Annotated in this window: 49 protein-coding genes, 1 tRNA gene and 1 other RNA gene (2 of these 51 running past the window's edge); 37 read left to right on the top strand and 14 right to left on the bottom strand. The window is 66.3% G+C overall.

Annotated features, from left to right (window positions below; translation table 11 throughout):
* The 5 genes from WFP78_RS04470 to WFP78_RS04450 all read left to right on the top strand — a co-directional run.
* On the top strand, positions 1–67 hold the 3' portion of the coding sequence (locus WFP78_RS04470) for a host attachment family protein (RefSeq protein WP_336959127.1). 371 nt of this gene lie to the left of the window's left edge; only the last 67 of its 438 coding nucleotides appear in the window; its start codon lies beyond the left edge, outside the window; it ends in the stop codon at positions 65–67.
* A 155-nt stretch (positions 68–222) separates the two neighbouring features.
* Positions 223–465 (top strand): hypothetical protein, encoded by a 243-nt coding sequence (locus WFP78_RS04465; RefSeq protein ID WP_336959125.1) that lies wholly within the window; start codon positions 223–225, stop codon positions 463–465.
* A gap of 126 nt (positions 466–591) precedes the next feature.
* Positions 592–1,032, top strand: a complete 441-nt coding sequence (locus tag WFP78_RS04460) for a hypothetical protein (RefSeq protein ID WP_336959123.1) — start codon at positions 592–594, stop codon at positions 1,030–1,032.
* A 625-nt stretch (positions 1,033–1,657) separates the two neighbouring features.
* On the top strand, positions 1,658–2,122 hold the full coding sequence (gene dksA, locus WFP78_RS04455) for an RNA polymerase-binding protein DksA (RefSeq protein ID WP_336959121.1): 465 nt from the start codon (positions 1,658–1,660) through the stop codon (positions 2,120–2,122).
* A 66-nt stretch (positions 2,123–2,188) separates the two neighbouring features.
* Positions 2,189–2,563 (top strand): PilZ domain-containing protein, encoded by a 375-nt coding sequence (locus WFP78_RS04450; protein ID WP_336959119.1) that lies wholly within the window; start codon positions 2,189–2,191, stop codon positions 2,561–2,563.
* Positions 2,564–2,653: 90 nt separating this feature from the next.
* Here the strand turns inward: WFP78_RS04450 and WFP78_RS04445 are convergent, their stop codons facing one another.
* Positions 2,654–2,812, bottom strand: coding sequence for a YdcH family protein (locus WFP78_RS04445; protein WP_336959116.1), 159 nt, complete (start codon positions 2,810–2,812; stop codon positions 2,654–2,656).
* Positions 2,813–3,009: 197 nt separating this feature from the next.
* Between WFP78_RS04445 and WFP78_RS04440 the strand changes: the two genes are divergently transcribed.
* The 4 genes from WFP78_RS04440 to WFP78_RS04425 all read left to right on the top strand — a co-directional run bounded on the left by WFP78_RS04440 (position 3,010) and on the right by WFP78_RS04425 (position 10,412).
* Complete coding sequence (locus WFP78_RS04440; RefSeq protein WP_336959114.1) at positions 3,010–3,207, top strand: YdcH family protein; 198 nt, start codon at positions 3,010–3,012, stop codon at positions 3,205–3,207.
* 103 nt (positions 3,208–3,310) lie between these two features.
* Positions 3,311–3,793: a DUF1465 family protein gene (locus WFP78_RS04435; protein ID WP_336959112.1), complete on the top strand. Its 483-nt coding sequence runs from the start codon at positions 3,311–3,313 to the stop codon at positions 3,791–3,793.
* A 302-nt stretch (positions 3,794–4,095) separates the two neighbouring features.
* Positions 4,096–6,180 (top strand): autotransporter assembly complex protein TamA, encoded by a 2,085-nt coding sequence (locus tag WFP78_RS04430; RefSeq protein ID WP_419722919.1) that lies wholly within the window; start codon positions 4,096–4,098, stop codon positions 6,178–6,180.
* Positions 6,180–10,412, top strand: a complete 4,233-nt coding sequence (locus WFP78_RS04425; protein WP_336959110.1) for a translocation/assembly module TamB domain-containing protein — start codon at positions 6,180–6,182, stop codon at positions 10,410–10,412. The genes WFP78_RS04430 and WFP78_RS04425 overlap by 1 nt, the downstream gene beginning before the upstream one ends.
* Before the next feature lie 248 nt (positions 10,413–10,660).
* On the opposite strand, the gene WFP78_RS04420 is transcribed toward WFP78_RS04425, so the two are convergent.
* Positions 10,661–11,362: a VIT1/CCC1 transporter family protein gene (locus WFP78_RS04420; protein ID WP_336959108.1), complete on the bottom strand. Its 702-nt coding sequence runs from the start codon at positions 11,360–11,362 to the stop codon at positions 10,661–10,663.
* Between the two features lie 308 nt (positions 11,363–11,670).
* The gene (ypfJ, locus tag WFP78_RS04415; protein ID WP_336959106.1) at positions 11,671–12,573 is read right to left on the bottom strand and encodes a KPN_02809 family neutral zinc metallopeptidase; all 903 of its coding nucleotides are present in this window, start codon (positions 12,571–12,573) and stop codon (positions 11,671–11,673) included.
* A gap of 165 nt (positions 12,574–12,738) precedes the next feature.
* Here ypfJ and WFP78_RS04410 point away from each other — a divergent pair, with 165 nt between their 5' ends.
* The 3 genes from WFP78_RS04410 to WFP78_RS04400 all read left to right on the top strand — a co-directional run bounded on the left by WFP78_RS04410 (position 12,739) and on the right by WFP78_RS04400 (position 16,168).
* The gene (locus tag WFP78_RS04410; protein WP_336959104.1) at positions 12,739–13,929 is read left to right on the top strand and encodes a patatin-like phospholipase family protein; all 1,191 of its coding nucleotides are present in this window, start codon (positions 12,739–12,741) and stop codon (positions 13,927–13,929) included.
* Positions 13,926–14,711 (top strand): 3-hydroxybutyrate dehydrogenase, encoded by a 786-nt coding sequence (locus WFP78_RS04405; protein WP_336959102.1) that lies wholly within the window; start codon positions 13,926–13,928, stop codon positions 14,709–14,711. Before WFP78_RS04410 ends, WFP78_RS04405 begins: the two co-directional genes overlap by 4 nt.
* Before the next feature lie 227 nt (positions 14,712–14,938).
* Positions 14,939–16,168: a GGDEF domain-containing protein gene (locus WFP78_RS04400; protein ID WP_336959100.1), complete on the top strand. Its 1,230-nt coding sequence runs from the start codon at positions 14,939–14,941 to the stop codon at positions 16,166–16,168.
* A 45-nt stretch (positions 16,169–16,213) separates the two neighbouring features.
* On the opposite strand, the gene ppc is transcribed toward WFP78_RS04400, so the two are convergent.
* The gene (gene ppc, locus WFP78_RS04395) at positions 16,214–18,898 is read right to left on the bottom strand and encodes a phosphoenolpyruvate carboxylase (RefSeq protein ID WP_336959097.1); all 2,685 of its coding nucleotides are present in this window, start codon (positions 18,896–18,898) and stop codon (positions 16,214–16,216) included.
* A 227-nt stretch (positions 18,899–19,125) separates the two neighbouring features.
* On the opposite strand from ppc, the gene WFP78_RS04390 reads away from it, so the two are divergent.
* Complete coding sequence (locus WFP78_RS04390; RefSeq protein ID WP_336959095.1) at positions 19,126–20,583, top strand: ATP-binding protein; 1,458 nt, start codon at positions 19,126–19,128, stop codon at positions 20,581–20,583.
* Between the two features lie 131 nt (positions 20,584–20,714).
* Complete coding sequence (locus WFP78_RS04385) at positions 20,715–21,773, top strand: S66 peptidase family protein (RefSeq protein WP_419722916.1); 1,059 nt, start codon at positions 20,715–20,717, stop codon at positions 21,771–21,773.
* Between the two features lie 306 nt (positions 21,774–22,079).
* Here the strand turns inward: WFP78_RS04385 and WFP78_RS04380 are convergent, their stop codons facing one another.
* Positions 22,080–22,358: a chorismate mutase gene (locus WFP78_RS04380; RefSeq protein ID WP_336959093.1), complete on the bottom strand. Its 279-nt coding sequence runs from the start codon at positions 22,356–22,358 to the stop codon at positions 22,080–22,082.
* Between the two features lie 100 nt (positions 22,359–22,458).
* Here WFP78_RS04380 and WFP78_RS04375 point away from each other — a divergent pair, with 100 nt between their 5' ends.
* Positions 22,459–23,484, top strand: a complete 1,026-nt coding sequence (locus tag WFP78_RS04375; RefSeq protein WP_336959091.1) for a polyprenyl synthetase family protein — start codon at positions 22,459–22,461, stop codon at positions 23,482–23,484.
* A gap of 24 nt (positions 23,485–23,508) precedes the next feature.
* Positions 23,509–24,288 (top strand): TSUP family transporter, encoded by a 780-nt coding sequence (locus tag WFP78_RS04370; protein WP_336959088.1) that lies wholly within the window; start codon positions 23,509–23,511, stop codon positions 24,286–24,288.
* A 4-nt stretch (positions 24,289–24,292) separates the two neighbouring features.
* Here WFP78_RS04370 and WFP78_RS04365 read toward each other — a convergent pair whose 3' ends face one another.
* Positions 24,293–24,889 (bottom strand): hypothetical protein, encoded by a 597-nt coding sequence (locus tag WFP78_RS04365; RefSeq protein ID WP_336959086.1) that lies wholly within the window; start codon positions 24,887–24,889, stop codon positions 24,293–24,295.
* Between WFP78_RS04365 and hrpB the strand changes: the two genes are divergently transcribed.
* Together hrpB and WFP78_RS04355 are read left to right on the top strand one after the other, a co-directional pair.
* Positions 24,873–27,344 carry an ATP-dependent helicase HrpB gene (gene hrpB / locus WFP78_RS04360; RefSeq protein WP_336959084.1) on the top strand — a complete coding sequence of 824 codons (2,472 nt, stop codon included), beginning with the start codon at positions 24,873–24,875 and terminating at the stop codon, positions 27,342–27,344. The genes WFP78_RS04365 and hrpB overlap by 17 nt on opposite strands.
* An 82-nt stretch (positions 27,345–27,426) precedes the next feature.
* The gene (locus WFP78_RS04355; protein ID WP_336959082.1) at positions 27,427–27,705 is read left to right on the top strand and encodes an ETC complex I subunit; all 279 of its coding nucleotides are present in this window, start codon (positions 27,427–27,429) and stop codon (positions 27,703–27,705) included.
* Between the two features lie 145 nt (positions 27,706–27,850).
* Here WFP78_RS04355 and ruvX read toward each other — a convergent pair whose 3' ends face one another.
* Both ruvX and WFP78_RS04345 read right to left on the bottom strand, forming a co-directional pair.
* Positions 27,851–28,318: a Holliday junction resolvase RuvX gene (gene ruvX / locus WFP78_RS04350; protein WP_336959408.1), complete on the bottom strand. Its 468-nt coding sequence runs from the start codon at positions 28,316–28,318 to the stop codon at positions 27,851–27,853.
* Entirely contained in the window at positions 28,315–29,436 is a 1,122-nt protein-coding gene (locus WFP78_RS04345) for a DUF3089 domain-containing protein (RefSeq protein ID WP_336959080.1), read from the bottom strand. Before WFP78_RS04345 ends, ruvX begins: the two co-directional genes overlap by 4 nt.
* 124 nt (positions 29,437–29,560) lie before the next feature.
* Here WFP78_RS04345 and gatC point away from each other — a divergent pair, with 124 nt between their 5' ends.
* The 4 genes from gatC to gatB are packed head-to-tail and all read left to right on the top strand — an operon-like array spanning position 29,561 to position 33,232.
* On the top strand, positions 29,561–29,848 hold the full coding sequence (gene gatC, locus WFP78_RS04340) for an Asp-tRNA(Asn)/Glu-tRNA(Gln) amidotransferase subunit GatC (RefSeq protein ID WP_336959078.1): 288 nt from the start codon (positions 29,561–29,563) through the stop codon (positions 29,846–29,848).
* Positions 29,848–31,329 (top strand): Asp-tRNA(Asn)/Glu-tRNA(Gln) amidotransferase subunit GatA, encoded by a 1,482-nt coding sequence (gene gatA / locus WFP78_RS04335; protein ID WP_336959076.1) that lies wholly within the window; start codon positions 29,848–29,850, stop codon positions 31,327–31,329. Before gatC ends, gatA begins: the two co-directional genes overlap by 1 nt.
* Positions 31,320–31,739: a hypothetical protein gene (locus tag WFP78_RS04330; protein WP_336959074.1), complete on the top strand. Its 420-nt coding sequence runs from the start codon at positions 31,320–31,322 to the stop codon at positions 31,737–31,739. The genes gatA and WFP78_RS04330 overlap by 10 nt, the downstream gene beginning before the upstream one ends.
* Positions 31,736–33,232 carry an Asp-tRNA(Asn)/Glu-tRNA(Gln) amidotransferase subunit GatB gene (gene gatB / locus WFP78_RS04325; RefSeq protein ID WP_336959072.1) on the top strand — a complete coding sequence of 499 codons (1,497 nt, stop codon included), beginning with the start codon at positions 31,736–31,738 and terminating at the stop codon, positions 33,230–33,232. Before WFP78_RS04330 ends, gatB begins: the two co-directional genes overlap by 4 nt.
* A 145-nt stretch (positions 33,233–33,377) precedes the next feature.
* Here the strand turns inward: gatB and WFP78_RS04320 are convergent, their stop codons facing one another.
* A complete protein-coding gene (locus WFP78_RS04320; protein ID WP_336959070.1) occupies positions 33,378–36,605 on the bottom strand; it encodes an autotransporter outer membrane beta-barrel domain-containing protein in 3,228 nt (1,075 codons plus the stop codon).
* 93 nt (positions 36,606–36,698) lie between these two features.
* The gene (locus tag WFP78_RS04315; protein ID WP_419722915.1) at positions 36,699–36,968 is read right to left on the bottom strand and encodes a hypothetical protein; all 270 of its coding nucleotides are present in this window, start codon (positions 36,966–36,968) and stop codon (positions 36,699–36,701) included.
* A gap of 117 nt (positions 36,969–37,085) precedes the next feature.
* Between WFP78_RS04315 and WFP78_RS04310 the strand changes: the two genes are divergently transcribed.
* From WFP78_RS04310 to WFP78_RS04290, 5 genes are all read left to right on the top strand, one after another.
* Positions 37,086–37,170: transfer RNA gene (locus WFP78_RS04310), tRNA-Leu, on the top strand.
* A 69-nt stretch (positions 37,171–37,239) separates the two neighbouring features.
* Positions 37,240–38,865, top strand: coding sequence for a trigger factor (gene tig / locus WFP78_RS04305; RefSeq protein WP_336959068.1), 1,626 nt, complete (start codon positions 37,240–37,242; stop codon positions 38,863–38,865).
* A 206-nt stretch (positions 38,866–39,071) separates the two neighbouring features.
* Complete coding sequence (gene clpP / locus WFP78_RS04300) at positions 39,072–39,722, top strand: ATP-dependent Clp endopeptidase proteolytic subunit ClpP (protein ID WP_336959066.1); 651 nt, start codon at positions 39,072–39,074, stop codon at positions 39,720–39,722.
* Between the two features lie 163 nt (positions 39,723–39,885).
* A complete protein-coding gene (clpX, locus tag WFP78_RS04295) occupies positions 39,886–41,157 on the top strand; it encodes an ATP-dependent Clp protease ATP-binding subunit ClpX (RefSeq protein WP_336959064.1) in 1,272 nt (423 codons plus the stop codon).
* A 424-nt stretch (positions 41,158–41,581) separates the two neighbouring features.
* Complete coding sequence (locus tag WFP78_RS04290; protein ID WP_336959062.1) at positions 41,582–44,131, top strand: TonB-dependent receptor; 2,550 nt, start codon at positions 41,582–41,584, stop codon at positions 44,129–44,131.
* 52 nt (positions 44,132–44,183) lie between these two features.
* Here the strand turns inward: WFP78_RS04290 and mtgA are convergent, their stop codons facing one another.
* Both mtgA and WFP78_RS04280 read right to left on the bottom strand, forming a co-directional pair.
* Positions 44,184–44,834: a monofunctional biosynthetic peptidoglycan transglycosylase gene (mtgA, locus tag WFP78_RS04285; protein ID WP_419722914.1), complete on the bottom strand. Its 651-nt coding sequence runs from the start codon at positions 44,832–44,834 to the stop codon at positions 44,184–44,186.
* A gap of 120 nt (positions 44,835–44,954) precedes the next feature.
* The gene (locus WFP78_RS04280; protein WP_336959058.1) at positions 44,955–46,256 is read right to left on the bottom strand and encodes an MFS transporter; all 1,302 of its coding nucleotides are present in this window, start codon (positions 46,254–46,256) and stop codon (positions 44,955–44,957) included.
* 110 nt (positions 46,257–46,366) lie between these two features.
* Here WFP78_RS04280 and WFP78_RS04275 point away from each other — a divergent pair, with 110 nt between their 5' ends.
* Complete coding sequence (locus WFP78_RS04275; protein WP_336959056.1) at positions 46,367–46,966, top strand: TetR/AcrR family transcriptional regulator; 600 nt, start codon at positions 46,367–46,369, stop codon at positions 46,964–46,966.
* 324 nt (positions 46,967–47,290) lie between these two features.
* Here WFP78_RS04275 and rpoH read toward each other — a convergent pair whose 3' ends face one another.
* Together rpoH and WFP78_RS04265 are read right to left on the bottom strand one after the other, a co-directional pair.
* Positions 47,291–48,193, bottom strand: coding sequence for an RNA polymerase sigma factor RpoH (gene rpoH / locus WFP78_RS04270; RefSeq protein WP_336959054.1), 903 nt, complete (start codon positions 48,191–48,193; stop codon positions 47,291–47,293).
* A 74-nt stretch (positions 48,194–48,267) separates the two neighbouring features.
* The gene (locus WFP78_RS04265) at positions 48,268–49,224 is read right to left on the bottom strand and encodes an RluA family pseudouridine synthase (protein ID WP_336959052.1); all 957 of its coding nucleotides are present in this window, start codon (positions 49,222–49,224) and stop codon (positions 48,268–48,270) included.
* 16 nt (positions 49,225–49,240) lie between these two features.
* On the opposite strand from WFP78_RS04265, the gene WFP78_RS04260 reads away from it, so the two are divergent.
* From WFP78_RS04260 to rnpB, 9 genes are all read left to right on the top strand, one after another.
* Positions 49,241–49,642 (top strand): M67 family metallopeptidase, encoded by a 402-nt coding sequence (locus WFP78_RS04260; RefSeq protein ID WP_336959050.1) that lies wholly within the window; start codon positions 49,241–49,243, stop codon positions 49,640–49,642.
* 130 nt (positions 49,643–49,772) lie between these two features.
* Positions 49,773–50,429: a histidine phosphotransferase family protein gene (locus WFP78_RS04255; protein WP_336959048.1), complete on the top strand. Its 657-nt coding sequence runs from the start codon at positions 49,773–49,775 to the stop codon at positions 50,427–50,429.
* A gap of 86 nt (positions 50,430–50,515) precedes the next feature.
* Positions 50,516–52,903, top strand: a complete 2,388-nt coding sequence (locus tag WFP78_RS04250) for a chemotaxis protein CheA (protein ID WP_336959046.1) — start codon at positions 50,516–50,518, stop codon at positions 52,901–52,903.
* Entirely contained in the window at positions 52,904–53,341 is a 438-nt protein-coding gene (locus WFP78_RS04245; protein WP_336959043.1) for a chemotaxis protein CheW, read from the top strand. It begins immediately after the preceding gene.
* 108 nt (positions 53,342–53,449) lie between these two features.
* Positions 53,450–53,818: a response regulator gene (locus tag WFP78_RS04240; RefSeq protein WP_336959041.1), complete on the top strand. Its 369-nt coding sequence runs from the start codon at positions 53,450–53,452 to the stop codon at positions 53,816–53,818.
* Positions 53,819–53,893: 75 nt separating this feature from the next.
* Positions 53,894–54,973: a chemotaxis protein CheB gene (locus WFP78_RS04235; RefSeq protein WP_336959038.1), complete on the top strand. Its 1,080-nt coding sequence runs from the start codon at positions 53,894–53,896 to the stop codon at positions 54,971–54,973.
* Positions 54,970–55,830: a CheR family methyltransferase gene (locus tag WFP78_RS04230; protein WP_336959036.1), complete on the top strand. Its 861-nt coding sequence runs from the start codon at positions 54,970–54,972 to the stop codon at positions 55,828–55,830. The genes WFP78_RS04235 and WFP78_RS04230 overlap by 4 nt, the downstream gene beginning before the upstream one ends.
* Before the next feature lie 99 nt (positions 55,831–55,929).
* The gene (locus tag WFP78_RS04225; protein WP_336959405.1) at positions 55,930–56,613 is read left to right on the top strand and encodes an N-acetylmuramoyl-L-alanine amidase; all 684 of its coding nucleotides are present in this window, start codon (positions 55,930–55,932) and stop codon (positions 56,611–56,613) included.
* 32 nt (positions 56,614–56,645) lie between these two features.
* Positions 56,646–56,951, top strand: an RNA gene (gene rnpB, locus WFP78_RS04220) — RNase P RNA component class A; it runs 87 nt beyond the window's last position.

Here is a 56,951-nt window from a genome sequence, read left to right as displayed (position 1 = left end):
GGAGATCGCCAAGGACCTGTCGAACCATCCCGTGCCGGAGATCGAGAAGATCATCGACGCAAGCTGAGCCTGCCGATTGCGGCCATCCCATCGCGAAAGGCAGATCGCGACCGGTAAAAGGGGAAGGGCGAGCATCCTGCGATGCCCGCCCTCCTACCCCGGAAATCCGTGAGGGCCGTTCAGGCCGCCGGCGCGCGCTTCTTGCCGAAGCGGTGGCGGGCGATGAGCGCGGCTGCGGCGGCGCCGAACAGCAGCACCATCGGCGGCGCGGGCACGTCCGTGCCGCCGCTGCTGCTCGACGACCCGCCGGATGAGGAACTGCTGGACGAGGAGGATGAGCTGGAGCTGGACGACGAGCTGCTGCTGGTCGTGCCGAAGCTGGACGATCCGCCGCTGGACGAGCTGGACGAGGAGGAGCCGCTGCTGGAGGACGAGCCGGAGCTGCCGCCGTTCGACCCGCCATGATGGCCGCTGGAACCGCCGCTACTGCTGCTCGAACTGCTGCTCGATGAAGAGGATGAGGAACTGGATGACGAAGACGAACTGCTGCCGCCCGTCGAGGTCGAGACGTTGCCTGAGGATGTCGAGACATTGCCCGAGGACGTCGAAACGCCGCCCGTGGACGTGCTGACCCCGCCCGTGGAGGTCGAAACCCCGCCCGAGGTCGTGCTGCTGGTGGAGCTGACCCCGCCGGTCGATGTCGACACGCCGCCGGTGGAGGTGGAGGAGCCGCCGGAGCTGGTGGACGACGAACCGCCGCTGCTGGTCGAGGAGATGACGACACTGCCGCCACCGCCGCCACCGCCGCCGCTGCCACCGAAGAAGCCGCCGAAGAACCCGCCGCTGCCGCCGACGAATCCGCCGCTGCCGCCAAGGACGACCGGCACGCCGCCGCCGCCAGCGACGATGGGCATCTCCCCTGCGGGGGCCGGCGGCAGGGGCATCGGGATCGGTGCGGCCTGGCTGGTGACGGTGACGGTGGAGGGCGCGCAGGCCGTGACCACGCGCCGCTTCACGGTGCGGATGGCGTAGCGCTTGCGGACGATATGCGGCCGTGCCTTTTTCAGTGGCTGCAGCACGGCTGCGCGCGGGGCGTCCGCGACATGGACGGCGCCCCCGCCGACCACCGCGCCGCCCACAGCACAGGCGCATAATTTTGCCATCGCCATCCGAACCGACATGTCTTTTTACTCTTGTTCGTTGCCCTTGCGAAGGAACGAGAAACCGGATTCTCGCCATTCCCCCTATCTGCAGAAACGCAAAATAAAGCGTTAACTGCAACGCCGTTAACCCTGAATGGACTATGGATTGCAAGAAAGCATCGTGAAGATTGTTAATAGATATGGTTAACGTTCCTTTATGGAACGGCATGACTACGCGTTATGAACACCGGGAGATGAGAGGTTTTTCATGAATCCCGGATGTTTCACTGAAACTGTGATGCTTGCATGGGCGCGGCAAGGCGCGCGTGCCTGCGCATGTTCGTGCGGTTGCGCCCTTCCATCCGCAGCCGGAAAGGGCATGGGACGAGATAGGGGCGCGGTGGGGGGAGGCGATTGATCGCTTGTGCAGGCTCGCCACGATGGTTATAGGCCCGCTCAATCAATAGTTGAGGGTCAAGGGGCGCTCGCCCTGAAAGCCCCTGCCGGAGAGCCAGATGGCATCGGTCCCTAGTTCTGAGAATGGCGACGACCTCGCCCCCAAGCCGGCCATTCAGCTGCCGGAAGACTACAGACCTTCGCCTGACGAGGAGTTCATGAACCCCCGTCAGCTCGAATATTTCCGGCAGCGCCTGCTCGACTGGAAAAAGCAGATTCTGACCGAGGCCGAAGGCACGCTGGCCGTGCTGCAGAACGAGCCGCTGCGCGAGCCCGACCTCAACGATCGCGCGTCGAGCGAGACCGACTGGTCGATCGAACTGCGCACCCGCGATCGCCAGCGCAAGCTCATCTCCAAGATCGATGCGGCGCTGCGCCGGATCGACGAGGGGGAATATGGCTATTGCGAAGTGACGGGCGAACCGATTTCGCTCGGCCGGCTGGAAGCCCGCCCGATCGCGACGATGACCGTCGAGGCGCAGGAGCGCCATGAGCGGCAGGAAAAGATTTCCCGCGACGATTAATGATTCTTCCATGAAATTCAGTGATTTTCCGACATAGAACCCTTTTGTGACGGACGATCGCTAACGATGGAACATGGCATTGACGGACCCGCGGATCGTGGACCGGCGCGCGCTTTTGCGCGGGACAGCCTGTTCCTGCTGACCGATATTTCATCGCCCGAGGGGATCGACCTGGGCAAGGCGCGGGTCCGCAATCTTTCCGCGACCGGGCTGATGGCCGATTCGGAATCGCCCTTTCGCGTGGGCCAGGCGGTCTGTGTGGAATTGCGCGGCCTGGGCAGGGTGAGCGGCACCATCGCCTGGACGAGGAATGAGCGGATCGGCATCGCGTTCGATCATGCGATCGACCCGCAGCAGGCGCGCAAGCCTGTCAGCCAGAATCGTGGCGAAACCGCGCTGCCCGCTTATCTGCGGGTGCCGCAGCTGGGGCGCCGTCTCTAAATTTTCGGATATCCGGATATAGGTGCGGGAAATAAGGGGGACGGAGCCGCCCGCGAGGGCTGGGGCTCCGCACCCGCCAAACGCATACGCTCAGTGCGTAGCGGAGAGTTCCTCTTTCAGCCTCAGCTTCTGCTTCTTCAGGCTCGCAAGAAGTGCCGTATCTGGCATGGGACGACTGTTCTCGGACTTGATTCGGGCATCGAGCCCTGCATGTTTCGCTTGAAGGGCAGAAATATGGCCATTGTCCATGACATTCTCCTTGCTTGAGTGTGCCGGGAGAGTGAGTAGATCATGATTCGCGCGGACTGTCTTCCGTCGAATCATCGCTTGCGGTAGGCGCAAGCATGTGTGCGATGGTCCGTTGCGGAGAAAGGGAGGAAATCCTCCCCGATTCTTCGCCAGGGCCGGATATTTGCCGGATATTTGACCGAGAGGCTGCCATCGCAATGAACCCAGAAGATATCATGCGCCGGCTGGAAATCCTGCGACTCGAGCATCGCGATCTGGACGTGGCGATCCTGGCGCTGGCCGACAGCAGCGCGGCGGACCAGTTGCAGCTTGCCCGGCTCAAGAAGCGCAAGTTGCGGCTGAAGGATGAGATCGCCACGCTGGAAGACGCGCTGATCCCCGATATTATCGCCTGAAACCAACGGGAAGGGGCTGCCCCGCCCGGCCCGTTTTGGGACAGTTTCTGCAGCCCCCACGATCGCCACTGACAAGCGCGCGGCACTATGGCACCACAGGCCGATGCCATCCGTTCGCGCCCTGGATCGCGGCCTGCACCGCCGACTGACCGACAGCCTCTATGTCGAGGCCATGGTGATGGCGGACGAGGCCCGGGCCTATTTCGACGTGCAGGGCGATGCGGACCGGGACGCGCTTGCCCTGATCGACCGTGTCGCCTTTTCGTGCGAATCGCTCAAGGTCACGACCCGGCTGATGCATGTCATCGCCTGGCTACTGAACCAGCGCGCCTGGCAGCGCGGGGAAATCCCGACCGAGGCGCTGGCCGACCCCAAATATCATCTGGGCGAGGCGAAGCGGAGCGACAGTCCGGCGGTCGCGCACTTCTCCTTTGCGGCCCGCGCGCTGATCGACGGCAGCACCGACCTTTACGACCGGGTGGCGCGCCTGCAGGCGGCAATGGGCCTGAATGACGACCGTGCGGGCCGGGGGAATGGCGAAAGCCCGGCGCGGCAGCTGTTCGGCCGGCTGGAAAAGGCGTTTTGACGCCGATCCGTGCCTGACGGCGCGATGGCCCGTCGCAGGAATCGACCTTTCCTTGATCTGGGTGCTGGCGTCGCGCGGGGAATTTGGTTTAAACGTTGAATATGCTGGCTGGCCCGCGGTCCTCATCCCGTCTTTGCGGGCGCCGTCTTTCCCTTCTGTGCCGCGCGGCCTGGATGGCGGCGCTGGCGCCCTGTGGCGTCGCCCATGCGCAGCAGCAGCAGGTCGCCCCGCCGCCCGCCGTGCCGATCGTCACGCCGCCCAGGATCGCGCCGCCGACCACCACGCCGCCAACCATCGCGCCGATGCCGTCGACCGAGGATCTGAGCGGCCCGGCGCCCGATCCCCAGTCCCCGCTGCAGGACATAGCCGACATCGGCGTCGCCTGGCCGGACATGGGGCAGGCCGACAGCGTGCAACCCATCGCGCCGACGCCGGAGGATGTCGCGACCCAGACGGCATCCGATACAGCGGCTCAAGTCCAGGCCCAGACCCAGACCCAGGCGCCGGTCGATACACCGGTCGATGCACCGGTCGATACAGGCGCCGGGGGCGCAGCCACGCCTGCCCCCTCGACGCCGGTCGATGTCGCGACGGATGCGGACGTGGCGGAACCGGGCCAGCCGCCCGCCGCGGTGGCGGACGGTGAAGCGATCAATGCCGAGCGCCGCTATACCGTGCAGCTGACCGGCGTGGACGAGATCGCCGACGCCCAGTTCACCCAGCGGTTCGGTGAGCTGTCCGTGCTGAAACAGGGGGAGGGCAAGGTCGCGAACCTTGCCCAGATCAACCGGCGCATCAAGGAAGACCAGGATGTGCTGGACCGGCTGATGCGCGCCAAGGGCTATTATAACGCGCGGATCAGGGGATCGGTGGCGTCGCCCGCCGCCGGCGGCAACAGGCTGGCCGTCACCATGGATGTCGTGCCCGGCACGCTCTACACGCTCGCCTCGGTCGAGGTGCAGGGGCTGGAGAGCACGGGCGAGCATGAACCGAAATTGCGGGAGGCGTTCCCGGTCAAGGTCGGCGATCCGATCAATGCGGACGCCATCGTGGCGGCGCAGGGCTCGCTGGCGACGGCGCTGGGCGAAAACGGCTTTCCCTTCGCCAAGGTGCAGGACCCTGAGATCAGGGTGGACCATGAGGAGCAGAAGGGCGATCTCGACATCGTCATCGCGCCGGGCAGCTACCGCACCTTCGGCAAGATCGTCGTGACGGACGACAGCATCTTCTCCGCCCGTCATGTCCAGCGCATCGCGCGCTTCGACCCGGGCGATCCCTATATGGCGTCGGACCTGCAGGACCTGCGCCGGGCGCTTGTGCAGACCGGCCTCGTCTCCTCGGTCACGCTGACGCCCAAGGATGCGGGCGACGGCACCCATGTCGATACGCTGGTGGATGTGACCCCGGCCCCCTATCGCACCGTCGCCGGCGAAATCGGCTATGGCACCGGCGAAGGCTTCCGTCTGGAGGGCAGCTGGCAGCACCGCAATTTCTTCCCGCCCGAAGGCGCCATCACCGTGCGCGGCGTGGCGGCCACGCAGGAACAGTCCGGTTCCGTCACCTACCGTCGCGGCAATTTCAAGAAACGCGATCAGGTGCTGACGGGGCTGTTCTCCATCTCCAACATCAATCGCAATGCCTATGCGGCGCGCACGGTGCAGGTCTCCGGCACGCTGGAGCGGCAGACCAACATCATCTTCCAGAAGAAATGGGTGTGGAGCGTCGGCGCGGAACTGCTCGCCTCCAACGAGCGTGACGGCCTGAGCAGGATCGCCGGGGGCGGACGGCGCACCTATCTGATCGGCGCGCTGCCCGGCGGCCTGACCTATGATGGCAGCGACGACCTGCTCAACCCGACCAAAGGTTTCCGCCTGGGCGCGCGGATCAGCCCGGAGCTGTCGTTCCAGAACAGCACCTTCGGCTATGTCGTGACTCAGGTCGACGGCAGCATCTACCAGCCGGTGAACGACCGGGTGGTGGTGGCGGCGCGCACCCGGCTGGGATCGATCCTGGGGTCGAGCGCCAGCCGCATCGCGCCCTCGCGGCGCTTCTATGCCGGCGGCGGCGGATCGGTGCGTGGCTATGGCTATCAGGATATCGGCCCGCGCGACGCGAACAACGATCCCATCGGCGGCAAGAGCCTGGCCGAATTCTCGCTGGAGACACGGGTGCGCTTCGGCAATTTCGGCGTCGTGCCCTTTGTCGACGCGGGCAATATCTCCACCAGTTTCCTGCCGCGCTTCCGCGACCTGCGGATCGGCGCCGGCGTGGGCGCGCGCTATTACAGCAATTTCGGCCCGATCCGCATCGATGTCGGCACGCCGATCAACCCGCAAAAGGGTGATCCCAGGATCGCCGTCTATGTCTCGCTGGGGCAGGCCTTCTGATGGTGGACGAGACCCCGCCTTCGCAAGAGACCGCCGTGGCGCGGGAGGATGCGCCGGTCGTCGCCCGGGCGCGGCGGCGCTGGTGGCGGGGCGGCTGGCAGGCATGGCTGCTGGGCGGCATCCTGGCGCTGGTGCTGACCGTGGCGGGGGCGTTGCTGTGGCTGGATACCGCGCCCGGCCATCGCTTCCTGGCCGAACGGATCGCGCGGATCGCGCCGCAATCGGGCCTGCGGATCAAGGTCGGGCGGATCGACGGCAGCATCTACAGCAAGGCGCGGCTGCATGACGTGGAACTGGCCGACCCCAAGGGGCGCTTCTTCAGCGCGCCGGATGTCGTGCTCGACTGGTGGCCCTTCGCCTGGTTCGCCAACCGGCTGGATATCGACCGGCTGGTGATCCCGCAGGCGACGCTGCACCGGCTGCCCGCGCTCCGGCCGACCAGCAGCAAGGGGCCGATCCTGCCCGATTTCGATATCCGCCTGATGGAATTCCGCATCGACCGGCTGACGATCGAACCGCCCGTCACCGGGCGGCGGCAGATGGCGACCCTGCGGGGCGATGCGGACATCCGCTCGGGCCGGGCGATCATCGACCTGTCGGCGCGGACGCTGGATGGCGACGATTCCATCCTGCTCGCGCTGGACAGCCGGCCGGACGACAACCGCTTCGATGTCGATGTGACGCTCAATGCGCCCAAGGGCGGCGTGATCGCGGCGATGGCGGGCTTGCGGCAGGACGCCAATCTGCGGGTCGAAGGGCAGGGCAGCTGGCAGAACTGGAACGGGCAGGCGATGGCCAGCCTGGAGGGCAAGCCCGCCCTTGCCCTGAAACTCGCCGCCCGCGCCGGGCACTATCGCCTGTCGGGCACGATCGAGGGCGCGGCGATCGCCGGCAACGGTCTGATCCAGCGACTGTCCGCGCCGCGCCTCAGTGTCGATGGCAGCGGCACCTTTGAAAAGCGCGTGCTGGACGGCGTGCTGAAGCTGCATTCCGATGCCATCGCCCTCGACGCCGATGGCGCCATCGACCTGCGCGCCGGCAGCTTCGACAATCTGCTGCTGGACCTGCAGCTGAACCGGCCCGCCGTTCTGCTCAAGCGCAGCAGCGGGCGCGACGTGCTGGCGAAGATAAGGCTGGACGGCCTCTTCCATGCGCCGACCTTCGAATATCTGATGACCGCGCGCATGCTCGCCTTCGACAAGACGGTGCTGAGCGATGTGCGGGCGTCGGGCAAGGGCCATGTCGCGGACAGTCCGTCGGGGAAGGGCGGCCCGCTGATCATCCCGGTCGCGCTTTCGGCCAAGAGGCTGGACGGGCAAGGCGACATGGTTGCCGGCATCCTGCGCAATTTCAGCCTGTCGGGCGTGCTGCAACTGCAGGACCAGCGGATCGTCAGCAATCCCATGCAGGTGCGCGCGGACAAGCTGCGCGGCACCCTCGTCGCCATGGCGGACCTGAAATCCGGCCGCTATGACATGGGCCTGACGGGCGACGTCAACGGGCTGGCAATCCCTGGCTTGGGCATTATCGATGTGCGATCGAAGATACAGGCGGTGCCCGGCGCGCGCGGCGCCTTCACGCTCACGGGCAATGCCCGCGCGAGCGTGCGGCGGCTGGACAATGCCTTCTTCCGCACCTTGGGCGGCGGCCTGCCGGTGCTGCAGTCGGCGCTCTCGCTGGGGCCGGACGGGCGGCTGAACCTGACCGGCCTGACGCTCGACGCGCCGCTGATTGCGCTGCGCGCCAATGGCTATCGCCGGCCCGATGGCTCCATGCATTTCGAGGGCGGCGGCACGCACAAACATTATGGCGCGGTGCAGCTGACCTTGGACGGGCGGATCGATCGGCCGGCGGTCGACCTGATGCTGGCCCGCCCCCTCGATGCCGCCGGCCTGCGCAATGTGCATGTCACGCTCATCCCCGATCCGCGCGGCTATGCGCTGAGCGCGGCGGGCGGATCGACGCTGGGGCCGTTCGAGGGCACGGGCGCCATATTGATGCCGCCGGCCGGGCAGACGGTGATCCAGGTCGATCGCCTCGCCATGTCGGGCACGACCGCGCATGGCAATATCAATGTCGTGCCGGACGGACTGGACGGGCGGCTGGACGTGACGGGGGCGGTGGCCGGCTTCGTCGCGCTGCAGCCCGTGGGCGGCATCCAGCAGATCACCGCCGACCTGCAGGCCCGCGACGCGCAGTTCGACGGGCCGGCGGTCATCGCCATGCGGCAGGGCAGGATCACCGCCACGGTCATGCTGAACCCGGCGGGAACGTCGCTGGAGGCGACAGTGCAGATGCGCGGGCTGCAGATGGGGTCCATGCGGATCGGCAGGCTGGCCGCCAATGCCCGGCTGGTCGACGGCAGCGGCACGGTGAAGGCCAGCATCAACGGCCAGCGCAACCGCCTGATCGCGATGCAGATGGAGGCGGACGTCACGCCCGAGCGCATCCGCCTGAACGCCAGCGGCACGCTGGACCGCAAGCCGATCACGCTGGGCCGCGCGGCGGTGTTCACGCGAACCGAGGACGGCTGGCGCCTTGCCCCGGCGACGATCAGCTATGCGGGCGGCACGGCGCAGCTGGCGGGCGAGCTGGGCGGGGAAACGACGCGGATCGAGGCGCGCCTCAACCGCCTGCCGCTCTCGCTGCTGGATTTGATGAAGGACGATCTGGGGCTGGGCGGCGCGATCACCGGATCGGTCAGCTATGCCAAGCCGCGCGGCGGCGTGCCGACGGGCACCGCCGATGTCCGCATCCGCAACCTCACCCGGTCGGGCCTGGCGCTCAGTTCCACCCCGATCGACCTTGGCATCAATGCCGTGCTCACGCCCGAACGGCTGGCCGGCCGCGCCGTCGTGGTCAGCCAGGGCAAGACCATCGGCCGGGCGCAGGCGCTGCTGACGCCGCTGGGCGTGGGCGACCTGGTGCCGCGGCTGCGCAGCGCGCCGCTGTTCGCGCAGCTGCGCTATGACGGGACGGCGGACACGCTGTGGCGGCTGACCGGGGTGGAGATCGTCGATCTTTCCGGCCCGGTCGCCATCGGCGCGGACGTGCGCGGCACCATGACCGATCCGCACATTGCGGGGTCCATGGCGACGGACAATGCGACCATCGAAAGCCCGATCACCGGCATGCGCCTGACCGGGGTGAAGGCGCGCGGGCGCTTTTCGGGCGCGCAGCTCGTCATCACCAGCTTTGCCGGCACGGCGAAGGGCGGGGGCGCGGTAAGCGGCACGGGGCGCTTTGAATTTGCGACGGGGAATGGCGGTGTCGCCATGGACCTTGCCATGCAGGCGGACAATGCCGCGCTGCTGGAGCGCGACGATATCGCCGCGACCGTGACCGGGCCGATCACCATCCGCTCCAACGGCGTGGGCGGCACCATCGGCGGCGACGTGACGCTGAACCGCAGCCGCTTCACCCTTGGCCGCGCCGCCGCCGTGGCGCAGATTCCGGAACTGCGCGTGATCGAGGTCAACCGGCGCGGCGAGGAATTTGCGCGCGCGGCGCCGGCGGCCCCCTGGGCGCTCGCCATGAAGGCGAGGGCGCGCAACCGCCTGATGGTCGACGGCCTTGGCCTCGACAGCGAATGGCGCGCGGACCTGACACTGGGCGGGACGGTGGTGAACCCGGCGATCACCGGCACGGCGGAACTGGTGCGCGGCGGCTATGAATTTGCCGGCCGTCGCTTCGAACTGCGCGAAGGGCGCATCCGCTTCCAGGGCGAAACGCCGGTGAACCCGATCCTGGATATCGAAGCGGAGGCGAACCTTGCCGACCTGACCGCGACGATCAACGTGACGGGCACGGGGCTGAAACCCATTATCGGCTTCACCAGCGTCCCCGCGCTGCCGGAGGACGAACTGCTCTCCCGCATCCTCTTCGGCACCTCGATCACCAACCTGTCCGCGCCCGAAGCGCTGCAGCTTGCCTCGGCGGTGGCGGCGCTGCAGGGCGGCGGCGGCGGGCTGGACCCGATCAACGCCGTGCGCAAGGCGGCGGGGCTGGACCGGCTGCGGATCATCGCCGCCGACCCGACCAACGACCAGGGAACGGCGATCGCGGCGGGCAAATATATCACCCGCAAGACCTATGTGGAGCTGATCTCGGATGGGGCGGGCTATTCCGCGACCCGCATCGAATATCAGATCACGCGCTGGCTGGCTTTGCTGGCCAGCGTTTCGACCCTTGGCCGCCAAAGCGCGAACGTGCGGATATCGAAGGATTATTGAGCGGCGGAGGCGGTGATGGCGGGCGCTGCGGACATATGAAGTCGCGATGTCGATCATCGCATCAAAGCCGGACATTTCCTCCTCGTCATGCTGAACTTGTTTCAGCATCCATTTCTCCCCATGCGCGGCAGCTGTGGAGGCAAGATGGATGCTGAAACAAGTTCAGCATGACGGTTGGAGGGAAGCGAGTTTTCTACCCGCACGGGAGGGAATGACGGCAGGATGCGGGGAGGGAAGGATTCCCGGCCCTAAACCACAGTCCCGAACAGGCGCCCGATGCCCGCCGTCAGCGCCATGGCGAGCACGCCCCAGAAGACCACGCGCCACACCGATTTGCCCGGCGCCGCGCCGCCGCCGCGCGCGCCCAGATAGCCGAGCAGGATGAGGCACAGCAGCGAAACGACCGAAACCAGCGGCACGATCCATGCTTCGGGCGCCATCGCGACGGCCAGCAGCGGCGCGGCGGCACCGGCGGAAAAGGTGGTGGCGGAGGTAAAGGCGGCCTGCAGCGGACGCGCCGTCACATGATCGGACAGGCCCAGTTCGTCGCGGGCATGGGTCGCCAGCGCATCATGCGCGGTCAGTTCCGTGGCCACTTCCCGCGCCAGCGCCGGCTTCAGCCCGCGCGCGACATAGATGGCCGTCAGTTCCTCCAGCTCGAACTCCGGCTGCTCGTCCAGCTCGCGCCGTTCGGTCGCCAGATCGGCCTTCTCCGCGTCCGCCTGAGAGCTGACCGAGACATATTCGCCCGCCGCCATCGACATCGCGCCCGCCACCAGCGCGGCAAGGCCGGCGATCAGCACGTCGCTGCGCGCGGACTGCGCCGCCGCAACGCCCACGATCAGGCTGGCGGTCGACACGATGCCGTCATTGGCGCCCAGCACGGCGGCGCGCAGCCAGCCGATGCGCGACACGGCATGGCGTTCGGGATGGAGTGACGATCTGACCATGAATGGAAACCCCCGGATGATGCGGCCGCCTGCATCCCGCATCGGGGCCTATATGGCAACACGCAAAAGCCGCGGGCGAGGGGAGGGATGCCGGGTCTGCTGTTGTCGCTGATAGGCGGCCGGGTCAGCCTCGGCCGGATCGCGATCATCCTCGTCATCACGGGCATCAACCCACTGTCGCTGAACGGCGGCATGCAGGGTGGTACGCTCATCGGCCGGATGCAGGTGCAGGGTCCAAACGCGCCGCCCTGGCATGATCCGCCCGGCACGATCCGCGCGGGCCCCGGCGGCGGCGAAGCCGTCTCCCGTCAGATCGCCGCCTTGAACGTGTCGCATTGCGCCGGATCGCCGCTGTCCAGTCCCTTGCGCAGCCATGTCATCCGCTGCTCGCTGGTGCCATGGGTGAAGCTTTCGGGCACGGGGCGGCGGCCGGCGGCCTTTTGCAGCGTATCGTCGCCGATCGCCTGCGCGGCCTTCATGCCTTCCTCCAGGTCGCCCGCTTCCATGAGGCCGGTCTGCTTCGCCCAGACGCCGGCATAGCAATCCGCCTGCAGCTCGACCTTCACCTGCAGGGCATTGCCCTGATCTTCGCTCACGGCGCGCTGGCGCTTGTTCACCTCGCCCAGCGTGCCTTCCAGGTCCTGGATATGATGGCCCACCTCATGCGCGATCACATAGGCCTGGGCGAAATCGCCCGGCGCGCCGAAGCGGTCGCGCAGTTCGGCGAAGAAATCCGTGTCCAGATAGACTTTCTGGTCGTTGGGGCAGTAGAACGGCCCCATCGCCGATTGCGCCGCGCCGCAGCCCGACATGCCGTTCTGGCTGTAGAAGGACAGGACGGTCGGCTGGTAGCTCTGGCCCGACTGCTGGAATTCCTTGCCCCACACCCGCTCGGTCGATCCCAGCACCTTCAACGACCAGTGCTGGATGTCCGTCAACTGCTTGGGGTCCTTGCTGCCCTGCACCTGCGTCTGGCTGGTGGGGGCGCCGCCCTGTTGCATGCCGCCGATCAGCGATAGCGGGTTGATGCCCATGACGACCATGATGACGAGGACGATCGCGATGCCGGCGCAGCCGAAACGACTGCCGATCAGGGGGAGCAACAGGCCCAGCATGCCGCCGCCACCGCCGCCGCCAAAGCCCATGCCGCCGCCGCTGCGACCATCCTGCACCTCGAAATTTGTGCTTTCCTGCTCGTCGTCGAGACGCATCTTCCGGTTCTCCGCTGGTCCTTTTGCACAGACTTAGGCGAAACTGGCGCCAGTGGAAACCGCCCTGCGCGATGCCGCCTGCACGCATGGCCGGGCCATGAAATCTTGTCCATGTGGACAGGAACGATGGCGCAGGCCATGCACTTTGCTGTATTGCGCTGCAATATGAACATCCATACGCAGACTCGCGGCCGGAAGGCCAAATCCTCCATGCCATTGCCGGATCAGGTGGCGCTCCTCTTCCAGGGCGGCGGCGCGCTGGGTTCCTTCCAGGCGGGCGCCTATGAAAAGCTGGACGAACTCGGCATCGATATCGACTGGGTGGCGGGCATTTCCATCGGCGCGGTCAACGCCGCGATCATCGCCGGCAATCCGCCGGGCCAGCGCATGGAAAAGCTGCGCCGCTTCTGGGAGAAGGTGTCCGGCGGCATGCCCAATCTGTGGCTGCCGGACAATGATCATATCCGGGAGGCCGCGCATATGGCGGCGGCGAGCGCGGTCGCGATGTTCGGCGTGCCGGGCATGTTCCGCCCGCACCTGATCCCCGCGCCGTTCATGCCCGAAGGGTCGAAGGGGGCGACCAGTTTCTACGATGCCCAGCCGCTGCGGCAGACGCTGGACGAACTGGTCGACTGGGATCTGCTGAACGACGGCTCCGTGCGCCTTTCGGTGGGCGCGGTGGATGTGGAGAGCGGCAACTTCGCCTATTTCGATACGCGCGGCAAGGATGGCGGACGCGGCGTCAACACGCGCATCGACGCGCGCCATATCATGGCGTCGGGCGCATTGCCGCCCGGCCTGCCCGCGGTCGAGATCGACGGGCGCTATTATTGGGATGGCGGCATCGTCTCCAACACTCCGCTGGCCTATGTGCTGGACCATCAGCGGGAAGACATGCTGGTGTTCCAGGTGGACCTGTTCCCGGCCGAAGGGCCGCTGCCCCGGCAGATGAGCGATGTCTGTTCGCGGCAGAAGGACATCCAGTTCTCCAGCCGGACGCGTCAGGTGACGGACATCTACCTGCGCCTGCGCCGCGAGCACAAGGCGATCCGCGCCGTGCTCAACCACCTGCCCGCCGAGATGTGCGGCGACCCGGAGGTGCAGCGGGTGCGTGCGCTGCTGGACGAGGGCGCGGTCAACATCGTCCATCTCATCTATCGCAGCCGCGCCTGGGAAAGCGGCGCGCGCGATTTCGAATTTTCGCGCGGTACGATGCTGGATCACTGGGGGCAGGGCCGCGACGCCGTGGACGATGTGATGCACAAGGGCGACCTGATCGCCCGCAATATCCTGGATGGCACGAGCGCGACATTCGACCTCGACCGTCCCGATCATCTCAAGGAGAAAAAGGCATGATCCTGAAAGGCAAGACCGCGCTCATCACCGGATCGACCTCCGGCATCGGCCTCGCCTATGCGAAGGTACTGGCGGCCGAAGGGGCGAACATCGTCATCAACGGTTTCGGCGATGCGGGCGCGATCGAGACGGAGCGGCTGGCGCTGGAGGCGGCGAGCGGTGCGAAGGCGCTCTACAGCGGCCATGACCTGACCAAGGTCGACCAGATCGAGGCGATGATGAAGGACGCGGCCGATGCCTTCGGCGGGGTCGACATCCTCATCAACAATGCCGGCATGCAGCATGTCGCCCCGGTCGAGGAATTCCCGCTCGACAAATGGGACCTGATCATCGCGCTCAACCTCAACAGCGCCTTCCACACGACGCGCCTGGCGCTGCCCTATATGAAGGAAAGGAAGTGGGGGCGGCTGATCCAGACGGCATCGGCCCATTCGATGACCGCATCGCCCTTCAAGAGCGCTTATGTGACCGCCAAGCATGGCCTGTTCGGCTTCACCAAGACGGTGGCGCTGGAAACCGCGACCTTCGGCATCACCGCCAACTGTATCTCGCCTGGCTATGTCTGGACCCCGCTGGTGGAAAACCAGATCCCCGACACGATGAAGGCGCGCGGCATGACGCGCGAGCAGGTGATGAACGACGTACTGCTCGCCGGGCAGCCGACCAAGCAGTTCGTGACTGTGGATCAGGTGGCGGCGATGGCGCTGTTCCTGTGCCGCGACGAAGCGGCGAACATCACCGGCGCCAACATGATGGTGGATGGCGGCTGGACCGCGCAATAACCGCGACAGACGAAGCCGGGAGAAAGGCTGGGGCCAAGACCGGGGCCGAGACCGGCGCCCAAGACCGGGCGCCGTCGCGCGGCGCGCGCATGGCCCCGGCCTCCATGCGCCGCGCCCCGGCGGGGGGGGGCAGCGGGCCGCCCCGGCCATGACGCCATCATGCTGAAAGACTTTATTTAGATCAGCCGGTTATGGGGTCCACAGGCCCACCCCCAGGCGATCCATCCATGGTAATCAACGCACTGACAATGCTGCTGCTGACCCTTGGCATTGCGGTGATCGCTGCCGGGTTCCTGGCGTTCGAATGGCGCGTGGTGCAGGACAGGGCGTTGCTGTTCTGGAGCGCCGGTTTCGCGTCCGTCGCGGTGGGATGCGCGATCTCGCCCCTGCGCCTGAACGTCTCGTTCCTGTGGGGCGTGTGGGTGGCCAATGGCCTGCTCATTGCCGCGCATCTGCTGTTCCTCCAGGGCATCGCGCGCTTCGTCGGCCGGCGGCTCCCGCATGGCTGGCTGGTGCCGCTCATGGTCTGGCCGCTTGCCCTGCTGATGCCGATCGGCGGCGACCGCATGCTGGCCTTCCTTGCGCTGAACTCGGTCCTGGTGAGCGTGCTCACGCTGAAGGGCGCGCAATTGCTGCGCGCGTCCGCGGCGCGGGGGGATGCGCCCACCGCCGGGCGCATGGGCGCGGTGTTCCTGTTCCACGGCCTGTTCTATTGCGCCAAGACCATATTGGTGCTGATGCCCGGCGCGTCCGCCAACCTCCTGCAATTCAAGGGGCTGGTGATCCAGCTGTCGCTGTTCGAAGGCATATTGATCGAGGTGCTGCTGGCGCTGATGATGGCGGCCTCCGTTCGCCTGCGCCGGGAATATGAGATCGCGGCGCTGGCGGAGCGTGATCCATTGACGGGGGTGCTGAACCGCCGGGCGTTCAACAGCCGGGCCTCGGTCTGCATTCGCGCGGCGGCGGCCGATGGCGCGGGGGCGTTGATGCTGCTGGATGTCGACCGCTTCAAGTCGGTCAACGATACCCTTGGGCATGGCGTGGGCGACCGGCTGCTGCTCGCGCTGGTGGAGGTGCTGGACCGGCTTCTGCCCGATGGTGCCTTGCTTGCCCGGCTTGGCGGGGACGAATTCGTCATCTTCCTGCCCGATCTGGACAGCAGCGCAACGTCCCGGCTGGGCAATGCGATCTGCGCCGATTTCGCCGGGATTTCCGACCGGTTCCACAATGCCAGGGCGCATACGACCGTCAGCATCGGCATTGCCCTGATGGCGGACGGGCCTGTCGACCTCAGCACGCTGATGGAGCGGGCGGACAACGCCCTTTATGAAGCCAAGCGTCGCGGCCGCAACCAGCTGTGCCTGTGGACATCCATGCCGCTGAAAGTCATCCCCGGCATGGAAGAAGATGAAGTCCCGCCGCCCGCCGCCTTGCGCCTTGTCCGCGTACGGGCATAGCCGTTCCCGCCAGGCCGGGCGCGGCACGGCTCACGCCGCCAGCCATCAGCCGCTGTTGCGCAGCGCGGTCGCGATGGCGTTGATCGACAGTTCGATGCCTTCCTTGATCCGGGCATCGTCCTCGCCCGCGCGGTGGCGCTTGAGCAGTTCCACCTGCAGCAGGTTCAGCGGCTCGATATAGGGCAGGCGCAGGCGGATGGAGGTGTCCAGCGCCGGGTTCTTTTCCAGCAGGCGGGTCTGGTCGGTGGCCTTGAGCAGCCCGTCATGGGCAAGGCGCCAGCCTTCGCGGATGCGGCCGAACATCGCCTCCGCCGCCGCCTGATCCTTGACCAGCGGCAGATATTGCGCGGCGATGCCAAGATCGGATTTCGCCAGCACCATTTCCATATTGCCGAGTGCGGATTGCAGGAACGGCCAATATTGCGCCATGTCGGCCAGCAGCGCCTTGTCCTCGAACCGGTCGAGCGCCTGGCCCACGCCATACCAGCCCGGCAGCATCACCCGCGCCTGTGCCCAGCTGAACACCCAGGGGATGGCGCGCAGATCCTCGATCCGCTTGCTCTTGGTGCGGCTGGCGGGGCGCGATCCGATCTTGAGGCCGGAAATCTCCTGGATGGGCGTCAGCTCGCGGAAGAAATCCTCGAACCCCGCCGTGCCGTAGACGAGGTCGCGATAGGCGGTGAAGGCGGATTTCGACAGCTTGTCCATCGCCTCGGCGAAACGGGTCGCGTCGCGCTGGGACAGTGCCTCGGGTTCCAGAGTGGCGCGGATCGTGGCGCTGGCTGTCGCCTCCAGATTGACCATGGCGACGTCGCGCGTGCCGAATTTGGCGGCGATCACCTCGCCCTGTTCGGTGATGCGGATGCGGCCCTGCACGCTGCCCGGCGGCTGCGCCCGGATCGCGGCATAGGAGGAGCCGCCGCCGCGCCCCACCGCGCCGCCGCGGCCATGGAACAGCTGCATCGCGGTCGAAGCCTTTTCGAACACCGGCTCCAGCGCCCGGCTCGCCTGGAACAGCCCCCAGGTGGAGGTGATGTAGCCGCCATCCTTGTTGCTGTCCGAATAGCCGATCATCACTTCCTGATGGCCGCGCGTCTTCACCAGGCCGCCGATCTCCGGCAGGCCGAAATAGGCGGACATCACGGCGGGCGCGTTCTCCAGATCCTCGATCGTCTCGAACAGCGGCACCGCCATCACCGGCGCGACGGGCGGGGTGTCGCCATTGGCGGCGCGCCACAGGCCCGCTTCCTTCAGGACGATGTTGACCTCCAGCAGGTCGGACACGCTGGTCGCCTTGCTGATGATATAATGGGTGATGCATTGCGGGCCGTAGGTGTCGAGCGCCTCCGCCGCCGCGCGCACAATCTCCAGTTCCGACGCGGTTTCCTCGCTATAGTCGAAATTGCGGGCGCCCAGTGGCCGGTTGGTCGCAAGCTCGCGGCGGAGCAGGGCGATGCGGGCCAGTTCGTCCAGCCCGGCATAGTCCGCCTCCACCCCGGCGACCTTCAGCAACTCGGCCACCACGCGCTCATGCACGTCGCTGTTCTGCCGCATGTCGAGCGTGGCGAGGTGGAAGCCGAAGGTTTCGACCGCGCGGATCAGCCGGCCCAGCGCGCCGCCAGTCGACAGCGTGCCGTCTCCCTCGCCCGCCAGCCCCTGCGCGACGGTGACAAGGTCGCGGCGGAAGGCGGCGGGATCGTCATAGGGCGCCCCGGCCAGGCGGGAGGGGCGCGGCGGCGGGCCGCCCGTCAGCTTTTCATAGGTGACGCTCAGCCGCGCATAGATGCCGGAAATGGCGCGGCGATAGGGCTCGTCCTGCCGGCTCGGCGAATTGTCGCCGCTGGCCTGCGCCAGCGCCAGCACATCGTCGGAGACATGCGCCAGCTCGGTGGACAGCGAGAGTTCGGCGCCCAGCGCATGCAGGGAATCGAGATAATAAGCGAGCGCCCGCTCGCAGGCGCGGGAGAGGGCGCTTTTCAGCTGCGGCGCCTGCACATAGGGGTTGCCGTCCCGGTCGCCGCCGATCCAGCTGCCCACGCGCAGGAAGCTTTGCGGCCGCGCGCCCAGCACCCGCTCCCAGCGCGCATACAGGGCAGGGAGCACGGGCAGGAAGGTGTCGGTGAAATAGGCAAGGACGTTGTCGATCTCATCCTGCACATATAGCCGCTCGCGGCGCAGCGGGCGGGTCTGCCACAGCAGCGCGATCTGGCGGGAAATCGCCTCGTCCACGCGCTCGCCATTGTCGGTTTCCAGCGTGCCCGCGTCGCGCATCAGCATCAGGTCGGCGATGCGGTTCTTGTGGTCGATCATGCTCTTGCGCCGCACCTCGGTCGGGTGGGCGGTGAGCACGGGGACGATCAGCGAACGGTCGAGCAGCGCCATCACCGCGTCGCGGCCGATGCCCTGGTCCTCCAGCGCGGCGATGGCGGAGGCCAGGTCGGCGCCCGGTTCTATGGCCACGCCCTGCCGGTCTTCCGCCAGATTGGCCAGCATCGAAAACAGCATGAAGCCGCGCACGAAGGACAGGGTGTCGTCCAGGCCGAGCGCGCCCAGGCCGGTATCGACCAGATCGGCCCCCGCGACCCCGCGCGCGCGATCGACCGAGGCCGAGCGGATATATTCCGTCTGCCGGTACAGCTGGTCGCCGCCATAGGCACGGATCACATTGCCGAGCAGGCGGCCAAGGTAGCGGATATCGGGATTCTGGCTGACGGAAGGTGCTGTCGACATGGTCAGATGCTGCATCGCAACAGGGCCTGGGTCAAGGGAAGATTGCGGGGCTGCGCAATCGATTGCGCGAGCAATTACAGGGGCATTGCAGGAGTGATCGTCCAGCCATCGCCATGCATTCGGCCGCTGTTGCATGGGCCTCCCGTGGCGTGCGTCGCGGGCCCGCTCCCTGCCGATTGCACGTGCCGCCTCTTGCCTGACGGCGCATCGCCCGGCAAAGCGGGAGCGTGACAGCCGGAATCGAGATAGGAACGGACGCAACGGGCAACCCCGTGCGCGTGGACGTGGAAGAATTGCTCGCCACCCGCCTGCTCGTGCAGGGCAATTCAGGGTCGGGAAAGTCGCATCTGCTGCGCCGCCTGCTGGAGGAAAGCGCGGCATTGGTGCAGCAGGTGGTGATCGACCCGGAGGGGGATTTCGTCACGCTGTGCGATGCCTTCGGCCATATAGAGATCGACGCGGGCAGCTATAATGAGCGCGAGATCGGGCGAATCGCCACGCGCATCCGCGAACATCGCGCGTCCGTGGTGCTGAACCTGGAGCAGCTGGAGATCGACGCGCAGATGAAATGCGCCGCGATCTTCCTCAACGCCCTGTTCGACGCCCCGCGTGAGCATTGGTATCCCGTGCTGGTGGTGGTGGACGAGGCGCAGATGTTTGCCCCCGCCGCCGCCGGCGATGTGTCCGACGAAGCCCGCCGCGTCAGCCTTGCGGCGATGACCAACCTCATGTGCCGCGGGCGCAAGCGCGGCCTTGCCGGGGTGATCGCGACGCAGCGGCTGGCGAAGCTTGCCAAGAATGTCGCGGCCGAAGCGTCGAACTTCCTGATGGGCCGCACCTTCCTGGATATCGACATGGCCCGCGCCGCCGACCTGCTGGGCATGGAGCGGCGACAGGCCGAGCAGATCCGCGATCTTGAGCGCGGCCGCTTCCTGGCGCTTGGCCCCGCCGTCTGCCGCCGCCCGGTGTCGGTGCGGATCGGCGCGGTGAAGACGGGGGGCAAGGGCGGCACGCACAAGCTGATGCCGCTGCCCACCGCGTCCAGCGACGATGTGCAGGCGATGCTCTTCACCCGGATCGAGGATGCGCCGCTGCCCCGCGCCGAGCCTGAACAGCGCGCGCCCGCCGCCGACGATCTGATCCGCTCCCTCTCCGCGCCCGACCTTTCCATGCCGGTCACGCGGGACGATGGCCCGCCGCCGCCCGACGAGGTGGAGCGCGAGGCGGCGATCCGCGCCGTGCTGGAGGAGATGGTGGCCGATCTGGGCGCCTCCACCCCCTCCGACTCGGTGCTGTACCAGGATTTCGCGGTGCGGTGCCGGATGCGCCGGCTGGCGAAGGTGCCGCTGGACCTCACCGCATTCCGACGCCGCATGGCGATGGCGCGGGCGGGGCTGCTGGACGAGCATGATCCGCGCTGGGAACCGGCGCTGCGCGTGTCCGCCCGCCTGCCCGAAGACATGCTCGCGCCCTTCCTGCTTATCGCCCGCGCGGCGATGGAGGGGCGGGCCTGCCCCGACGATGACGCGCTGGGCCGCGCCTATGGCACCAGTTCGCCGGGCCGCGTGCGCCGCCTGATCGAATATATGGAAAAGCAGGGCGTCGTCGTCGCGCGCACCGATTTTGGCGGGCGCCGCTCCATCGCGGTGCCCGATCTGGGGCTGAGCACGGCGGCGGGGGAATAGCGCGCGATCCCGTCATTGCTGAAAGCTCGTGCCCCTGCGAAAGCAGGAGCCCGGGGTTGGGTGCGAGACTGTGATCCTGGGCTCCTGCTTTCGCAGGAGCACTGCGCGCCGGGGTTTGGGAGAAGCAGGTGATGATCGATCGGCGTGATGCGATGGCGGCGGCCCTGGTGACGTTGAGCGGACTGGCGGCGGCCATGGCGCTGCCTCTCGATGCCCTCACCGCCGCCAGCCCTCCGCGGACCGTCCGCAAATCGCCCCGGCTGCGGCCCGGTGACATGGTGGGGCTCATCGAGCCGGCCGGTTTCACCAACGATGCCTTCGACCTTGCCATGCTGTCCGACAGCATCCGCGCCATGGGGCTTGTCCCAAAACCCGCGCCGCATCTGATGGCGCGCTACGGCTATCTGGCGGGGGAGGACAAGGCGCGCGCGGCGGATGTGAACGCGATGTTCGCCGACAAGGATGTACGCGCGATCTTCGCGGTGCGCGGCGGGTGGGGCTGCGCGCGCATCCTGCCGCTGCTCGACTGGGACGTGATCCGCGCCAACCCCAAGCTGCTCATCGGTTTCAGCGACATCACCGCCCTGCATCTGGCCATCGCCGCGAAGGCGGGCTTCACCACCATCCATGGCCCCAATGCCGCGAGCAGCTGGGGCAGGCTGTCATGGGATTCGTTCCGCGCCCTGGCCTTCGATGCCGGCACGCCGCTCTACAGCCCGTCGCCGCTTGTCGAAGACCGGCTCGCCCCGCGCAACGGCATCCGCACCTTCCGCCCCGGCAAGGCGAGCGGGCGGCTGCTGGGCGGCAACCTCACCGTGCTCTCCGCGCTGGTCGGCACGCCCTGGCTGCCCGATTTCGACGGCGCGATCCTGTTCATCGAAGACACGGACGAAGCCGAATATCGCATCGACCGGATGCTGACGCAGCTGACGCTCGCCGGCATATTGGGCAAGGTGGCGGGCGTTGCCTTCGGCCAATGCACGGACTGCAAGGCGGTCGGCGGCAGCAACTATGGCGGCTTCACCCTGTCGCAGGTACTGGACCAGCATCTGGCACCGCTGGGCGTCCCCGCCTTTCAGGGCGCGATGTTCGGCCATGTCGCCAACCAGATCAGCCTGCCCATGGGCATCCCGGCGGAAATCGACGCGGCGGCGGGGACGATCAGGATATTGGAACCGGCGGTGGTTTGAGGGCGGGTTGCGAGCACTTGCGGACATTTCCTTTTGTCATCCTGAACGTGTTTCAGGATCTATCCAACCTTCTCAGCCACTGCCTGTGGGGAGAAATGGATGCTGAAACAAGTTCAGCATGACGGGTGGAAAGGGAAGTCAGCGACCCACCCCCTGCCGTCATGCCGGGCTTGACACGGCATCCATTGGCTCCGCGCTTGCACGTCCAAGGGAAGGTTGAGGCTCATGGGCCCCGGATCAAGTCCGGCATGACGGCAGGGGAAATGGCGGTTTCCTCCCCTCGCTATCATCCAACGATATCCGCCCTTACCCCTCGCGCAACCGCTCATGATGGCGGATCACCTCGTCGATGATGAAGCGCAGGAATTTCTCGGTGAAGTCGGGGTCCAGTTGCGCGTCGGCGGCCAGCTGGCGCAGGCGGGCGATCTGGCGTTCCTCGCGGCCTGGATCGGCCGGGGGCAGATCGTGAGTCGCCTTATATTCGCCCACCGCCTGGGTGATCTTGAACCGCTCCGCCAGCATGCAAACCAAGGCTGCATCGATATTATCGATGCTCTGGCGGTAGCGTTGCAACGTCTCGTCCACGGCGGTCTCCCTCAAACAGGGCGCTTTTTGCCGGATCGGGCGGCTTAGGCAAGCTATTCCGCTTGCCAATCCGGCTTGCAGTCGCCACTTGTGCGCTGTCATGACCGTTACGACCCCAGCCAATGTCGTGCCCTTGCGCCGCGACACCGCGCCTTCGCTTGAACCGATGATCGCGCTGGTCGCGCAGGATATGAACAGCATCAATGCCGTGATCCTGGACCGGATGCAGTCGCGCATCCCCCTGATCCCGGAACTGGCCGGCCATCTGATCGCCGGCGGTGGCAAGCGGATGCGGCCGATGCTGACGCTCGCCTGTGCCAGGCTGCTGGATTATTCGGGCTCACGCCATCACAAGCTGGCCGCCGCCGTGGAATTCATCCACACCGCCACGCTGCTGCACGACGATGTCGTGGACGGCTCCGGCCTGCGCCGTGGCCGCAAGACCGCCAACATCATCTGGGGCAACAGCGCCAGCGTGCTGGTGGGCGACTTCCTCTTCTCCCGCTCGTTCGAGCTGATGGTCGAGGATGGATCGCTCAAGGTCCTGAAAATCCTCTCCAATGCCTCCGCCGTGATCGCCGAGGGCGAGGTGAACCAGCTCACCGCCCAGCGCCGGATCGAGACCAGCGAAGAACAATATCTCGACATCATCGGGGCGAAGACCGCCGCGCTGTTCGCCGCCGCCTGCCGCATCGCCGCCGTGGTGGCGGAGCGCGACATCGCGCAGGAAGAGGCGCTGGACAGCTATGGTCGCAACCTGGGCATCGCGTTCCAGCTGGTGGACGACGCTATCGACTATGAGTCGGACGGCGCGACCATGGGCAAGGATGCGGGCGACGATTTCCGCGACGGCAAGGTGACGCTGCCCGTCATCCTCGCCTATGCGCGCGGCAGCGAGGAGGAGCGCAGCTTCTGGCGCGCCGCGATTTCCGGGCACAAGACGTCGGACGAGGATCTGGCGCATGCGACGGACCTGCTGCACCGCCATGACGCGATTGCCGACACACTGGCCCGCGCCCGCTTCTATGGCCAGCGCGCCATCGATTCGCTGGGCCGCTTCGCCAATGGACAGGCCAAGGATGCCCTGATCGAGGCCGTGGAGTTCGCCATTGCGCGCGCCTACTGACGCGCGCTTCATGACAGTTGCACGATGACATTGGCGCCGGAGACCATCGTCTTCCTGACGGGCGCGGCGATGACGGCCAGCTGCATCGACGCGATGGCGGGCGGCGGCGGGCTCATCACGCTGCCCTCGCTGATGGCGGCGGGCATTCCGCCGGTGCAGGCGGTGGCGACCAACAAGCTGCAATCCAGCATCGGCACCTTCGGCACCTGCATCGCCTATGCGCGGGCCGGGCATATGGACCTGCGCCGCTATAAATGGCCGGTGGCGGCCGCCTTTGTGGGGTCTGTGGGCGGCGCCTGGCTGCTCCAGCGGGTCAGCCCGTCGATCCTCGGCCCGCTGATGCCGGCGCTGCTGATCACCATCGCCGTCTATTTCACCTTCTCGCCGCGCCTGGGCGACAATGACAAGCACAGCCGCGTCGGCATGGTGGGGCTCAGCCTGCTGGTTGGCGCCGTCGGTTTCTATGACGGTTTCTTCGGCCCCGGCGCAGGCGCCTTCTACACCACCATCTTCCTGGCGCTGGGCGGCCTCAGCCTGATGCGCGCCACCGCGCAGACCAAGGCGGCGAACCTTGCCAGCAACCTCGCCGGCCTGCTCACCATGATCCATGGCGGCCATGTGCTCTGGATCGCGGGGCTCGCCATGGCCTGCGGCAGCGTGATCGGCGGGCAGATCGGCTCCCACATGGCGATGCGCTTCGGCCGCCACCTCATCAAGCCGCTGCTGATCGTGATGTCCCTCGCACTGACCGCCAAGATGCTGATCGACCCGAAGAACCCGATCCATATTTATTTGTTTGGGTAGGGGATTAGAACCAGTTGGGTGCCTGATCGGTGAAGCCGAAATAGGCGATGGTCCACCCCTTGGCCGAACGGACGAAATCAAATTCCCAGCGTGTCACCATGTCGCGATGCTGCGCGAACCAATATTGGCGCAGCAGCATCGTTCCCTGTGAGTCCATGCTTGCGAGTTCATGGCCAGAGATCGGACCATAAATCTTTTCGGCAGCCTGCACCTGCGCCAGCAGTTGTTCCTTCACCCCGGTCTTGTTGGCCCAGAGCGGTGAGGAAGCGATAATGCCGTCCAGGGCTTTTTCAGCTTGGCTGCTTTCTATCAGTGAAAAGAATGTCTCAATTTGCTTGTTGACCTCGGCTGGGGCAGTGATGTCGGGCGCGGATGGCTTGGTCGCTGCCATGGCCGGCGCGGGAAGCTGAGCTGCCACAGCCGCTAATGTCAGAAAAACAGATCGAAATATCATCATTGCCCCCAATTGATGCGGCCATGCTAGCGCCTGCCTGCCAGAAGCGCCAGCGCGGCGCCGTGGATGCTCCACCGGAAAATTACCGGGGGATTGCGGCGCGGGGCGATTGGCGCGATTGGGGGCGGCGATGACCAGCCTGCCCATCCACGCCATATTGCCCGATCTGCTGGCGTGCCTGCGCGTGCGCAGCAATGCCGTGCTGGTCGCGCCGCCGGGCGCGGGCAAGACGACGGCGGTGGCGCCGGCGCTGCTGGGGGAAGACTGGTGCACGGGCCAAATTCTGCTGCTGTCGCCGCGCAGGCTGGCGGCGCGGGCGGCGGCGGAGCGGATCGCGCAGCAGATGGGGGAGCAGCCGGGCGGCACGGTGGGCTATGCGACGCGCATGGACAGCCTCCAGTCGGCGCAGACCCGCATCCTCGTCCTCACCGAGGGGATTTTCCGCAACCGCATTCAGGATGATCCGGAACTTTCGGGCGTCTCCGCCGTGCTGTTCGATGAAGTGCATGAACGCAGCCTCGACAGCGATTTCGGCCTTGCCCTCGCGCTGGATGCCCAGGCGGCGCTGCGGCCGGACCTGCGCCTGCTCGCCATGTCCGCCACGCTGGACGGCGCGCGTTTCGCCGCGCTGATGCGGGAGGAGGGCGTGCCCGGCGACGCTCCCGTCATCGAGAGCGAGGGGCGTATCCAGCCGCTGGCGCTGCGCCATATCGGCCGATCCGCCACCGCGCGGATCGAGGATGAGATGGCCGCCGCCATCCGCCGCGCGCTGGCGGAGGAGGGGGAAGGCGACATCCTCGCCTTCCTGCCCGGCGTGGCGGAGATCGAGCGGACGGCGGAGCGGCTGGAGACGGTCGGCGGCGTCACGCTCCATCGCCTGCACGGATCGCTGGAACCCGCCGACCAGCGCGCCGCGATCCGTCCCGACGCACAGGGGCGGCGCAAGATCATCCTCGCCACTAGCATCGCCGAGACCAGCCTGACCATAGATGGCGTGCGGATCGTGGTGGACAGCGGCCTTGCCCGCCGCCCGCGCTATGACCGGGCCGCCGGTGTCACGCGCCTTGTCACCGAAAAGGCCAGTCAGGCCGCCGTCACCCAGCGCGCGGGCCGCGCCGCGCGGCAGCGGCCGGGCGTCGCCTATCGCCTGTGGGAGGCGGGCGCCAATGCCGGCCTGCCGCCTTTCGATCCGCCGGAAATCCTGGAAAGCGACCTTTCCGCACTGCTGCTCGATTGCGCGCAATGGGGTGTGGCGGACCCGGCGAGCCTGCGCTGGATCGATCCGCCGCCCGCCGCAGCGCTCAGCGAGGCGAGGATGCGCCTCCACGCGCTGGAAGCCCTTGATGAGGATGGCCGGATCACTGCCCATGGCCGTGCCATTGGCCGCCTGCCGCTGGCGCCGCGCATCGCCCATATGCTGATCCGGGCCGGCGAACGGGGCATGGCGCGGACGGCGACGGAGGTCGCCGTGCTGCTGGGCGAGCGTGGCCTTGGCGGGAGCGACACCGACCTCACCCTGCGCCGCCGTCGCTGGCGGCAGGAGGGCGGCAAGCGTGCGGAGGCCGGGCGCGGCCTTGCCAAGCGTTGGGCGCGGATGGCGCAAGGTGAAAAGGGGAAGGATGATGCGCAGGAGGGCGAGGACGCGGTGGGCCTCTGCCTCGCGCTCGCCTTCCCGGATCGGGTGGCGAAGCGGCGCTCCGCCGATGGCGCGGAATGGATCAGCATCGGCGGGCGCGGTTTCCGCCTCGATCCGCTGAGCCCGCTGGCGCGCGAGCCGTGGCTGGCGGTGGGCGAGGTGCAGGGGAGCGCGGCGGGCGCGCGCATCCTGTCGGCCGCGCCGCTGGACGAGGCGGCGGTGCTGGCGCTGTTTCCGCACCGGATTGAAGAGCGCAAGGTCGTGCGCTTCCGCCCCGAAACCGGCGGGGTCGAGACCTTGAGGGAGCGGCGGATCGGCGCGGTCAGGCTTTCCAGCGGCCCGGATGACCGGCCCGACCCGGGCGCCATCGTCGCTGCGCTGACAGAGGGCGTGCGCACGGGTGGGCTCGACCTGCTGCCCTGGTCGGAGGCCGCCCGCGCGCTGCGCACCCGCGCCGCCTTTGCGGGGGAGGCGACGCTGTCCGATCCGGCGCTGATGGAGAGTCTCGACGACTGGCTGCCGTCGCTGCTCGCCGGCCGCCGTCGCCTGTCCGACATTGATCGTTCCGCGCTGTCGGGCATGCTGGAGGGGCTGCTCGGCTGGGATGTGAAGCAGCGGATCGACCGGCTCGCCCCGCCCGAATTCCGTTCGCCCGCCGGCAGCCACCACGCCATCGACTATGGTGCGGAAGGCGGACCGCGCGTGGAATTGCGGGTGCAGGCGCTGTTCGGTCTGGCCGAGCATCCGGTGGTGGGCGCGGAGCGCATCCCGCTGGTGCTCAGCCTGACATCGCCGGCCGGCCGGCCGATCCAGACGACGCGCGACCTGCCCGGTTTCTGGGCCGGCAGCTGGACGGAGATCGCCAAGGAGATGCGCGGCCGCTATCCCCGGCACCCCTGGCCGGACGATCCGACGGCGGCCCCGGCCACATTGCGCACGAAAAGGGCCGACATGCGCGGGAAATGATCGCGCGCGAATCTTGACGGCCCCGGTCTGCTGGGGCAACGGGGAGGGCGAGCACTGCCCAAGCCATATTCGGAGTCACAGCGTGAGCGCGCGTATCTATCAGATCCCCAAGAACGCCATGCAGTCCGGCAAGGCCCTTACCCACACATGGCTGCTGGAATATGTGCCGACGGAAGCCAAGCAGGCCGATCCGCTGACCGGCTGGGCCGGCTCTGGCGACATGCAGCAGCAACTGCGCCTGACCTTCCCCAGTGCCGACGCGGCCAGGGCCTATGCGGAAAAGAACGCCATCCCCTACACGCTGATCCCGACCGTGCCCAAGGCGCTGAAGATTCAGGCCTACGCCGACAATTTCCGCTGATCGCGCGCTGGCCGGCTGATCGCCGGCCGGTATCTACACGATCGCCTTTCCGCGGCGCTCACGGGGGCAGGGGGCGGTCTTGCGCGGGAGCGGCACGGCGTCCGGTGGCTGTTCAGGCCATGATAGGTGCCAAGGAACGGGGCGATCAGTCCCAACCCGCCATCAGCCCGTCGATTGCGCCCTGCAGGATGTAGCTCGCCGCCAGCTTGTCCACCAGCACGTCGCGGCGGGCGCGGCTGGCGTCCGCTTCCAGCAGGGTGCGGGTGACGGCGGCGGTCGACCAGCGCTCGTCCCACAGGAATATCGGCACGCCAAGGTCGGCGACATTGCGGGCGAAAGCGCGCGAGGCCTGGCTGCGCGGCGATTCGCCGCCATCCATGTTGAGCGGCAGGCCGATGACCATGCCCTTCACCTGCTGCTGCCCCATGAAGTCGCGCAGCACCGCCTTGTCGCGGGTGAACTTGCCGCGATTGATGGTGTGCGCCGGGCTCGCGATCGACCAGCCGGCGTCGCACAGCGCAAGGCCGATGGTCTTGGTGCCCACGTCCAGCCCGATCAGCCGCCCGCCATGGGGCAGGGCGGTGCGGAAGGCTGCGCGGTCGGCGGTGATCAGCGTTTCAGAAATGTGGAGAGCCTTTCGGTGGCGTCGCGCCGCACATTCTCCCAGAACAGCGCATAGTCATAGACATGATAGTTGTTGCCGGGCAGCGCCGCCGCACCCACAGCGGGCGGATCGCCGATCAGCAGGAAGCCGCGCGCGTCGCAGCGGGCGGGAACGGCGTGGGGCACCAGCTTTTCGGGCGTGCCCTGCATGCTGTCCACCAGCGTGCCCAGATTCTGCGTCGCGGCCGCCGCGCTGTCGCGTGAGCCGGTCAGCGGATTGACGCACAGCATCTTCGTGCCCTTGCGCGACTGGCCGTTGAAGCCGGGCACCGCGTCATAGACGCCGACGACGGCGGAAGGATCGGCCGGTTCGGCAAAGCTCTGCCAGCTGAGGATACAGCCGGCCTCGCCCCGCATGGTGCAGCCGGGCAGGCCGAGCGCCGGCAGGTCCGCCGTCACGGACACCGGCCAGCCGACCACATAGGCCGCCGCGACTCGGCCTGCGACCGGGTGTCCCGCCACCTTTTCCCGGAGCAGGCGGAGCAGGTGCAGCGACCCCTGGCTATGCCCCGCCAATATGATCGGGCCGGTCGGGTTGGCCTTCAGGAAGGCGTCGAATGCGGCGGAAACATCCGTATAGGCGGCGTCCAGCGCCTGTTTCGCTTGCGGCTGCGGCGTCAGGAACGCGCCCAGATGCGCCTGGCGATAGCGCGGCGCCCAGACGTCGCCCGCCGCGGTGAAGGCGCTGGACTGACCTTTGAGGAAGTTGATCGCGGTGGCGCTGCCGTCCTTGTCGGTCAGCGGCATGTTCCATTGGGCGATGTTGAACGCGGCGAAATAGGATGTCGGGTGGATGAAGAAGATGGCGGCCCTTGGCTCCGCAGGTTTCACCGCCAGCGCCCCCTGCGGCGTCCACAGCGCGGGATTGCCCTTTGCGATGCCGGGGCGGGCATACCACATGTCCGTCCGGTCATAGGCATCGGGGCCGGTGGGCCGGGGCTGCTCGAACGCGGTTTTCGGGATCATCACGGCGGAAATCAGCCGTTGTCCGAACAGCCGATAGGTCAGCGCCGAAGCAAGCGTGAGCACGATCAGGACCGCGACGACATACAGGAACTTCCTTGCCAAGCGGGCTCTCCCTTCATTGTGCCGGGCGCCGATCCCCTGTCAGAGCGCCTCTCCCAACGCCTTTTACGCGCTGCAGGGGCCTTCGATGCTTGATGCAGCCCGCGCCCGATGCTAGCGGCCCCTCATGTCCATAGACCTACAGACAGTCAAGAAAATCGCCAGCCTCTCCCGCATCAGCGTGACGGAGAGCGAGGCGGAGGCAATGGTGCCGGAGCTTAACAACATCCTGGGCTGGGTCGAGCAGCTTGGGCAGGTGGATGTGACCGGGGTCGAGCCGATGACGGCGGTGATCCCCAACACGCTGCGCCTGCGCGACGATGTCGTGACCGACGGCAATGTGCGCGAGCGCGTGCTGGCCAATGCGCCCCAGGCGGAACATGGCTTCTTCGCCGTGCCCAAGGTGATCGAATAATGACTGACCTCACCAACCTGACCGTTGCGGAGATTCGCGACGGCTTCCGTGCCGGCGACTTTTCCGCCCGCGAAGTGGCCGAAGGCTTCAACGCCAATGTCGCGGCCGCCAAGGCGCTGAACGCCTTCATCGTAGAGACCCCGGAAAAGGCGCTGGCAGCGGCCGACGCGGCAGATGCCGCGCGCGCCTCGGGCGACCTCAAGCCGCTGTCGGGCGTGCCGATCGGCATGAAGGACCTGTTCTGCACGGAGGGAACGCAGACCACCGCCGCGAGCCACATGCTCGAAGGCTTCGTGCCGACCTATGAATCGACCGTCTCGGGCAAACTCTGGGCGGCGGGCGCGGGCATGCTGGGCAAGCTGAACCTCGACCAGTTCGCCATGGGTTCGTCCAACGAGACCAGCTATTTCGGCAATGTCGTCTCGCCCTGGCGGCGGAACGATGGTGGCAATGCAGCACTGGCGCCCGGTGGTTCCTCGGGCGGCAGCGCGTCGGCCATCTCCGCGCGGCTGTGCCCGGCGGCGACCGGCACCGACACCGGCGGCTCGATCCGCCAGCCTGCCGCCTTCACCGGCATTTCGGGCATCAAGCCGACCTATGGCCGCTGCTCGCGCTGGGGCGTCGTCGCCTTCGCCAGCTCGCTGGATCAGGCGGGGCCGATGGCGCGCACCGTGCGCGACAATGCGATCCTGCTGGAGAATATGGCGGGTTTCGATCCGAAGGACGCGACCTCGCTCGACCTCGCCGTGCCGCAGTGGGAAGCCAATCTGTCCAGCGACCTCAAGGGCAAGACGGTCGGCATTCCCAGGGAATATCGCCCCGATGGCCTGAACGCGGAAATCGCCGCGCTGTGGGACAGGGGCATCGCCTTCCTGAAGGATGCGGGCGCGCAGGTGGTGGAGGTTTCCCTGCCCCACACGAAATACGCGCTGCCGACCTACTACATCATCGCACCGGCGGAGGCCTCCTCCAACCTCGCGCGCTATGATGGCGTGCGCTACGGCCAGCGCGACCTGCCCGATGGCGCCGGTTTGCAGGACATGTATGCCGCGACGCGTGCTGCGGGTTTCGGCCCGGAAGTGAAGCGCCGCATCATGATCGGCACCTATGTGCTCTCGGCCGGTTTCTACGACGCCTATTACACCCAGGCGCAGAAGGTGCGCACGCTGATCGCCCGCGATTTCGAACAAGCCTTCGAGAAATGCGACCTGCTGCTGACGCCGACCGCGCCCAGCGCCGCCTTTGCATTGGGCGAGAAGCAGGCCGATCCGCTGGCGATGTACCTGAACGACGTCTTCACCGTGCCGGCTTCGCTGGCCGGGCTGCCGGCGATGGCGGTGCCGGGTGGGCTCGATTCGGCGGGCCTGCCGCTGGGCCTGCAGATCATCGGCCGGGCGCTGGACGAGCAAAGCGTGCTGAACGCCGGCCTCGCCATCGAAGAGCGCGCGGGCTTCACCGCGCGGCCGGAGAAATGGTGGTGATAAACGACGGCTTCCGGGAACGGAACGTCGAGGTTCTTCGCGAGGCGCAGGCCGCGCTCAACGTCGCTTTCGGCGCGCTGTTGAGCGCCTATGCCGGCAATTCGCTGGCCGAGATCGACAACCGGCCGTTCGACCATGTCGTGCTGGCGCAGTTCTTCGTGGCGATCGCGCTGTTCATCCTGGGGCTGTGCGTGGGCAACAGTGTCATCCTGCGCGGAGAATTCCGCCTGGCTGCCGTCTTCCTCGCCATGGCGATGGTCGCCGCGCTCTGGGCGCATCATGCGGGCAAGATGCTGGGGTTCGAGGTCGTGATCCTGCGCCTTCTCACCGCCTGCTGGATCGTCGCCTTGCTGGGCAGCGATGCCATGCTCACACTCATCACCTATATTCATCATCGGAACGGATCATGAGCAGCTACACAATCCAGGGCGCAACGGGCGAATGGGAGGTCGTGATCGGCCTTGAGGTCCATGCGCAGGTCACGAGCAAGGCGAAGCTCTTTTCGGGCGCGGCCACGACGTTCGGCGCGGAGCCCAATACGCAGGTGAGCCTTGTCGATGCGGCGATGCCCGGCATGCTGCCCGTGCCCAACCGCGAGTGCATCCGCCAGGCGGTGCGCACCGGCATGGCGATCAATGCGCAGATCAACAGATGGTCGCGCTTCGACCGCAAGAATTATTTCTACGCCGATCTGCCGCAGGGCTACCAGATCAGCCAGCTCTACCACCCGCTGGTGGGCGAGGGCGAGATCGAGGTCGTGCTGGACGAGAAAGACCCGGACAGCGCCACCAAAGTGATCGGCATCGAACGTATCCATGTCGAGCAGGATGCGGGCAAGCTGATGCACGATCAGCACCCGACGCGCAGCTATGTCGACCTCAACCGCTCGGGCGTGGCGCTGATGGAGATCGTCAGCCGGCCGGACATGCGCTCGCCCGCCGAGGCCGGTGCCTATCTGCGCAAGCTGCGGGCGATCCTGCGCTATGTCGGCTCGTGCGACGGCAATATGGAGGAAGGCTCCATGCGCGCGGACGTGAACGTCTCCGTGCGCAAGCCCGGCGAGCCCTTCGGCACGCGGACCGAGACGAAGAACGTCAACTCCGTGCGCTTCGTCATGGCGACGATCGAGCATGAGGCGAGCCGTCAGGTCGATGTGCTGGAGGCCGGCGGCAAGATCGTGCAGGAAACCCGCCTCTACGATCCGGACAAGAACGAAACGCGCTCCATGCGGTCGAAGGAAGATGCGCATGATTATCGCTACTTCCCCGATCCCGACCTGTTGCCGCTGGTGCTGGACGATGCGTTCCTTGAGGAATGCCGCCACTCGCTGCCCGAACTGCCGGACGCCAAGCGCAAGCGCTATGAGGAGGGCCTTGGCCTCTCCCCCTATAACGCCGCGGTGCTGACGGCGGAGGCGGAGACGGCGCGCTGGTTCGAGGCGCTGCTGGCCGAGGGCGCACGCATCCAGAAGAAGAGCGAGGGCGAGGTCGCCAAGGCGTCCGCCAACTGGCTACTGTCCGAGCTGTTCGGTGCGCTCAACCGCCTGGGCAAGTCGCTGGACGACAGCCCGGTCAACCCGGAGCAGGGCGCGGAGCTGCTGGCGCTGGTGGCCGATGGCACGCTGTCCGGCACGCTCGCCAAGCAGGTGTTCGAGATCATGCTGGAAACCGGCGATGCGGCCGGCAAGATCGTGGAAGAGAAGGGCCTGAAGCAGACCTCCGATACCGGCGCGATCGAGGAAGCCGCTGCGGCGGTGATCGCCGCCAATGCCGACAAGGTCGAGCAGTATAAGGCCGGCAAGGAAGCGCTGTTCGGCTTCTTCGTCGGCCAGACGATGAAGGCCATGGGCGGCAAGGCCAACCCCAAGGTGGTGAACGAGATCCTGAAGAAGGCGCTCGGCTGAGGATTGCGCTGCTTGACCGTACTCCTGCGAAAGCAGGAGCCCAGAGCCGTTGCAGCGCTATGCCTCCCTGGGCTCCTGCTTTCGCAAGAGCACGGTGTCCACAAAAGGGCGGGGAGTGCTTCGATGCGCTCCCCGCCCATTCTCGTTACATCGCGAAGCTCAGCGAGGCGCGGAAGGCGAGGGCGACATGGCTCTGCTGCTGCTCGGCGCTGAATTCGCCGGCCAGGCGGAAGCCGCCGCCGCCGCCCAGTGCCCGCAGGCGGCCGGTCCAACCATTGGTGCGATCGTCGGCGACCAGCGTGAACGTCTCGCCATTCTTGAAATTGGCGATGGTGTCGCCGATCGACCCGCCGATGATCTGGCGGCGGCCGCCCTCTGCCTCGATGCGGAAGAAGCCGTCCTCATAGGAGCCCCCGCCCAGCTCATAGCCCACGGTCATCGATCCGTTGGCGGTCGTCTCGTCGCTGGTGCGGCTGGCGACGATCAGGTTGAAGGCGTCGCCGCCGCCGGTTTCGGTGTAGCCGTCTTCCTTCAGGCGATAATAGTCGACCCCCGCCGCCGGGCGCAGGCGCCACCGGCCGGAGGCGAACTCATAGGAGACGCCCGCCGTCGCCGAATAGAGCTGGCCGTCCCAGTCGCCATTGGCAACGCGGGTCACGGCGGTGCCGATATTGTCACCGACGAAGCGGCGGACGCCCTTGAAGCCGACCTGCGCGGCGGAAAGCCGCGCCTGTGCCTGCAACGGCCCCCAGTTGCCGCGCCAGTGCGCCGCGATTTCATACTGGTTCGACGTCACTTCATTGTCGTTGCCGCCCGCGGCATCGGTGCCGTGCAGATAGTTCAGCGACAGGCCGAAGGCGCCAAGGCCGGTCAGCTTCTCCGCGCCGCCCGAAACGCCCCATCCGTTGACGTCATAGGATGCGGTGTCGCCCACGCTCTTGGAGCCGCCGAAGGCGACCTGCTGCAGCCAGAAGCCCATCCCGCCATCGGTCCGCGCGATGCCGCCCGGATCGGAAAGGATGCGCGCGGTGGCGCGCGATCCCGCCGTCACCGCCTCGAACGTGCCGCCGGCATGATCGGGCAGCATCTGCGCGACGGCGGAGCGGAGGCTGTCGCCATCGGTGATCGACAGGAAGCTGCCGGCGACCGCCGCATCGCTGTCCAGCGCCTTGAACACCGCTCCAAAGGCGCGGCTGGCCGAACCGTTGAGGCCCAGTTCCGTGGTCGATTTGGCCGCGATGGACAGCGAAACCTGGCCGCTGCCGGTGTCGCTGCTGACCGCGCCCTTGAACATATAGGGGATGACGGTGCTGTCCGCCGCCAGCGCCGGCGTGCCGCTGAGCGAGCCCGCGCGCAGGATCACATAGTCGCCGACCGCACCCGAGACGTTGGAGAGGCGCACCTTCACCTGCGATCCGCTGGTGAAGCTGGCCGCGCCCGAGACATTGTAGAGCGTCGCATTGCCGCTGGCGTCGATCGTCACGCCCAGGATGCCGCTCGCGCCGACATTGATCGAGGCGAGGTCGACCGTGGCGGCCTTGTTGACGTCGAACGTGCCGGACGCGACGTTGAGCGCCACGCCCGCGCTATTGGCGAACTGGCCGGTGAAGACCGACGTGCCGGCCAGCATGACGCTGGCGCCGGTCGTGCCGCCGAAATCGACATTGCCGGTGAGCGTCGCGCTGTCCGCCAGCGACAGGCTCGCCGTGCCCGCGCCGAAGCTCATGTCGCCCGTGACCGTCGTCGCGCCGGAGAAGGCGGCGCTGTCGTTGCCCGCGCCAAGGGCGATGTCGCCGGTGATGAAGCCCGCGCTTGCCGACAATATGTCGTTGCCGCTGCCCAGCAGGATGTCGCCGACGATCTGCGGCGCGGCGGCGGTCGCCGATAGCGCCTGCTGGGTGAAGGTGACGCCGCTGCTGTTGGCGCGCACGTCGATCGCGATGTTCGCGCCGTCGACGCCGCCCTTGGCGCTGATCGCCCCCTTGTTGACGATGGAGGTGATGCCGCCGCTGCTGTCCAGGATGCCGGTGGCGGCGCCCTTTTCGGTGCTGAGCGCGGTGGCGGCGATGGCGCCGGTGTTGATGAGGCTGGTGGTGGTCGCGCCCGCGTCGATCACCAGCGCGCTGGCGGTGGTGCCCGAAAGGCTGGAGCCGCTGGCGAGGATCGATCCGGCGTTCGAGATTTCGGCGACCTGCGCGCCGCTGCCGATCCGCAGACCGGTGGCGCTGCTGTCCAGCGAGACGGCGCTGATCGTGCCGGCATTGTACAGGCCCTTGGCCACCGTCACGTCGCCGCCAAGGCCGCCGATCATCATGCCGGTGCTGCTGACGCCCGCATAGACGCCGCTCGCCAGGATGCCGCCATAGTTGACGATGCCATAGCCGCTGCTGTCGGACGTGACGGCGCCGATGGCGATCGCATGGTCGGCGGCGCCGATGCGGACGGCGGGCGCGCCGCCATAGGCGATGATCGACGCTGTGCCCTCCTCGCTGTCGGTGATGCCGTCATTGTCGTCATCGGTGGAGTCGGCGTTGCTTTCGGTCGGCGGCTTGTCGAAGATGATGCCGCCGCCGACATTGCCGGAAACGATCAGCGCCGGGCCGCCCTGCAGCAGGTCGTCGGCGTCCAGCTTCGTGGTGTCGGTGGGGGCGGTGGTGGAGCGATAGCCGGTGGCGGTGATCGCGCCCTGCAGCTTCAACTGGCCGCTGACATCGCCCAGCATGGCCGCGCCGACGCTGTTCGCGCCCTGCACCGAGATGGTGCCGCGCACCGTCGCATTACCGGTGACGGCATTGGCGATCACGCCGTAGCTGTTGTCGCCCAGCACCGAGATGGTGCCGCTGGTGGAAAAATTGCCTGTCAGCGCGCTGTCGATCCGGATGCCGGCGGACTGGTTGCCCTCGATCGAGATGGTGCCGCTGTTGGTCAGCGCGCCGCCATGCGCCGCGCCCGACGCGATCCAGATGCCGTTGCGCCGCGCGCCGGATGCGAAGGCGCCGTCGATATCGCCATCGCTGTCCGTATCGGTCGCGGTGTAATCTTCGGTAAGGGTGATGGTGCCGCTGTTGGTGATGGCGCCGCTGGTGCCCGCGGCGGCAAGGATGCCGGTCGCGTCGTTGACATTGTTGATGGTGATGGTGCCGGCATTGGACACCGCGTGGTTGCTGTCCATCGTGACGCCGGCGCCCGCGGCGGTCAGGGTGATGGAGCCGGCGCTGCCGATCGTGATGCTGTCCGGCTGGCCGCTGGCTGCCGTGGAGGTCTTCACCGCGGTCGTGGTGGCGGTGGAAATGGTGGTCTCCGCATGGGCACCGCCCGCCGCCATCGCTGCCAGTACGGGCGCAATGGCCGTGCAGGCCTTCAGATTTCGCATGATGTTCCCCTTGGTAGGTTTTCGCCGATGGAACGGCGTCCTGGGGAAGGACGGCGCGGCATCGCGCCTTCCGTCATGTTGCGAAATATAACGTCAGTCGGGCGGCGGCAGTTCGTCCGGTCCACGGTCCGGCTGATCATAGTCGGGCGCGTCCGGCGTCCATTCCGGCGGCACGAAGCCGGGGGCTTCCCGCTGGGGCTCCAGCGGCGGCGTTTCCGGCGGCGATTGCGGCTCGATGGTGTCGGGAGAGGGGATCTCCGGGCCGGGGAACTGGGGGGCTGGCGCGTCCGGGCCGGGGGGCTGCATTTCCGGCTCCGGCAGGTCGTGGGCGGGCGTGGCTGGAAATTCGGGCTGGCTGGCCATGGGACATTCTCCTTATCCTGTCCTACGCGCCGCCTGCCATGCTGGTTCCAGGGAGGATCCCACAATCCCTTGCCCTGGAGCGCGCGTTCCTCTATGGCCCGCCGACCGGCGACCGATGCGGGCGTGGCGAAACTGGTAGACGCGCCAGATTTAGGTTCTGGTATCGCAAGATGTGGGGGTTCGAGTCCCTTCGCCCGCACCAGGCGGACCAGGCACGTCACAGGCCTCGGCTGCCATCGAAATTCAGCTTAGAAAGCGTTTGAGAGAAGAGATGCAGACTGTCGAGACGTTGAACGAGGGCCTGAAGCGTGCCTACACGCTGACCATCACCGCCAAGGACATCGACGCGCGCGTCGAGAAGGAAGTGAAGACGATCGCGCCGCAGGTGCGGATGCCCGGCTTCCGCCCCGGCAAGGTGCCTGCCAATCTCGTTCGCAAGATGCATGGCGAGGCCCTGCAGCGCGATGCCCTGAACAATTCCATCCAGGAAGGCGTGCAGGCGCTGCTGGCCGAGCACAGGCTGCGCCCCGCGATGCAGCCCTCGGTCGAGCTGGACGAAGGCTTCGAGTTCGGCAAGGACGCCGAGGTGAAGGTCGCGCTGGAAGTGCTGCCGCAAGTGCCCGCGCCCAGCATCGACGGCCTCACGCTTGAGCGCCTGACCGTCGAAGTCGCCGAAGAGCAGGTTCTGGAAGCCGCCGGCCGCATCGCCGCGCAGCAGAACGCTTATGAAGCCTTCGCCGCCAGCCACAAGGCGAAGGACGGCGATACCGTCGTCATCGATTTCGTCGGCAAGGTCGACGGCGTCGCCTTCGACGGCGGCACCGGCGAGGGCATGAAGGTCACGATCGGTTCGGGCAGCCTGATCCCCGGTTTCGAGGAGCAGCTGGTCGGCGTGAAGACCGGCGACGAGAAGGTGCTGAACGTCTCCTTCCCCGACGATTACGGCGCCGCCGAACTGGCCGGCAAGGCCGCGACTTTCGACATCGTCGTCAAGGACATTCTCGACACCGCCAAGCCCAAGGTGGACGAGGATTTCGCCAAGTCGCTGGGCCTGGAAGGGCTCGACCAGCTCAAGGACCTGCTCAAGGGCCAGATCGAGCAGGAGCATAACGGCCTGACCCGCACCCACATGAAGCGCAAGCTGCTGGACCAGCTGGCCGCGTCGCACGACTTCGAAGTGCCGCCGAGCATGGTCGAGGCCGAGTTCGGCCAGATCTGGGCCCAGCTGCAGCATGAAGCCAGCCATGAGGAAGACCCCGAAGCCGCCATCGCCGAGATGGAGAAGGAAAAGGACGATTATCGCGACATCGCCGTGCGTCGCGTCCGCCTGGGCCTGCTGCTCTCCGAAATCGGCCAGGCCAATAATGTGGTCGTGGGCGAGCAGGAGATGAACCGCCTGATCATGCAGGCCGCGCAGCAATATGGCCCGCAGGATCGCGAGCGCTTCGTGCAATATGTCCGTCAGGACCCGATGGCCGCCGCCCAGCTGCGCGCGCCGCTCTATGAGGACAAGGTTGTCGACTTCCTGTTCGAGAAGGCCGAAGTCACCGAGCGCGCCGTGACCCGCGAAGAGCTGGAAGCCGCGATCGAGGCCGAATCGGACGGCGAGCTGAAGCCGCATGTCCATGGCCCGGATTGCGGCCATGACCATGATCATGACGAAAAGCCCAAGGCGAAGAAGGCTGCGCCCAAGAAGGCCAAGGCCGAAGAGGCTGCCGAGCCGGTAGCCGCCGAAGCGGAAGCCGAAGCCAAGCCCGCCAAGAAGGCCGCGCCGAAGAAGGCCGCCGCCAAGGCCGAAGACGCCACGGTCGAGGCCGCCAAGGTCGAGGATGGGGCAGAAGCCAAGCCCGCCGCCAAGAAGGCGCCGGCGAAGAAGGCCGCCGCCAAGACGGAATGATCTTCGCGGCCCGAAAGGCGCAATGATGGGAATGGGCGCTGCGGCGATGGCCGTGGCGCCCTTTCCCTTTTCGGGCATGTGCCTTTCGGGGATGGGGGATGGGCGCCGTACCTGCCTTTGGCGCGGTCAAGGGTTAAGGCCCTTGAACCTCCGCGCCTTTGCCCCGATGTAGGGGCTGGGCAAAAGCACATAGCCGAAAGAGCACAATGACCGACATTTCCTTCGACCCCCGCCGTACCGACCCCATGGCCGCGCTGGTCCCGATCGTGATCGAGCAGTCGAATCGCGGTGAGCGCAGCTTCGACATCTTTTCGCGCCTGCTGCGTGAGCGGATCATCTTCGTCACCGGCCAGGTCGAAGACCATATGGCTTCGCTGATCGTTGCCCAGCTGCTGTTCCTCGAGTCGGAAAATCCGAAGAAGGACATCTGGATGTATATCAACTCGCCCGGCGGCGTGGTGACGGCCGGCATGGCGATCCACGACACGATGAAATATATCCGTCCGCAGGTGGGCACCGTGTGCATCGGCCAGGCCGCATCCATGGGCAGCTTCCTGCTGACCGCGGGTGAAAAGGGCAAGCGCATCGCGCTCTCCAACGCCCGCATCATGATCCACCAGCCTTCGGGCGGGGCGCAGGGCATGGCGTCGGACATCGAGATCCAGGCGAAGGAAATCCTGCGTATTCGCAGCAGGATGAACGGATTATACGCGCAATATACCGGCCAGCCGCTGGACAGGATCGAGACCGCGATGGACCGCGACACCTTCCTGGAAGCCGATGAAGCCAGGAACTTCGGCCTGGTGGACGAAGTGTTCGACAAGCGCCCCGCGCTCGCCGATGCGACCGATGGCTGAAAGGAATAGCATTGTCGGCTAAGCCTATTTTTACAGGGCCAGCCGACAATGGCCCCTTGTGAAACCGCGGAGTCGCGGTTTAGATTGACGATGGACTAGGATGTTCGGTGCCCCATGGGGCAATTTCGCCAACTCTCCGGCGCCGGACAAGGAAAGAGACCGAATGACAAAGCTTACGGGCTCCGATTCGAAAAGCACCCTCTACTGCTCCTTCTGCGGCAAGTCGCAGCATGAGGTGCGCAAGCTGATCGCGGGGCCGACCGTCTTCATCTGCGACGAGTGCGTGGAACTGTGCAACGACATCATCCGCGAGGAGGCCAAGGGCGGCCTTGTGGGTAAGAAGGATGGCGGCGTGCCGACCCCGCAGGAAATCTGCGATGTGCTGGACGATTATGTGATCGGCCAGAGCCGGGCGAAGCGCGTCCTCTCGGTCGCGGTCCACAACCACTACAAGCGCCTGAACCACGGCGTGCGGGTGGGCGAGGTGGAACTGGCCAAGTCCAACATCCTGCTCGTGGGGCCCACCGGCTGCGGCAAGACGCTGCTCGCGCAGACGCTGGCCAAGACGTTCGACGTGCCCTTCACCATGGCCGACGCGACGACGCTGACCGAGGCGGGCTATGTCGGCGAGGATGTGGAGAACATCATCCTCAAGCTGCTGCAGGCCAGCGACTATAATGTCGAAAAGGCGCAGCGCGGCATCGTCTATATCGACGAGATCGACAAGATCAGCCGCAAGGCGGAAAACCCTTCCATCACCCGCGACGTGTCGGGCGAGGGCGTGCAGCAGGCGCTGCTGAAGCTCATGGAGGGCACCACGGCCTCCGTGCCGCCGCAGGGCGGGCGCAAGCATCCGCAGCAGGAATTCCTGCAGGTCGACACGACGAACATCCTGTTCATCTGTGGCGGCGCCTTTGCAGGTCTGGAGCGGATCATCGGCGACCGGCTGGAGGCGAAGTCCATCGGTTTCGGCGCGCATGTCGCCGCGCCGGAGGAACGCCGCACCGGCGAGCTGCTGCGCCAGAGCGAGCCTGAGGACCTGCTGAAATTCGGCCTGATCCCCGAATTCGTCGGCCGCCTGCCCGTTATCGCGACGCTGGAAGACCTGGACGTGACCGCGCTGGTCAAGATCCTGATCGAGCCCAAGAACGCGCTGGTGAAGCAATATGCCAAGCTGTTCGACATGGAAAATGTCGAACTGTCCTTCACCGACGAGGCGCTGACCGCGATTGCCAAGAAGGCGATCGAGCGGAAGACTGGCGCGCGCGGCCTGCGCTCCATCCTGGAAGCGATTCTGCTCGACACCATGTTCGACCTGCCCTCCATGCAGGGCGTGGGCGAGGTGGTGATCGACAAGGATGTGGTCGAGGGCCGCAAGGAGCCGGTGCGGGTGTTCAGCGACACCGAAAAGCGCAAGGCCGGCGATGCCGCCTGACGGCGCTGCCTGACTGAAAAGGCACGAATTCCGTAACGGCGCGTGGCGAAAGTCACGCGCCGTTCGTCGTTTCCGGGATGCGTGCGCACGCGCAGATTTCGCCATTTATCGAAATATCTCCATGCGTTGCATAATTGCCGCAGGTGCGGCCTTAGTTGCACGCACCTGCAAAAAGCGCGTGCCATGCCCAAAACCACGCATTAGCCCGGTTTTCAGGGATTCACCGGGGGATCAAGCTGCCCGCAGGGTTGCGATGCACTGACACGCTGCAACAGCAGTCGTCACAAAAGCGCAATCGGAACATCGCAGGGGGCTCTCACACCTCGCCGACAAAGCGGCAAGCGCGTGACGCGGTGAAGAAATAGGCAGTCGACCCTCGCCGGGGAAATGAGGCGGGGCGGCCGCCAAGCAAGGGAACAGGGTAATGAAGAAGATATTTTTGCAGAGCGCGGCCGTGGTCGCGATCATCACACCGGGCGCGGCCTTCGCGCAGTCGACGGGTTCGGCGGATTTTGAAGATACGATCGTGGTAACAGGTGCGAGCCTGGACAAGGGCATCGGCGGTGTTGTCATTCCCAACTCGCCAAAGGCTAAGGTCGTGCTGGATAAGGAAATCATTCAGCGCCAGCGCCCGGGCCAGTCGATCAATGAAATCATCAATCTGGTTCCCGGTGTCAGCTTCACGAACAACGATCCCTGGGGTTCCAGCGGCGGCAGCTTCTCGATCCGCGGTTTTAACTCGGATCGTATTTCGCAGACCTTCGACGGCCTTCCGCTCAACGATTCCGGCAACTACGCGATTTACTCGAACCAGCAGGTCGACAGCGAACTGATCGAGAACGTCAACATCAACCTGGGTTCGACCGACGTTGATAGTCCGACTGCTGCTGCGGTTGGCGGCACGGTGAATATCAACACGCTCAAGCCGAGCGATGAATATGGCGTGCTCGCCAGCGTCAGCTACGGTAACATCGTCGCCGATGGATCGGGTGACCGTCCCTATTTCCGTATGTTCGGTATGCTCCAGACCGGCGACCTGACGGGTCATGGCACCAAGGCATGGATTTCCGCCTCGCGTGTTCACAACGTGGCCGCGTTCTCCAGCTTCGGCCGGATCAACAAGCAGCAGTATAATGCCAAGATCTGGCAAGATATTGGCGACAATGGCGATTTCATCTCCATCGCCGGTCATTATAACCAGAACCGCAACAACTTCGGGGGCTCGCCGCTGCGCGCGAATGCCGTTACCGGCGACAAGAGCAATCGTTTCTATCAGACCAACTATCCCTGCACCGTTAGTTCGAACAGCACGCCGAACAGCTGCGGCACGGATTTTGAACGTCGTTACAACCCGTCCAACACTGGCAACATCCGCGTAAATTCGCGGTTCACGCTTGCCGACAGGCTGACGCTGACCATCGATGGCGGCTATCAATATGTGAAGGCCAATGGCGGCGGCACAACCAGCGCGAATGAAACCTTCTACACTTCTGGTGGCCAGAACTTCACCGGCAATTATGGCGGCTCCTTTTATTTCGGTCGTGATTTGAACGATGATGGCGTGCTCGGCAGGGTGACCTTGGTGCAGCCCAGCCAGACCAATACCCGCCGCTGGATGGCGATCGCGAACCTGGCCTATGAGCTTGACGACAATAACCGCGTTCGTCTGTCCTACAGCTATGACCGCGCACGTCATCGTCAAACCGGTGCGGCAGGCTTCGTACACACCGACGGCGAACCCTATGATGTTTTCCCGATCAACGATCCGGTGCTCGATGCCGCCGGCAATACCCTGCAAAAGCGCGACCGTCTGTCCTACGCGACCCTTAACCAGGTCGCGGGTGAGTATCGCGGTCAGTTCCTTGATGATGCCCTGACGGTTCAGCTGGGCGCGCGCATGCCCTTCTTCCAGCGTGATCTGAAACAGAACTGCTTCACCACGAGTTCGGGCGGCTTCGTGGATTGCGTCCCCGCTGATCAGATTGCTGCATATACGGCGGCGAAGCCATACAGCTACAACGAGACCACCGGTAGAGCGACGGGTTCGGCCCTCCCGCAGTCGCGCAAGTTGAAATATGACAAGCTGCTGCCGACCGTGGGCGCAACCTTCAAGCTCACGTCTGCGCTGAGCGTTGCCGCGAACTACGCCAAGAATATCTCCGCGCCGAGCACCGATGCTCTCTACAATGCGTTCTATTTCCCGGCGGACAGCAGTTCTGCCTATCGCGTTGCGGAAACATCCGACAGCTTCGACCTGAGCCTGCGTTATCAGACGTCGCAGATTCAAGCCGCCGTTACCGGCTGGTACTCGAAGTACAAGAACCGCCTCGTGACATCCTATGACATCGACGGCAACGGCACCGATACCAACCTTGGTCCGGTGAAAAAATACGGCGTCGACGCCAGCGTGTCTTACCGTCCGATCCCGCAGATTCTGATGTATGCCTTCGGCTCCTACATCAAGTCGGAGATAGAGGAAGACGCGGTGACGTCTGGCTGCGCGGCTGGCAGCGACATCCAGTTGGCGAACCTGTGTTATGTCTCGAACGGCGTGGCTTATCTGCGCACGGCGGGCAATCGTGAGCGCGGTGCCCCCAAATATCTGTTTGGCGGCCGCCTTCAGGGCACATTGGGCGCCTTTGACCTGGGTATTCAGGCCAAGCGGACAAGCACGCGTTATCTGAACGACATCAATGGTGTACCGATGATTGTCCAGTATAATGGTGCGAACAAGGCTATTTACCCTGGCGCCCGTTTCCCGGCCTACACGGTCGTCGATCTGGACCTGCGTTACTCGCTGGCCAGCTTGGGCATGGAAAAGGGTGCGATTCAGCTGAACGTCAGCAACCTGTTCGACAAATTCTATGTCGGCTCGTTCCCTGGCGGTCTGGATACCTTGGCCAGTTCGTCCTCGGCCTTTGTGAACTTTGGCTCACCGCGCGCGATCAGCGCGTCGCTGATCATCGGCTTCTAAGCGCGAGCGACAAAGGTAAGGAAAGGGGCGCGGCGAAATCCGCGCCCCTTTTTCATTTCAGGCACCCATCCAACCCGTCCCGCTGCACCACGCCGATCCGCGCGGCGATGCTGTTGCCGTAGCGGCGGGTGAAGCCGCGGGGGGCGATGGCGGCGCGCTTTTTCGGCAAGGGCAGGATGGCGGCGATGCGGGCGGCTTCGGCGCGGGTCATCTTCGACGCGTCATGATGATAATAGCGCATGGCCCCGGCATTGACGCCATAGGTGCCGATGCCGGTTTCCGCGACGTTCAGATAGACTTCCATGATCCGCCTTTTGCCCCAGATCGTCTCGATCAGCAGGGTGAACCAGGCTTCGAACCCCTTGCGGATGAAGCCGCCGCCCTGGAACAGGAAGACATTCTTGGCCGTCTGCTGGCTGATGGTGGAGCCGCCGCGGATCACGCCGCCGCTGGCATTGTGCCGCATCGCCTTGGCGATCGCGAGCGCGTCGAACCCGTGATGGGCGCAGAATTTGCTGTCCTCCGCCGCGATGGCCGCGCGGGCGACATCCGGGTCCATCTCCGACAGGCTCATCCAGTCCTTGGTGATGCCATTGCCGTCCAGGATCATCGTCATCGTCACCGGGGGCGGCACGAAGCGGTAGAGGATGACGAAGAAGAGCGAGAGCGCCACGAAGCCGGCAAGGATCTTCACCGGAAGCATGATCCAGCGACGGCGGGCCTGGGGACGGGGGCGGGCGGATGATTTGGGTTTTGCAGCCATAGGCGCCCAGCCTAATGCGATTAGAGGGCTGCTGAAAAGGGGAGATGCGGCGCAACCCGCTCAGGCAAGGGCTTTCCGGCGCAGCGCCTTGCCCCCCGGATCGCGTGCCAGCGCCAAAGCCAGCGCCGCTGCCACCAGGCACAGCAGCCCCGCGGTCACAAAGGCGGGCATATAGGATTGCAGCATCGTGCGGGACAGGCCACCGCCCAGCGCCGCGCTCGCCGCGCCCAGTTGATGCCCCATGAAAATCCAGCCGAAGACGATATTCGCCCGCTCCGCGCCAAAGCGCTGGACGGTCAGCTTCACCGTCGGCGGCACGGTCGCCACCCAATCGAGGCCGTAAAAGGCGGCGAACAGGGTGAGGCTGTAGAGCGAGAAATCGCTGAACGGCAGGTAGAGCAGCGACAGGCCGCGCAGCCCATAATAGATGAACAGCAGCCAGCGGCTGTCGAACCGATCGGAGAGCCAGCCGGAACCCAGCGTCCCCGCAAAATCGAACAGGCCCATCATCGCCAGCATGGATGCGGCGCCCACCGAAACCAGCCCATAATCGCCGCACATCGCAATGAAATGGGTCTGCACCAGGCCGTTGGTGCTCGCGCCGCAGATGAAGAAGGTGAGGAACAGCACCCAGAAGGCGCCGGTGCGGGCGGCGTCGCGCAGGACGATCAACGGGGTCAGCAGCAACGCGCCAAGGGTCGAGGGCTGCGGGGGAACGGGCTGGACCTCCCGCTCGCCATAGGGGGGCAGGCCGATGTCGCTCGGCCGATCGCGCATCAGCAGCAACGCGGCGATGGCAGCGACTGTCAGCGCGGCGCAGACCAGTAGCAAGGCCGCGCGCCAGCCCAGCGCTTCCGTCATCGCGGCGAGCAGCGGCAGGAAGGCCAGCTGCCCCGTCGCGGTGCTGGCCGAAAGCAGGCCCATCACCAGCCCCCGCCGCGCGCTGAACCAGCGCGTCGCGATCGTCGCGCCCAGCACCATCGCCGTCATGCCCGTGCCGATGCCGACGACGATGCCCCAGAGCAGCACAAGCTGCCACAGGCTGTTCATCGCGAGCGACAGCAGCAGGCCGCCGCAGACGATGCCCAGCGCGATCAACATCATCCGCCGCACCCCGAATCGGTTCATGAAGGCGGCGGCAAAGGGCCCCATGGCCCCGAACAGCAGGAAACGGATGGCGAGCGCGCCGGAGATATCCGCCGCATCCCAGCCGAATTCCTTCTGCAGCGGCTGGATGAACACGCCGGGCGCCCCGACGGCGCCCGCGATCACCAGCATGGTGAGGAAGGTGGTGCCCAGTACGACCCAGGCATAATGCACGCCGCCCGTGGAAAGCCGGCGGGCAAGGAGGCTAGACAACATGGGCAAATCCCCGGCTCAGCCAGCCCAAGACGCGTGGCTCTTTGACGTTAAATGATGGATATCATATATAAGGTCAAGATGGCGAAGATGGCCGGTTGAGGAGAAATGGCATGAAGGTGACGCGGGAACAGGCGGCGCGTAATCGCGAAACCGTGGTGGACACCGCGTCCCGCCTGTTTCGCGAACGCGGCGTGGGGGGCGTGGGCATTGCCGATATCATGCGGGAAAGCGGCCTGACCCATGGCGGCTTCTACGGCCAGTTCGCATCGAAGGAGGAACTGGCGGCGGAAGCCTGCACGGTCGCGCTGGCGGCCAGCGCGGAGAAATGGGTGGGGCTAGCGGCGCAGGCGCGGGGCGGGCCGGAGGGCGATGCCGCCATATTCCCGGCGATCGCCGCCAATTATCTGCGGGACGCGCATGTGGATGCGGCCGGCACGGGCTGCGCGCTGGTCGCGCTGGCGGCGGATGCGGCGCGCAGCCGCGGCCCGGTGTCCGCCGCCTTCACGCAGGGGATGCTGGCGCTGGCGGCCGTGCTGGAAACCGCTGTCCCCGCGGACGCGCCGGCGCGGCGGGAAACGGCGCTGGCCGCGATGTCGCAGATGATGGGCGCGCTGATGCTGGCCCGGGCGGTCGACGATCCGGCGCTCGCGCAGGACATCCTGTCGGCCGCGCGCGCCGCCCTGGGGGCGAATCCGCACCCTGAAACCTAGAGCGGTGAACGATGAGATGGAATCGTTCACCGCCCTGATTGTCTTTTGTTTTCCGCATTCTGCGAGCCGTCGGCTGTTCCAGCCGACTTCGGAATGCTCCAGGGCCGATCGACGTTCGGCCCAACGCGCAAGAAAAGGCTGGTTTTTTGTACTCCTGCGAACGCAGGAGCCCAAGGTTACTACAGTGTAACATCACCCTGGGTTCCTGCTTTCGCAGGAACACGGTAGGGACGGGGTTTCGAAGCTCAACCCGAAGGGTTTATAACAAAAAAGGGCCCCGGTTTCCCGGAGCCCCTTTCTGTCCAGTTCGTCCTGTTCCGGCGATCAGGCGGACGCGAGCCGCTTCGACCCGGCAATCCGCATCATCGCCTTCTGCAGCTTTTCGAAGGCCCGCACCTCGATCTGGCGGACGCGTTCGCGCGACACGCCATAGACCTGCGAGAGTTCCTCCAGCGTCTTGGGCTCTTCGGCCAGACGCCGTTCGGCCAGGATCGTCTTTTCCCGGTCGTTCAGGTCTTCCATGGCTTCCACCAGCATCCCGTGGCGCATGTCCGCTTCCTGGGCGTCGGCGACGCGTTCGTCCTGCAGCGGATCGGTGTCGGCCAGCCAATCCTGCCACTGGCCTTCGCCATCCTCGCGCAGGGGGACGTTGAGCGAGGTATCGCCGCCCATCGCCATGCGGCGGTTCATGCTGATGACGTCGTCATGCGTGACGCCCAGATGCGTGGCGATCTTTTCCACGTCCTCGGGCTTCAGATCGCCGTCCTCAAAGGCTTCGATGCTATTCTTCATCCGGCGCAGGTTGAAGAACAGCTTCTTCTGTGCGGCGGTGGTGCCCATCTTCACCAGGCTCCACGAGCGCAGGATGAATTCCTGGATCGACGCGCGAATCCACCACATGGCATAGGTCGCCAGGCGAAAGCCCCGGTCGGGCTCGAACTTCTTCACGCCCTGCATCAGGCCGATATTGCCTTCGCTGATCAGCTCGCTGACCGGCAGGCCATAGCCGCGATAGCCCATGGCGATCTTGGCCACGAGACGCAGGTGAGAGGTTACGAGCTGGGCCGCAGCCTCCGTATCCTCATGCTCGGCATAGCGCTTTGCGAGCATATATTCCTGCTCGGGCGTGAGGATGGGAAACTTGCGGATTTCCGACAGGTAACGGTTCAGGCTGGCGTCGCCGCCCAATGCCGGAATTGTTGCCGGGACATTGCTCTTGTTAGCCATGTCTTTTTCCTTCCCTTTTCATGCGCAGCTGGACCCAGATGAGGCATCCTAATGGCTGCGGCAAACTTAATCACTTATACGTTAAGATGGCTGAACAGTTCCTGCATATCCGCGGGAATCGGGCTCTCGAACGTTAAACTTTCGTCATAGACCGGATGAATAAACCCCAGGGTGCGTGCATGCAAAGCCTGACGTTTGAAACCCAGCGTTTCCAGTATTGATTTGAAACCTTTTTGCGTCTTACCGTAAACCGGGTCGCCGATCAAGGGATGCCCGATATGCGCCATATGCACGCGGACCTGATGGGTGCGCCCGGTTTCCAGCCGGCATTCCACCATCGCCGCGTCCCGCAGCGGGTGCGTTACGGTATAATGCGTAACCGCATGTTTTCCGCGCCCCGCGCGCTGAACCGCCATTTTCTTGCGGTCGCTGTCCGACCGGCCGATCCAGGTGTCGATGGTGCCGCTGGATGGGCGCGGGCGGCCAAGGACGATGGCGGCATAGCGGCGCTCTATGCTGTGATCCTTGAACTGGCGGGCCAGCCCCTCATGCGCCTTGTCGGTCTTGGCGACGACCAGAAGCCCGGACGTGTCCTTGTCGATCCGGTGGACGATCCCCGGCCGCGCCACCCCGCCGATGCCGGAAAGCCGGCCGGCGCAATGGTACAGCAGGGCGTTCACCAGCGTGCCGTCGGCATTGCCCGCTGCCGGATGCACGACCATGCCGGCGGGCTTGTCCACCACGATCAGATAATCGTCCTCGAAGACGATGGTCAGCGGAATATCCTGCGGCTGCGCCTCTGCCTCCACCGGCGGGGGCAGGGTGATGGCATAGCCCTGGCCGGCGGCGACCTTGGTCGCCGGGTCCGTCACCGGCCTGCCGTCGTCGCCTATGACCTGGCGATCGAGGATGAGTGCTTTGAGCCTTTCGCGGGAGAGGTCGGGCACGACGCTTGCCAGCGCGCGATCCAGTCGCATGCCGGCCAAAGCGGCATCGATCCGCGCATCAATGCTGGAAACCCCCGGAACCATTGCCTAGCATGTAGGAATGACGGTGCGGATTTCAAGGTCGCTGCTGGCCGAATTGATCGGACGTGCGGCGGGGCAGGATGTGGAAATCTGCGGCTTGTTACTGGGGGGGGCGGACCGGATCGCCGGGCATGTCCCCTCCACCAATGTCGCGCCGGACCCGCGCCGCCATTTCGAGGTCGATCCGGCGGTGCTGATCGCTGCCCATCGCGCCGCGCGGACCGGTGGGGCGGCGGCGGTGATCGGCCATTATCATTCCCACCCCACGGGCCTTGCCTCCCCTTCCATGACCGATGCGCAGGCGGCGCGGGCCGATGGCGCGCTATGGCTCATCATCGGCGGGGATGGCGCGCGGCTCTGGCAGGCGGGGGATGGGGGCCTGTGGGGGCGCTTTACGGAGCTGGCGCTATGTGCCGAGTAAACTGACGGACGAGTGGTGCGGGCGCAGGCGCGCTATGGCTTGCATCGCGGGGGGCATGGGGGCAATAGCGAAGACGAGGCCGCAACGCCACCGACGGCCGGACCCGACAACAACAGGCAGCCACGCCCCCATGACCGCTTCCACCGACGACACCGGCAGCATCGATTTCGCCGCGCTCCTCTGTTCCCGTCTGTGCCATGACCTGTTGAGCCCCGTCGGCGCGCTCAACAACGGCCTGGAGCTGATGGCGGACGAGACCGACCCGGAAATGCGGCAGCGCTGCCTGGACCTGTTGACCGACAGCGCGCGGACATCGGCCAACAAGCTCAAATTCTTCCGTCTCGCCTTCGGATCGGCCGGTGGCTATGGCGACGCGGTGCCCTCGCATGAAGTGCGCATGGCGATCGAGGGGATGTTCTCGGCGACCGGCCGGGTGAAGCTGGGCTGGATGGTCGCGGACGACCAGTTGCCCAAGCGCGCGGCCAAGATCCTGCTGAACCTGGCGCTGATCGCTGGCGATGCGCTGGTGCGCGGCGGACAGCTGGACATCGGAGCGGAGATTCGCGGCAATCTGGTCGAGATCGTCGTGCGCGCCGAAGGGCCCAAGCTGGTGCTGGACCCGGAACTGCGCGCGGCGCTGGCCGGCACGCTGGCGCATGACGGCCTGTCCGCCCGCACGGCCGCCGCCTGGATGACGCACATGCTGGTCACGGGCGCCGGCGGCGAGGTGATGCTCTCTCCGCCGGGCGAGCCGATGCTGCTGTTCGGGGCCAGCCTGTCGGCCTGATCGACAGGTTGAGGCAGGGGGCTTAACGCCGATTTAACCCTGGATCGTCAAAGGTGCCGGCTGCGCGCATGCAGCGGATGGGGCCGATGGACGATCTTCTCGCGGAATTCATTTCTGAAACTCAGGAGACGCTTGAGGCGCTTGCCAGCGAGGTCGTCGCTTGGGAGGCCGACCCGACGGATCGCGAGCGGCTGGATGCGATCTTCCGTTTCTTCCACACCGTGAAGGGCAGCTGCGGCTTCCTCAACCTGCCGCGCTTCGAACGGTTGAGCCATGCCGCCGAGGAAGTGTTGTCCGAATTGCGGGCGGGCAAGCGCGTGGCCGATGGCGCCACGGTCAACAGCGTGCTGGCGGTGATGGACCGGATCGGCGAACTGGCGGAGGCGGTCGCGTCCGGCGCGGCGCTCCAGTCCGAAGATGACGAGCTGCTGATCGGCGCGCTGCTGCAGGCCGACATGCCCGTGGTCGAAGAGGTCGCGATCGCGCTGGAACCCCAGGCGGGCGCCGCGCGGCGCGGGACCACCGGATCGATACCACGCACCATCCGCCTGCCGCTCAGCCTGATCGATCAGTTGATGAACGGCGTGTCGGATATGGTGCTGGCGCGCAACGAGCTTTCCCGCAAGCTGCGCGACCGATCGTCCGACCCCGAGCTGGAAAGCGCGTTCGAGCGGCTTTCCACCTGCGTCGCCGACATGCGCGACGCGATTTCGAAGACCCGGATGCAGCGTGTCGACCGCCTGTTCACCGCCATTCCGCGCATGGTGCGCGACCTGTGCCGCGATCTGGGCAAGAAGGTCGATCTGACGCTGGACGGCGGCGATGTCGAGATGGACCGCGAGATGGTGGAGATGGTGGTCGATCCGCTGACCCACATCGTCCGCAACGCCATCGACCATGGCATCGAGGCGCCCGAAGCCCGCCGTGCGCTGCACAAGCCGGAGGTCGGCAGCCTGCGCGTCGCTGCCCGCCAGTCCGGCAACCAGATCGTCATCGAGGTGATCGACGACGGCCGGGGCATCGACACGGCGGCGCTGCTGTCGAAGGCGATCGCGGCCGGCAGCCTGACCGCCGAGGCAGCCGCGCGGCTAAGCGACAAGCAGAAGCTGGACCTGATCTTCGCGCCCGGCCTTTCGACCGCGCGGCAGGTGACGGCGGTGTCCGGACGCGGTGTCGGCATGGATGTCGTGCGCGCCAATGTGGAGCGGATCGGCGGCATCATCGCGCTGGAAAACAGCATGGGGCGCGGCCTGCGCATCACCCTGCGCGTGCCGTTGACGCTGACCATCATCCCCGGCCTCATCATCAAGGCGGGCGGCCAGCAATTCGCCATTCCCCGCGCCGCCGTGGTCGAAATCCTGCATGACAACAATGCCATGCTGTCGACGGCGACGGTGGGCGGCGCCTGCGTGGCGACGATTCGCTCCGTGCGCCATTCGATGATCGACCTTGAGGACATATTGGGCCTGCCCAAACTCGGCCAGCCGGGGCCGCGCACGGTGATGGTGGTGCGCTCCTCCACCGGCAGCCCGTTCGCCATCGGCGTGGCGGCGGTGGAAAATCATGAGGAACTGGTGATCCGCCCGGCCTCGCCGCTCATCATGGCGTCGGGTGTCTATGCGGGCATGACATTGCCGGACAATGGCCAGCCGATGCTGCTGCTGGATGCGGGCGGCATCGCCAACCGCGCCGGCCTGTCGAGCGCGCTGGAGGATCATGCGGCGCAGGCCGCCCAGGCCGCGGACGGCGCGCAGGACGACAATATGGTCGAAACCGTCGCGGCCCTGCGCTTTACCGAGATATCGGGCGAAGACCGGCTGCTCCAGCTGTCGCTGATCGAGCGGGTGGAGGATGTCGATGCGGCGCGCTTCGGCTGTTCGGGCGGCCGCGCCTTTGCCCGGATCGAGGATCGGCTGCTGCCCGTCGTCAACGGCCATTTCCGCTTCGACCAGAGCAGCGTCACCGCGCTGCGCCTGCGCGAGGGCGAGCGGGAGCTGTGCTACCCGGTCGCGCGGGTCGTGGACATCGTCCAGATGCCGCTGATCCCCGAAATGCGCCTGTCGAAGGGGCTGGTCAGCGGCGTGACCGTGCTGGACGGCGATCATCTGGAGGTGATCGACCCCTTCGCCCTGTTCGCTTCCGTGCCGCATGACGCGGTTGTCGAATCCCGCGTCCAGCGCTGCGTCATTGCCGAAGCGGACGATGTCTGGGCGCGCGAAATCCTGGCGCCGCTGCTGCGGCAGGCGGGGCATGAGGTCGTGCTTGGCCTTAACGAGGATGCCGGGCTGCGCCATGACGATGTCGTCGTCAGCACCGGCTTCGTGCCGGACATGGCGCTGCCGGTGGACCGCCCGGTCGTGCGCCTGCGCCCGACGCCCGGTCCGCAGGGCGCGGGGGACGGCAGCATCTATCGCTATGACCGCGATGGCCTGATCGCCGCGATCGAGGCCGTGCAGCAGGGGAGGGCCGCCTGAATGAGCCAGCTTTATCTTTTCGCCCGCGTGGCCGACACGCAGATCGCCGTTGCCTCGGGCGAGGTCGAGGCGGTCGTGAAACTGGGGGACGTCTCCCCCGTGCCCGGCATGCCGGCCCATATCGCCGGCCTTTCCGCCCTGCGCAGCCGGGTGCTGACCATCATCGACATCGCCGCGCTGATCGGCGGCGCGCCGACCCCGGCCGCGGGGCGCGCGCTGGCGATCATCGCCGACATTGCCGGTCACAGCTATGGCCTGATGGTCGATGCGGTGACGGACATCTGCCCCGTGCCCGATGGAGAGCTGCCGCTGCGGGGGCAGCTCGATCCGGCCTGGGCGCCGCATGCCCGCGCGCTTGTGGAGGGGGAGCATGGCCTCAGCCTGCTGGTGTCGCTCGCGGGCTTCATCGATCCTGTCCAGCCTGCCCTCGCCGCCTGAACGGATGGAGGCGCGGCCCGCCGCCGCATTTACCAATCCCTTAGGTTTGCGTTTTACAGTGAAAGTCCGGGACAGCCAAAAAAACGCTCCAGAACAAGGGTTAGCTTCATGAAAAACTGCCTGGTGGTCGATGATTCCAAGGTGATCCGAAAGGTCGCAAGACATATATTGGAATCCCTTGATATTGCCGTGACGGAGGCCTGCGACGGTCGCGATGCCCTGACGCAATGCGTCAGCAACGTGCCGGACGTCGTGCTGCTCGACTGGAACATGCCGGTGATGACCGGCATGGAATTCCTGCAGGAACTGTCGCGTACCAAGCTGGCCGCCGCCCGCCCCAAGGTGATTTTCTGCACCACGGAAAACGGCATCAGCCATATCAAGGCCGCGGTGGAAGCGGGGGCGGACGAATATGTGATGAAGCCTTTCGATCGCGATACGCTGGAAAGCAAATTGCAGATCGTGGGAGTGATCTGACCAGGGCGGACGCCTGACTACCAGCCTGCCTCTTCCCCCCAGCCGTCCCACGGTCCGCCGCGAAAGTTTCCGCCCATGTCCGCCTTCACTCCTGCCAGTGTCTGGACGAACAGCACGCAGGAACCGTTGCGCCTGTTGATCGTGGACGATTCGGTGGTGGCGCGGACGGTGCTGGAACGCATCGTGCTCGCCCATCCCGCCTTCGGCGTCGCCCAGAAGACCTCCAGCGCCGCGCATGCGCTGGGCGTGCTTGCCCGCGAACGCTTCGACCTCATCCTGCTGGACGTGGAAATGCCCGGCGAGAGCGGGCTGACCGCCTTGCCCGCGATCCTTGCGGCCGGGCAGGGCGCAAAGGTCATCATCCTCTCCGGCAATTGCCAGGAAGGCAGCGCGGCCGCGGTGGAGGCGCTGGCCATCGGCGCCAGCGACATCATGGAAAAGCCGGGCAGCGGCAGCTATGGCGATCAGTTCTCGCGCGCGCTGCTGGAACGGATCGCCCGGATCATGGGCCGTTCGGGCCTGAGCTATGATGCGCCCCATAGTCCGCCGCTCCGCTCCAGCATGGGCAATGACCGGATCGCCTGCCTGGGCATCGGCGCGTCGACCGGGGGCATTCACGCGCTCGGCCAGCTGTTCGCCGGCCTGGCCAGGCCGCTCGGTATCCCGATCCTGCTCACCCAGCATCTGCCGCCCAGCTTCATGCCCTTTTTCGCGACGCAGCTCGCGCGGATGACCAGCCTGCCGGTGAAGATCGCGCAGCAGGGCGAAACCCTGCGCCCGGACCAGATCTATGTCGCCCCCGGCGAAGCCAATCTCACCTGCCGCCGGTCGCTTTCGGGCGATGTGTCGGTGCAGCTGTCCAGGGAGCGTCCGCCGCTCGGCAGCCTGCCGGCGGTCGACCCGATGTTCGCGTCCATGGCCCAATGTTTCGGGCCGAAGGCCGGCGCCGTCGTGCTGACCGGCATGGGGCGCGACGGTACGGATGGCGCAAGGCGTATTGTGGCTGAAGGGGGCTGGGTTATCGTGCAGGATCAGGAAAGCAGTGTCGTATGGGGCATGCCCGGCTCCATCGCCCGGGCGGGGCTTGCCAGCGCCATCCTGACGCCGGATGCGATCATGCCGATGGTCGCCCGGCGCGGGGCGGTCGCCCTGTGAGTGAGGGCCCGTTTACCGGCGCCTTCCGTGTGTTCGCCCGGCTGCTGGAGGCCAGGACCGGACAGATCCTCTCGGAGAACCGCGTCTGGCGCATCGAAACCGCGCTCACCCCCATCCTGCGCGCCAACGATCTGGCCAGCCTCGACGCGCTCGTCGCCGCGCTCTCCGCTGGTCAGGGGCGGCGCCTTGCCGATCAGGTGGTCGACGCGCTGCTCAACAATGAGAGCAGCTTCTTTCGCGACCTGCAGGTGTTCGACATGCTGGGCCGCGACCTGCTGCCCCATCTTGCCGCCACCCGCCCCGGCCGCACGTTGCGCATCTGGTGCGCGGGCTGTTCGACCGGGCAGGAAGCCTATTCGCTGGCGATGCTGTTCAGCGGGAACGCCGATCTGTGGCAGGACTGGCGGATCAGCATCCTTGCGACCGACATCTCCTCCGCGGCGATCTCCCAGGCGCGCTCGGGCCTCTATTCGCAGATCGACGTGCAGCGCGGCCTGCCCATCGGCGACCTGCTGCGCTGGTTCGAACCGGTCGGCGACGACTGGAAGGTGAAGGACGAACTGCGCCGCATGGTCGATTTCCGCCAGGACAATCTGTTCGACAGCCATGCGCCCAACGGTGCCTATGACCTGATCTTCTGCCGCAATGTGCTGCTCTATTTCTCCAACGACATGCGCCGCCGGGTGTTCGACCTGCTGACACGGCACAGCCATGACAGCACCTTCCTGCTGATGGGGGCCGGAGAGACCGTGATCGGCCAGACGGACGAGTTCGCCGCCAGCCGCGACTATCGCGGCAGCTATGCCCGGCGGCCGGCCGGACAGCCGGTGCCGCAGACCCTCGCACGCGCCGGCTGATCGCTCCTGTCCGCGCCTGGACGGCAGCCTGTGCCAGCAGGCTTGATCGCGGGGCGGAACGCGGCCATGGTCGGCCATCGCCCATGATCGTTTGCCGTGATGATAGACACGCCGTCCCCCAATTTTGACGACCGTTCGCTGCCCATCTCCATGCTGGTGCTGCACTATACCGGCATGCCGGATGCCGCGAGCGCCATCGGCTGGCTGGCGAACCCGCAATCCAAGGTTTCCTGCCATTATTGCGTGACCGAGGACGGGCAGGTGATCCGCATGGTGGATGAGGAAAAGCGCGCCTGGCATGCGGGCCGGGCGCTCTGGCGCGGCATATCGGACGTCAATTCCGCCAGCATCGGCATAGAGATCGTCAATCCCGGCCATGAATGGGGCTATCGTCCGTTCCCGGAGGCGCAGATCGGGGCGCTGATCCCGCTGATGCACGACATCGTGCAGCGCCACGGCATCACGCGCGGCAATATCGTGGGCCACAGCGATGTCGCGCCGGCGCGCAAGCAGGACCCGGGCGAACTCTTCCCCTGGGGCAAGCTCGCCCGGCTGCGCCTGGCCCTGCCGCGCCCGACCAGGAACCTGATGGACCCGCACTGGAGCGACAGTGGCTTCATGCTGGCGCTGGAGCGCTTCGGCTATGACATTGCCGATCCGCAGGCGGCCGTCGTCGCCTTCCAGCGGCGGTTCCGCCCGGAGATGATCGACGGCATCATCGATGGCGAGTGCCGCGCCATCCTGCTCGGCCTGCTGCTGCCCAAGCCGCGCGGAGACGATTGAGCTTTTGGACACAGGCGTGTAGGGCGGCAGCGCCAGAGGGCCGGGCGGCCGCGGCGTGGAGCGATCCACGGCGAGGAAAGTCCGGGCTCCACGAAACAACGGTGCCGGATAACGTCCGGCGGGGGCCGGGTTCGCCCGGTCTTCAGGGACAGTGCAACAGAGAGCAGGTCGCTAAGGCTTCGGCCCAGCGAAGGTGAAAGGGTGCGGTAAGAGCGCACCGCGGACCCGGCAACGGGAACGGCATGGTAAACCCCACCGGGAGCAAGACCGAATAGGGGCGGCGCGCAGGGCAACCTGCTAGGCTTGTTTCGGCCGAGATCGCCCGGGTTGGTTGCTTG

This window comes from Sphingobium aquiterrae, assembly GCF_037154135.1.
GTDB classification, from domain to species: Bacteria; Pseudomonadota; Alphaproteobacteria; order Sphingomonadales; family Sphingomonadaceae; genus Sphingobium; species Sphingobium aquiterrae.
Note: the sequence above shows the minus strand (reverse complement) of the source record. Positions and strands in the feature narration are given on the sequence as shown.

What these genes read in the sequence shown, in the direction of transcription:
- WFP78_RS04250 (WP_336959046.1), top strand. Translation starts at nt 50,516, where the DNA reads ATGGACGATCTTCTCGCGGAATTCATTTCTGAAACTCAGGAGACGCTT.
- WFP78_RS04290 (WP_336959062.1), top strand. Translation starts at nt 41,582, where the DNA reads ATGAAGAAGATATTTTTGCAGAGCGCGGCCGTGGTCGCGATCATCACA.
- WFP78_RS04420 (WP_336959108.1), bottom strand. Translation starts at nt 11,362, where the DNA reads ATGGTCAGATCGTCACTCCATCCCGAACGCCATGCCGTGTCGCGCATC.
- WFP78_RS04445 (WP_336959116.1), bottom strand. Translation starts at nt 2,812, where the DNA reads ATGGACAATGGCCATATTTCTGCCCTTCAAGCGAAACATGCAGGGCTC.
- WFP78_RS04225 (WP_336959405.1), top strand. Translation starts at nt 55,930, where the DNA reads ATGATAGACACGCCGTCCCCCAATTTTGACGACCGTTCGCTGCCCATC.
- WFP78_RS04385 (WP_419722916.1), top strand. Translation starts at nt 20,715, where the DNA reads ATGATCGATCGGCGTGATGCGATGGCGGCGGCCCTGGTGACGTTGAGC.
- WFP78_RS04440 (WP_336959114.1), top strand. Translation starts at nt 3,010, where the DNA reads ATGAACCCAGAAGATATCATGCGCCGGCTGGAAATCCTGCGACTCGAG.
- tig (WP_336959068.1), top strand. Translation starts at nt 37,240, where the DNA reads ATGCAGACTGTCGAGACGTTGAACGAGGGCCTGAAGCGTGCCTACACG.
- WFP78_RS04405 (WP_336959102.1), top strand. Translation starts at nt 13,926, where the DNA reads ATGATCCTGAAAGGCAAGACCGCGCTCATCACCGGATCGACCTCCGGC.
- hrpB (WP_336959084.1), top strand. Translation starts at nt 24,873, where the DNA reads ATGACCAGCCTGCCCATCCACGCCATATTGCCCGATCTGCTGGCGTGC.
- WFP78_RS04245 (WP_336959043.1), top strand. Translation starts at nt 52,904, where the DNA reads ATGAGCCAGCTTTATCTTTTCGCCCGCGTGGCCGACACGCAGATCGCC.
- WFP78_RS04410 (WP_336959104.1), top strand. Translation starts at nt 12,739, where the DNA reads ATGAACATCCATACGCAGACTCGCGGCCGGAAGGCCAAATCCTCCATG.
- WFP78_RS04465 (WP_336959125.1), top strand. Translation starts at nt 223, where the DNA reads ATGAGCGCGGCTGCGGCGGCGCCGAACAGCAGCACCATCGGCGGCGCG.
- gatC (WP_336959078.1), top strand. Translation starts at nt 29,561, where the DNA reads ATGTCCATAGACCTACAGACAGTCAAGAAAATCGCCAGCCTCTCCCGC.
- clpP (WP_336959066.1), top strand. Translation starts at nt 39,072, where the DNA reads ATGACCGACATTTCCTTCGACCCCCGCCGTACCGACCCCATGGCCGCG.
- gatA (WP_336959076.1), top strand. Translation starts at nt 29,848, where the DNA reads ATGACTGACCTCACCAACCTGACCGTTGCGGAGATTCGCGACGGCTTC.
- dksA (WP_336959121.1), top strand. Translation starts at nt 1,658, where the DNA reads ATGGCATCGGTCCCTAGTTCTGAGAATGGCGACGACCTCGCCCCCAAG.
- mtgA (WP_419722914.1), bottom strand. Translation starts at nt 44,834, where the DNA reads ATGCTTCCGGTGAAGATCCTTGCCGGCTTCGTGGCGCTCTCGCTCTTC.
- WFP78_RS04265 (WP_336959052.1), bottom strand. Translation starts at nt 49,224, where the DNA reads ATGGTTCCGGGGGTTTCCAGCATTGATGCGCGGATCGATGCCGCTTTG.
- WFP78_RS04375 (WP_336959091.1), top strand. Translation starts at nt 22,459, where the DNA reads ATGACCGTTACGACCCCAGCCAATGTCGTGCCCTTGCGCCGCGACACC.
- WFP78_RS04365 (WP_336959086.1), bottom strand. Translation starts at nt 24,889, where the DNA reads ATGGGCAGGCTGGTCATCGCCGCCCCCAATCGCGCCAATCGCCCCGCG.
- WFP78_RS04275 (WP_336959056.1), top strand. Translation starts at nt 46,367, where the DNA reads ATGAAGGTGACGCGGGAACAGGCGGCGCGTAATCGCGAAACCGTGGTG.
- WFP78_RS04280 (WP_336959058.1), bottom strand. Translation starts at nt 46,256, where the DNA reads ATGTTGTCTAGCCTCCTTGCCCGCCGGCTTTCCACGGGCGGCGTGCAT.
- WFP78_RS04450 (WP_336959119.1), top strand. Translation starts at nt 2,189, where the DNA reads ATGGAACATGGCATTGACGGACCCGCGGATCGTGGACCGGCGCGCGCT.
- WFP78_RS04330 (WP_336959074.1), top strand. Translation starts at nt 31,320, where the DNA reads ATGGTGGTGATAAACGACGGCTTCCGGGAACGGAACGTCGAGGTTCTT.
- WFP78_RS04400 (WP_336959100.1), top strand. Translation starts at nt 14,939, where the DNA reads ATGGTAATCAACGCACTGACAATGCTGCTGCTGACCCTTGGCATTGCG.
- WFP78_RS04260 (WP_336959050.1), top strand. Translation starts at nt 49,241, where the DNA reads ATGACGGTGCGGATTTCAAGGTCGCTGCTGGCCGAATTGATCGGACGT.
- WFP78_RS04370 (WP_336959088.1), top strand. Translation starts at nt 23,509, where the DNA reads ATGACATTGGCGCCGGAGACCATCGTCTTCCTGACGGGCGCGGCGATG.
- gatB (WP_336959072.1), top strand. Translation starts at nt 31,736, where the DNA reads ATGAGCAGCTACACAATCCAGGGCGCAACGGGCGAATGGGAGGTCGTG.
- WFP78_RS04435 (WP_336959112.1), top strand. Translation starts at nt 3,311, where the DNA reads ATGCCATCCGTTCGCGCCCTGGATCGCGGCCTGCACCGCCGACTGACC.
- ppc (WP_336959097.1), bottom strand. Translation starts at nt 18,898, where the DNA reads ATGTCGACAGCACCTTCCGTCAGCCAGAATCCCGATATCCGCTACCTT.
- WFP78_RS04320 (WP_336959070.1), bottom strand. Translation starts at nt 36,605, where the DNA reads ATGCGAAATCTGAAGGCCTGCACGGCCATTGCGCCCGTACTGGCAGCG.
- WFP78_RS04235 (WP_336959038.1), top strand. Translation starts at nt 53,894, where the DNA reads ATGTCCGCCTTCACTCCTGCCAGTGTCTGGACGAACAGCACGCAGGAA.
- rpoH (WP_336959054.1), bottom strand. Translation starts at nt 48,193, where the DNA reads ATGGCTAACAAGAGCAATGTCCCGGCAACAATTCCGGCATTGGGCGGC.
- clpX (WP_336959064.1), top strand. Translation starts at nt 39,886, where the DNA reads ATGACAAAGCTTACGGGCTCCGATTCGAAAAGCACCCTCTACTGCTCC.
- WFP78_RS04240 (WP_336959041.1), top strand. Translation starts at nt 53,450, where the DNA reads ATGAAAAACTGCCTGGTGGTCGATGATTCCAAGGTGATCCGAAAGGTC.
- WFP78_RS04255 (WP_336959048.1), top strand. Translation starts at nt 49,773, where the DNA reads ATGACCGCTTCCACCGACGACACCGGCAGCATCGATTTCGCCGCGCTC.
- WFP78_RS04315 (WP_419722915.1), bottom strand. Translation starts at nt 36,968, where the DNA reads ATGGCCAGCCAGCCCGAATTTCCAGCCACGCCCGCCCACGACCTGCCG.
- WFP78_RS04430 (WP_419722919.1), top strand. Translation starts at nt 4,096, where the DNA reads ATGCCGTCGACCGAGGATCTGAGCGGCCCGGCGCCCGATCCCCAGTCC.
- WFP78_RS04425 (WP_336959110.1), top strand. Translation starts at nt 6,180, where the DNA reads ATGGTGGACGAGACCCCGCCTTCGCAAGAGACCGCCGTGGCGCGGGAG.
- ypfJ (WP_336959106.1), bottom strand. Translation starts at nt 12,573, where the DNA reads ATGCGTCTCGACGACGAGCAGGAAAGCACAAATTTCGAGGTGCAGGAT.